This window comes from Proteiniborus sp. (assembly GCF_040308045.1).
In the GTDB taxonomy this organism is placed as follows: Bacteria; Bacillota; Clostridia; order Tissierellales; family Proteiniboraceae; genus Proteiniborus.
Genome location: NZ_JAWRHZ010000030.1, coordinates 1 through 57,671, shown reverse-complemented (window position 1 = coordinate 57,671; position 57,671 = coordinate 1). Strand labels below are relative to the sequence as shown.

Sequence of the window (57,671 nt, the reverse complement as noted above, 5' to 3'; positions counted from 1 at the left end):
ATTAAGGATTTTTCTCTGAATGAAATAAAAAGTCTAGATGCAGGAAGTTGGTTTGGGAGCGAATTTAAGGGAGAAAGAATACTTGAGTTAGAAGAAGTAATAAATCTTATAAAGGATAGCAACATGATGTTAAACATTGAATTAAAAAATGCTCCAATATTATACGAGGGAATAGAAGAAAAAGTAATTGATATAATTTCTAGTTATAAAATGGAGGATAGAGTCATTATATCTTCTTTTAATCATTATAGTTTAATACAGGTTAAAAGAATTAATCCTAGAATTAAGACTGGCGCATTATATATGGCTGGATTAGTTGAACCATGGGTTTATGCTAAAAGTATTAAAGCTGATGCCCTACATCCACTTTTCTATAACTTACTGGTACCTGAATTTGTAAAAGGATGTTTTGAAAATGGGATTATGCTAAATCCATTTACTGTTGATGATGAAAGATATATTGCTGCTATAATCAATCTCAAAGTAAATGGTATCATAACAAACTATCCTGATAGAGCAATAAAAATACGAGATAATTTAGGAGGAGTTTAAATGAAACTTAATTATAAGAAGACATTTATATTAGGTCTTGGTTTTTTTGTAATAAGTTTAGTGTGGTCACTTTATAATTTTTATGTCCCATTATTTTTAAGAGATTTTATTGATAGCCAGTTTTGGATAAATGCTATAATGACATTTGATAATATTTTGGCTGTAAGCTTGATTCCTATTATTGGAGCCATGAGTGACAACACCAGAACCAGATTTGGCAGGAGGATGCCTTATTTGCTTATTGGGATACCCATATCTGCGATTCTTTTTAGTATTTTACCTTTTTACACAAGTTTTCTAAGTATTGTTATCATTTTGTTTTTCTTAAATCTATCAATGTCTATATATAGAGCTCCTACAATAGCTTTAATGCCTGACATTACTCCAGCACCACTTAGAAGTAAAGCTAACGGTGTTATTAATTTTATGGGCGGATTAGCATCTGTACTTGTCTTATTCGTAGGAGCATTTGTATACGAATATAATAAATATTTACTGTTTATAGCTACTTCCGTGCTGATGATATTGTCCTTGTTTCTTCTTCATAAAACTATAAAGGAACCTGATAAAGGAGTGGTTAGTAAAGAAGACAAGATAAATGTACTTCAAGCTATAAATGATATAATAACTAGTAAAGATAAAACTACTCTTTATATTTTGTTTGCAATTTTCTTTTGGTTTGTAGCATATCAAGGAGTTGAGGCTACATTTAGCAATTATAGTGTATATTTTTTGGGAACAACAGAAAAAACGGGCTCAATTATTATGAGCAGCTTTGCAGGTATATTTTTAGCATTTGCTATCCCCAGTGGGTTTATTGCTTCTAGAATAGGTAAAAAGAGAACTATTTTAATGGGTATAACAGGATTAATTATTGTATTTCTAATTCTATCCACTATTAGGCCAACTACTACATTTTTATCCTTGCCTTTTAATGTTATAATGATGATACTAATGGGAATAGGTGGATTCTTCTGGTCTTTAATAAATATTAATTCTTATCCAATGGTGGTTGAGTGTACCACAGAAGACAAGATAGGTACTTACACAGGACTTTATTATTTCTTTTCATCTTTAGCAGCAATACTTGGACCTTTAGCATTTGGCTTTTTTGTTGACATTATTGGATTTGGTTTTATGTTTATAATGTCTTCTCTTTCCTTTGCTTTAGCTTTTATGTTCATATTTTTTACTAAACCAAAGGCTGATGTAAACGCAAAAAAAGAAAATATTAATTAGGATTAATATTGTTTAGTTTTCTTAATGTTTGTCTCTAAATATTTTTGTTTCTACTAACCAAATTATACAAATAAGGTTTGTAATTTATTAGAATGGAAATTATATGAATAGTGTATTATCATAATAGTATATAATAGCAATATATAAGAAAGGTGAACCTTATGAAAAAAGTGAAAATAATATATAATCCCTCTTCAGGCAGACAAATAATCCAGAGAAGAATAGACTCAATATGTAAAATACTTTTGGATAATGGATATATTGTGGGGAAAGTTGCAACACAGAAAAAAGACGATGCAATGTACGAAACCATAAAATGCTGTCAAGAAGATTGGGATATTATCGTGGCATGTGGTGGAGATGGTACTGTTAATGAAGTTGCAACAGGAATTATAATAGGAAGGAAGAAAATCCCAGTTGCTATTTTAGCAGCGGGAACTGTTAATGATTTTGCTAATTATATGGGATTGCCTAGAGATTCAAAAGAATTTTGTGATATGATAATGAACGAAAATACAATAGATGTAGACTTAGGTAAATGGGGAGATAAGTATTTTGTCAATGTAGCTGCAGGAGGATTTTTGACTAATGTAGCCCATCAAGTACCTTCCGAAAGTAAAAATGTTTTAGGGAGAATGGCTTACTATATTGAAGGACTAAGGGAAATACCAAAACAAATGTTTAATGGGATAAATGTTAAGATAACCAGCGAAGAGTATTCATCAGAGGAAGAAATATTCTTGTTTTTAGTATCAAACAGTTCTTCTATTGGTGGATTTAAAATGCTTGCGCCTAAGGCACAAGTAGAGGACGGATTGTTAGATTGTATAATAATTAGAAAATCAGAAATACAAGATGTTCTATCAATTTTTATAAATGTATTAACAGGTGAACATGTAAATCATCCTAATGTTAAATATTTTAAGACAAAAAAAATAACAATTGAATCTGAAGATACTGTACCAGTAGATATTGATGGGGAATACGGTGGAACGCTTCCTGCAACCTTTCAAGTAGTACATAGGAGCTTCAGAATATTTAATTAAAAGAAAAAATAGAAGGGGCCATTGGCTTCTTCTATTTTTCGTTAGTTACTTTATCTTTCAAAGTATTGTTTTCAATGCATTCCATTTTGCATTTACCATCAAATATAGCATTTTCATCTATAATTAGAGTTTTTACTTCTACGTCTCCAAATAGTTTTGAAGTATTTCCTAGTCTAAGATGTTCTTTACACTTAATATTGCCATAAACTGTTCCAGAGATAAAAATACTATTTCCTTCTATATTCCCAGTTATTTTACTATCTATCCCTATTGTAATATCTCCCTCAACTATTATATCTCCGTCTAAATGTCCATCAATTCTTATAGCGCCTTTGGCTTCAATTTTCCCACTTAACTTAGTATTTTTGCCAATTAAGGTATCTATTTTCCCGATACTTTCCTCATTTTTTTTAAACATTTTATCCCCCCAATAATACTAATCCATGTTATTTATTACCTTCATAGGGTCTATTGGATTTCCATTTAATCTAATTTCAAAATGAAGGTGTGGGCCTGTACTTCTACCTGAATTTCCCATTTCACTAACAACCTGACCTTTTTCTACTTTATCACCTATTTTTACTAAAAGCTTTCTATTATGTCCATAAACCGATTGATATCCATAGCCATGACTTATTATTATATATCTTCCATAGCCACTATTATAACCAGCAAAAGTTACAACACCACTTCCTGCAGCTTTTATCTTAGTTCCAGAACTATTTGCTATGTCTATTCCGTTATGAAACTCTCTTCCTCTGCCAAAAGGATTTTTTCTATATCCAAACCCAGATGTAGTTCTTCCAGTGGTAGGCATTAGATTAGGTTTTGCATCAAGATACCTAAGCTTTTCTTCAACATCATTAATAAGAGAATTCAATTCTTCGGAGCTTTTATCTAAAAGTAAAGATAACCCTTTTATTTGCGTTTCAAAATCATTTTCAATATAACTTGCAGGATTATTTCTTCTAAGGCTTGGACCACCTCTAGATGGAAGACTATCAGAAATTTGCATTTCTTCTTTCATTGAGCTTTCACGAGTTTCCTCGAGACCTACTAAATTTCTTACAGTTTCTTGCAACAAATCTATAGATTCAAGCTTCTCTTGAACCTCAGCTGACATTAGTCTTAGGTTATCTATTTCATTCTTTTGTTGCTGTGTTAGCTCCTCTAAGTTGTTTAATTTATGTGTTTTTTCGCTATAGTTTTGTTTCAAGACATTGTATGAATTGTATAGATTAAAGGTCAGATATCCAGAGATTAGAAAAATCATAGCAATTAAACCTAAGGAAAGTTTAGGAATCCAAGTCGCTATATTTATTTGGGTTACTTCCTTGGAATGGGGAATTATAATTAATGAGAGGGTTTTTTTCTTTTTATTTTTGATATGTACAGTTTTCACTTTCGTCCCCCTTCACAAAATAAATACACAAGTATTATATCATTAAATAATATATTCTAGTAAAATTTTCTAAATCCTTTTTTAAATTAATAAAAATAATTATATTATTTTTATTGCTTTTTTACTAAATTAGCAAATACATAATATTGAAAGATTGACTATAGACTCAGTATAAGATAATATATTTAGTGAGACGAAATATATTCGGGAGGTGATTTAATGGTTCACAATGAAGTTGAGAACAATGTCGCTTTAATAGAAAAGTATTTAAGAAAAGTTGACTGGATTATTAGAAAAAAAGGTAGAGAAATATTAAATGATATTAATATTACTGATCCTCAATTTATAGCTCTTCAACATATAGTAAATAATGAACAGCTTACTATAGGGGAACTGAGTCAGAAAATGTTTTTAGCCTGTAGTACTATAACTGATTTAATAGATAGAATGGAAAAAAGCGAACTTGTTGTAAGAGAAAAAGATGAGCAAGACAAAAGAATTGTTAGATTAAAAGCCCAACCTAAGGGCCGTGACATAGTTAAACAAGTATTAGAGAAGAGAAGAGAATACTTATCAGATAAGCTAGCGGGAGTAAGTGATAATGACAAGGACATGTTACTTAAGAATCTTAAATACTTACATGAGGCAATGACTACTGAGAATACTAAGGGGGACTGATAATATTGTCAGAGGATGTAGTAAAAGTGAATAATAATCAATTGCCTGAATCAAAATTGGAAAGCTCAACATTAAAATTAGCTTTACCTGCCATTGGAGAAATGTTAATGCAAACACTCTTGGGCTTTGCAGATATGTCTATGGTTGGAAGCTTAGGAGCTGCTGCAATAGCAGCAGTTGGATTAAGTGATATGCCTATGATGACAGCCATGTCATTTTTCGCTGCTATAAGTGTTGGTACTACTGCTCTAGTAGCTAGAGCCATCGGAGCTCAAAAACAAGACGAAGCTAATAATATAGCTAAACAATCCCTAATACTAAGTATAATAATGTCTGCTATATTTGTAGTTCTTGGTTTATCCCTTGCGGTTCCAATTGTAAAATTAATGGGAGCCGAGCCAGATGTAGTGCCTGTGTCTGCATCTTATTTTAGGATAAATGCTTGGGGATTTCCATTTATGATAGTAACCATGGTTATGAATGGTGTACTAAGGGGAGGAGGAGACACCAAAACCCCTATGTATATAAATGGGATATCGAATATAGTAAATATAGTAGGTAACTTTTTTTTGATTTACCAGAGTAGGACTGTTGATATAAATATTCCTTTTATAGACAAAAATATATCATTATTTTTACCTGGAGCAGGATGGGGAGTTGACGGAGCAGGTATTGCTACAACTTTTTCAAGGTTTGTTGGATTTCTAATAATAATAGTTATACTTGTGAAGGGAAGTAAGTTTTTAAGAATTAATTTTAGAGAAAAACTGAGTTTAGATACCCATATTATAAAAAGAATTTTCAATATAGGTATTCCAGCAGCAGTGGAACAGTTCCTAATGAGATTTGGACAGCTTTTATTTAGTAGAATAGTATCATCTTTGGGTACTATAACTTTTGCGGCTCATAGGATAACAATGACTGCTGAGTCACTATCTTTTAATGCTGGCTTTGGTTTTGCTCTAGCTGCTACTACTTTAGTAGGCCAATATTTAGGAGCAGAAAAACCTAAATTAGCAGAAAAAAGTGGTTTTATAGCTGTAAAGATGGGTGCGATTTTGATGGCTTTTGTAGGAGTCTTCTTTTTTATTTGGCCAGATTACTTTCTTATGATTTTTACTCGCGACAAAGAAATACTTAGTATGGCTAGAGTATGTTTAAGGGTAGTAGCAATATCTCAACCATTCTTAGCAGCAGTTATGGGTTTTTCAGGAGCACTTAGAGGTGCTGGAGATACTAGGAGAGTTCTGATAATTACTCTTACAGGAATTTGGGGTATTAGATTATTATTTACTTACATTTTTGTAATGATTTTTAATTGGGGCTTACTAGGAGCTTGGGTGGCTATGAGTATAGATCTAATAGCTAGAGGAATACTATATTTTTTTATTTTTAAGGCCGGAAAATGGAAATATGTCAGTGTTTAAGGAAAATTATATTTAGATGGAGTGAATACTCCATCTAAAATTAAGTAATCAATTAATGAAAAAAAGCAGATTGTTTATTAAATAAAATTCATATTTATGATATAATATATGTTAGTATATTTATAATTCAGGGTTGTATTGGTGGGGAATTAATTTCGGTGATCACGGGGGAAAGAAAATGCAATTAATTAATAACAGATACCGAATAAATAATATATATAAGGTATATGATGACAGTACCATATACAAAGTATATGATCTATGGAATGACAATGATGAATTATTACTAAAGCTATTCATTAATGATAATAAAAATTCTTCGTTTTTCAAAGAATTTACGGATACTTTTATTGAATTAAGTAGCTTAGATCATAAAGGTATTATTCCAAACTATAGTTTTGATATTGTAAGTTCTATTGACAATAAGTCTGTAAAAGCTAGGCAATTTTTCTATACAATTGATTTTGTAAAAGGGACTAGACTAAGCAGCTGTATAGGGAAGTTAAGCATAGATCAAATTCTATTAGTTGTTTATCAACTTTTAGAAGTAATATCATATATTGCTTTTAGAGGTTACACATATAAATATATTAATCCAGACAATATTTTTATTGTAGAAGATGAAGGGCATCTTCAAACTAGGTTAGTTGACTTTGCAACCATAAATGAAAGAATAATTAAAAATCTTTACAATGATACATATAATATTTTTATCGCCCCAGAAGTAAGAATGAAGCATAAAAATATTAATATTAATTCAGATATTTATTCAATAGGCATGATTATTATATCTTTGTTATCTGGGAAAGTACCTCAAACATATGAAAAAAATTTTAAGGTATTAAATACATTAGAAATTAATAATCATCAAAAATACAGTATTATCGCATTAATTGAAAAGTTAGTTCAAAAAGATTCGGACGCAAGGGTTAAAAGGGTTAGTGAAATAGCAGAGGAATTAAACAACATCTTTGATAAAAACTATAAGCTCAATTTGACAGAGGAAAGAAATAAACTTATTTTCAAAAACAGAATTATTGGACGTGAAAAAGAAATTAATAGTATTTTAGATATAGATAAAAAATTTGATAATAACCTTATAGATAGACATTTTATATCATTTACTGGTGAAGAAGGTATAGGTAAAACAAGATTGTTAGAAGAATTAGTTTATAGACTAAGGATGAAGGGAAAAAATGTTTATCATACGTCTATCTCAGAATCAAATACAAAAGAGTTAGGTGCAATAATAAAAATCCTAAAGAGCATGATTAAGGATTGCGATAGCAAACTCATTGATACATATGGTTGTGAACTGGTTAAGATTATACCAGAAATATCGGAATCTAAAAATATAAAGCCTTCATCAATGCTAAGTGGAACTAGAGAAAGACTCAGACTATATGATAGAATAACTAAATTTATTATTGAAAATATTAAGAATCATCCAACTTATTTAATAATAGATGATCTTCATAATAGCGATATTGAGACAATAAACTTAATTAATTATTTAATAAATAGCAATGGACAAGCCCCTTTAGTACTAATTGTTTCATATAACAAGGATTTATTAAAGAAGAAAAAAGCTTTAAGTGATACAGTAAATAGTTGGATAAGCCTAGATAGAATTAATGAACACAGGCTTTTAAGATTAAATATTCAAGAAACGTCAGAATTAATTAAGAACATTTTAGGAATAGGGTATAAACCGATTAACTTTTCTACTAGAGTAATGAACGATACAATAGGCAATCCAGGACATATAGAAGAGGCTATTAAGAATTTAGTTGCTACAGGTGAGCTTTTTATAAATGAGAATGGAAATTGGGATGTACCAACAAATAATTATACTAGTCTATACATCCCATCAAATATTGGAGATGCTATAAGAAGACAGATCAAACTTCTTGATAAAGAACTTCTTGATATAGCTAAATATATATCTATATTCAATACTTCTGTTTCTAAAAATATTATCAAAAAGATTGTAGAAGGCTGTGAAATAGATACAGATACCATAATAGATAAGCTGGTTTCCATGAAAATCCTTGATGAAAGAGTTGAGGATTGGGGTTATACTTATGATTTTTATAACAGGCATATAAAGATGTTTATATATAGCGAAATTCCAGACTACGAAAAACATGAATTACATAGAAGAGCTGCTGAAGTTTTAGAAAGCATTTACCAACAGCAGGATAGAGGAAATATTGACGAACTTATTTATCATTACAACATGTCTATGCAGACTAAAAAGGCTATTGAAAAAATAATATTGAATGCTAGAAAAATGAGAGGTTTAGCTGGAAACATCCAGTGCATACATCTTTGGGAAAATGCCTACGAGCTTATTCAGGATAGAGAAGATATAGACAAGCTTGAAATACTGTCTAATCTAGGCAATCTTTATTTACTTCAGGGTATGACTGCTAAATCGATCAATAGTTACGAAGAAGGATTAAAAATTGCTAAAAAACTTGACGAAGATAGATATGTAGCAATATGTAACAATGGATTATCATCTGCATTCTTTAGAAAATTTGATATAGATTTGTCAAAAAAATATGCAGATGAGGCAAAAGCTATTGCGGAGAAGAATGGTTATACTGAAGAATTATTAGAATCAGTGAAATTGATTAATAGGATTGAGTTGTCAAAGGGTGAATATAGTAAAGTATCTGATAACATAAATAAATACTTAGATGTATCTATTAAGCAAGGCTTTGATTTGTATTCTGGGCATTTTTATAACCATATGGGAATAATCAAGGTATTCGCTGATCAAATTGACTTAGCTAGAGAATACTTTGTAACAAGTTTTGAATATTTTCATAAATCTGGAGATTATGTAGAATCTACTAGAGCACTTAACAATATTGGATTTATATACTCTGATTATTTAGATGATATGGAACTTGCTATGAATTATTATGAGGAAGGCCTTGAAATTTCGAGAAAATATCAATCACTAGAAAATGAATCAAACTTTCTTAATAATATTGGAGAGTTATATATAAGATATAACAATTATGAAAAAGCTTTAGACTATATTAGTAAAATGGAGAATATAGCTAGGGATATTGAAGATGAAAGCTCGCTGTTTCTTTGTCAGGTAAACCTTGGACTTATTTATTTATTTACTGGTAAATTCGATAAGTGTTACACTTACTATGAAAGTGTAAGGAAAACATTCGAAGAAGGTTCTGTAGAAGAACAGCATATTTCAAGGTATTACTTTTTCTTAAGTAATTTTTATTTTACTTTTGGTGCAAACAACAAAACTCTTAAGTACATAAATAGGATAAATAAGAGTAATAGCCAGATTTTTAATATACTTAAATTAGATTCTGGACTTAAAGATTTGCTTTTAAAGTACTGGATGAAGAAAGAAGTAAAAGTTGAAGATATAGATAAAATAAGAAATCAATTCAAGGCTAGCAAATATTTTGGAGCAAGGAGAAATAGTCTATTAACATTGGCTCATACATCTCTTTTATTTGGAGATAGTAAACTCGCAAAAGACTTACTTTTAGAGGATGAAAAACTAAAGAATAATCTTACTACAGATTATTTAGATTTGTTTAGAGATATGGTAATAGGTAAACTAAAAAGAGATTATAGTATTTTATCTAAAGTTCTTGAAAGAGTAAGAAATACAGGTCACTATGAAATAGAGCTTTTCACTAATATCGAGCTTGGAGATATTTGTTTAGATAATAATCAGTATTATAAATCGGTAAATTACTATTTGACTGCGCTAGACTTGCTATATAGATTGGCAAAAAAAATACCTGATAGAAGCCTTCAGGTAACCTTTATTAATAAGAATAAAGCTTCAAATATAAAAGAAAAGCTTAATAAGATAGTTTCTACTGTTAAGGGAAATGAAACTATATGTTCTGAATCTATTGAATTTAATGAAAATATACAATTAAAGGATTATTTTAATATTAAAAGAATTGTTGATTTATTTAATGAAGATATTTTTAATTTTGAGTATGGGACAGGGCTAGAGTCTGGTAAAGAAGTTGCTAAGGGTTTTGAAGATTTGATTCTACAATTGAGCAATAATTATAGGCAAAATTTAGATACTATACTTGAATATGCTGTCAGTAAAACTTTTGCAAACAGAGGAATAATTTTTGCGCAAGACTTAGAATCCGACCAACTGATTACAGTAGCATCCACATCAGAGGACGAATCAATACCTGATAAAGCACTTATAATATCAGAAGTAAGGCAGCAAAACAAAGGAATACTAATCAATAAGTCCTCTAATTATGATGAGCAAGATGGACTATTAAATATTTCTGACAATATTAAAGCTATGATGTGTATGCCTATTTTAAAATTAAAATTAGTTGAAGATATTACAAGTATTCCTGATAGAAGAAAAAATAGCAAAATATCTAACCATGAAGATATTATTGGATATTTATATCTAGATACTGATAAATTGTTTAATAAGTTTGATAATAAAAGATTTAAGCTTATTGATGCTCTTTCTCATCTTATATCTATAAACATTGATAATTATATTCTTAAAATTGTTTCTTCTGTAGATAAAATGACAGGAGTATATACTCGTAAATATTTTGATAGCGCATTTAAAGATTTTATAGCAATGGCTAGAAGAGATGGAAAAGGATTCTCAGTTATTATGATTGATATAGACAAATTTAAGAATGTAAACGATACTTTTGGCCATAGAAAAGGAGATATGCTATTAGGGAAAATCAGCAACATTATTACTGAAAATGTAAGAAAAACTGATTTAGTTGGTAGATATGGAGGAGAAGAATTTATAATTATTTTACCTAATGCTACAAAAGAAGAGGGGGAAGCTGTAGCTGAGAAAATTAGAACTGTAATTGAAAAGTCTACTTTAATTAGCGAGGACTATCCTATTACAATTAGTTTAGGTATATCATCCTTCCCTGAACATGGACAAACAATTGATGAACTTATTGAAAAAGCAGATCAAGCTTTATACGTAGCTAAGGAGTCAGGAAGAAATATAAGTGTTGTTTGGAGTAATGATATAGGAGGGTTAAAAAGGAGATTAGATAAATTAGCAGGTATTATATCAGGAAACACTGTTAAGGACCAAAGAATTGGTTTAGTATTGGTTGAAATAATTGGACTAGTAAAGGAAAAAATGGCTAAAGAAGATAAGATATTTAGGATACTTGGAAGATTGGTTGAAATTCTAGAAGCTGAACAGGGAATTTTAATAACATTAGATGGAAATGGTAAAATTCATAAATCTTATGGTAGACTAAGGTTTTCTGATGCTTGGGCAAAAGATTTAGAATACAATGAAAACATAATATACAAAGCGATAAATGAGCAAAATGGCGAGTTTTTTATTGATTGGGAAGACATTAGAGAGATAGACACTATTTCAGGAAAACCAAATTGGAAATCTGTTATAGTTGTTCCACTTATTAATAATGGTGATGTTAAAGGAGTACTTCAAATAACTGTTCCAATTAAAGAAAAAGAGTTTGATTATAATAGTTATAATTTTGTAAACACTATTGGTGGGATAATAGCAGCTATGTTGTAATTATAGCTGCTATTACATATATATTTACATTCTATGATATAATAAAAAATATAATATTTTTTTAAGTTACTTTATAATTAATACAAAAACTAAATAGAGAAATTAAGAGGAGTGGGAACATGACTGCAACAATTAAAGATGTAGCTAAGATGGCTGGAGTGTCAATATCTACAGTTTCTAGAGTAATTAATAATTCTAAGCCTGTAAGCACAGAAATTAGGCAGAAAGTTTTAGACGTCATTAATGAATTAGGATATAAACCAAACGAGATTGCAAGAACACTAGTAACTAAAAAATCATTCTTAATTGGAGTAATAGTTACTGATTTAGGTGATTCTTATATTGCTCAACTAGTAAGAGGAATAGAAGAAGTTGGGAAAATGTATGATTATGATATTCTCCTTTGTAGCACTTATGGAGATAAAGCTACTGAGATTAAATTTATGCAGTTGCTAAGTAGAAAGCAAGTTGAAGGCATAATATTAGTTTCAGATTCATTAAATGATGAAATTGACAACCAACTTAAGGATTTCAAAATACCGTTTGTTTATCTAAATAGATATTTTTATACAGAAGATTTTCCTACTGTAACAATAGACAATCTAGAAGCTACTTATGAGATGACTAACTACTTGATCAATCTAGGACATGAAAATATAGCTTATGTATCATCAAGTAAGGAAGATTACTCTTTAGAACTATTGAAATTAGAAGGTTATAAAAAGGCAATATCAGAAAATGAAGGGTATGAGGAAAATATCTTTTATGCAAAAGGCAGAAATATTGAAGATGGCTACGAGGTATGCAGGGATATTATGGTATCTAATAGCGATATTACAGCAATATTCTGTGGCCATGACGAATTAGCAATAGGAGTATTAAACTATTTATATGATAATAACATTGAGGTTCCTGATAAGGTATCTGTAGCAGGATATGGAGACATAAAAACAGCATCAATATTTAGGCCTAGGCTAACTACAATTAAAGAACCATTTTATGATATAGGAGCTGTTGCTATTAGAAGAATAATTAAAGAGATAAAAAAAGAAAGTATTGATAATAATACTATATTTCTACCTTTCCAAATACAAAAAAGAGAAAGTTGTGCTAAAATGCTTTAAAATTAGCTAGAATAAAGTATATAGATATTTGAGGTGGTAATATGACACAGAAGGATGATTATGAAAGCTCTCCATCTTTTCTTAATAAGAGATTTATTAAATTTATTGCTATAGCTACTGCTGTAGTAATCATAAGTGTGTTTGTAGCTGCTTTTATTAAATATGGAATAAGCACTTCAAACATGATTTTAAGTGATTACTTCTTTATTGTAGGAATTGTATTATTAATTCTAGGTGTCCTTATGAGAACTGTTGCATGGGTTGTTCATAAAAGATTTGTTTTAAAGCCAAATAACGATAATGAGTATGACGTATTTAAAGCTAGAATAGTTCTAAAATTTCTCTCAAAAACTTTTTCTTTTGTTGGATTTATCAATGTCATTGTATCCTTAATATTTTTAGTGCTATATTATAATGAATAATTGGTGGTGCTAATATGAGGACCTTTATTGCTTTTGAGTTTGATACTCGTTTTAAGGCAAGGATTTTAAAAATTCAGGACAAGCTTAAAGAATTATCTTTAAAAGGAAGATGGACATATTCTGACAACTTACACCTTACTCTAAAGTTCCTTGGGGAGACTAATATAGAAAAGTGCGAAAAAATCGAAGAACAGCTTTCAAATGCTTTAAGTTCAGTTAATATGGTTAAATTGTCCTTGGATGGAATAGGCTTTTTTCCAGGTGACATAGATATGAGAGTATTGTGGCTGGGTTTGAAGGGAGATATTAAATCTCTAGAAAAGCTGAATAGCCAAATTGAAGATAGTATGGCTAAGCTTGGATATAAAATGGAGAGAAGAAAATTTAATCCACATATTACTTTGGGAAGAAATATTGTATTAAAAGATAATTTTAATATTGTCAAAAATAATTTAAGGGATGATTGTGATTATTCCTTTGTTTTAAGCAAAATATCTTTTATGGAGAGTCGCTTAAGAGAAGGGAAAAGGATATATATTCCTCTAAAAAGCTATAATTTAAGAAAGCCTCTATGATATAGAGGCTTTCTTAATGCTTTAATAAGTTATAACTATGAATTACTAAAATTTGTTGAAGGATTAAAATATTTTTGTAAAAATAGAAGGATTTTTAGTATAATTAAAGAATAGATACTTAAACTAATTTTATTATGGTGAGGAGTGATATTTTGAACAAAGTATTTTTAGATGGAAATAGTCTTAGGATAGAGGATGTTGTCAACGTATCTAGAAATAATTATCGGGTTCAATTATCTGATAATGCTATAGATAATGTTATAAAATCAAGGGAAGTTGTAGAGAGATATGTTAATGAAGAGAAAGTGGTATATGGAATTACCACTGGATTTGGTAAGTTTAGCGATGTGGTTATTTCTAAAGACGAGGCAAAAATTCTCCAAAAGAATCTTATTATTAGCCACTCCTGTGGTGTAGGAGAACCACTAGATGAAGAAATAGTTAGAGGGGTAATGCTTTTAAGGGCAAATGCTTTAGCAAAGGGCTATTCAGGCATAAGAATAGAAACTTTAAATACACTGATTGAGATGATTAACGAAGGTGTTCACCCTGTAATACCCGAAAAGGGTTCTCTTGGATCAAGTGGGGATCTCGCACCTCTTTCACATATGGTTCTTGTAATGCTAGGAGAAGGAGAAGCTTTCTATAAAGGAACGAGGATGTCAGGAAAGGACGCTATGAAATTAGCTAATATTTCTACTATAGAGCTTACATCTAAGGAGGGCTTGGCACTAATAAATGGTACACAAGTAATGACTGCAATAGGAGCCCTCGCTGTATATGATGCAATGAGCTTAAGTAAAATGGCAGATATCATTGCTGGTTTGACTGTAGAAGCTTTATATGGTATCGTAACAGCCTTTGATGAAAATGTACATCAAGTAAGACCACATAAAGGTCAAATGAATACTGCAAAAAATCTATTAAAAGTATTACAGGATAGTAATATGACTTCAGAGCAAGGTGAGATAAGAGTTCAAGATGCCTATGTATTAAGATGTCTTCCTCAAATTCATGGCGCTAGTAAAGATGCCATAGAATATGTAAGAGAGAAAGTTGAGATTGAAATAAATTCAGCAACAGATAACCCTTTAATATTTAGGCATGAAGATAAAGTGATTTCAGGTGGAAATTTTCATGGTCAACCAATGGCTTTAAGTTTTGATTTTCTAGGTATAGCATTAGCTGAACTTGCAAATGTTTCAGAACGAAGGTTAGAAAGACTAGTAAATCCTGCCTTAAGTGATTTACCCGCATTTTTAGTTGAAAAAGGTGGACTAAATTCTGGTTTTATGATTGTTCAATATTCAGCAGCATCATTAGTTTCAGAAAATAAAGTGCTTGCACATCCTGCAAGTGTAGATTCTATACCTTCATCTGCTAATCAAGAAGACCATGTATCTATGGGTACTATTGCAGCAAGAAAAGCTAGAACCATATTAGATAATACAAGAAAAGTATTAGCAATGGAACTTTTAGGTGCGTGTCAAGCTATAGACTTAAGAGGAAATAAAGGATTAGGAAAGGGTACTTCAGTAGCATACAATTTAGTGAGACATGAAGTATCTAAGCTTGAGGATGATAAGATAATGTACAAGGATATAAACAAATGTGAAGCTCTACTAAAGACAAATATAATTAATGAAAAAGTAGAAGAATGTATTGGGAAATTATATTAATGGGAGGAGACAAGTATGATAAAAAATCTTGATGTTTCTAAGGCAATGACTATTAAGCTTGACAAACAGCTTCCACCTATGCCTAAGTTTGTAGAAGGTATTAGAAGAGCACCAAAGAGAGAGCTTACATTAACAAAGAGAGAAACAGAGATAGCGCTAAAAAATGCTCTTAGGTATATACCTGAAGAACTACATGAAGAGCTAGCTCCAGAGTTTTTAGATGAATTAATGACTAGAGGTAGAATATATGGATATCGATTTAGACCAGAAGGGATAATAAAAGGAAAGCCAATAAAAGAATACAAAGGTAATTGTATAGAGGGTAAAGCTTTTCAAGTGATGATTGACAATAATCTTGATTTTGACGTGGCACTTTATCCTTATGAACTTGTTACCTATGGAGAAACAGGTCAAGTTTGCCAAAACTGGATGCAGTATAGATTAATTAAAAAATACTTGGAAGTTTTGACTGACGAGCAAACTTTAGTAATTGCTTCAGGTCATCCGGTAGGTCTTTTTAAATCTACAAATGAAAGCCCAAGAGTAATAATAACTAATGCTCTTATGGTTGGAATGTTTGACAATCAGGAACATTGGATTAAAGCGCAGGCTATGGGTGTGGCTAATTACGGTCAGATGACTGCTGGTGGATGGATGTATATTGGACCACAAGGAATAGTTCATGGCACTTTCAATACCTTATTAAACGCTGGTAGAATTAAACTTGGTGTTCCAGATGATGGAGACTTGAGGGGACATCTGTTCGTATCATCAGGTCTTGGAGGAATGAGCGGCGCTCAAGGAAAGGCTGTAGAGATAGCAAATGGTGTAGGGATAATTGCGGAGGTTGATTACTCTAGAATTCAGACAAGACTAGACCAAGGTTGGATAAGTAGAGCTTCAGACAATTTAAAAGAGGTTTTTGCTTGGGCAGATGAATACATGAAAAAGAAAGAGCCTATTTCAATTGCTTACCATGGTAACATAGTTGATTTACTAGAATATGCAGTAAACAATAATATTCATATAGAACTTTTATCTGACCAAACTTCATGTCATGCACCATATGATGGAGGATATTGTCCACAAGGCTTGACTTTTGAAGAAAGAACAGAGCTATTAAATTCTGATAAAGCTAGATTTATTGAACTAGTAAATAAGTCACTTGTTTACCATTTTGAGCTGATACGAGAGCTTTCTAGTAGAGGAACCTACTTCTTTGATTATGGTAATAGCTTTATGAAAGCAGTATTTGATGCAGGAGCAAAAGACATAGCTAAAAATGGATATGATGAAAGTGAAGGGTTTATTTTTCCTTCTTATGTTGAAGATATTTTGGGACCACTTCTATTTGACTATGGATATGGACCATTTAGATGGGTATGCTTAAGTGGAAAGCATGAAGACCTTATAAAAACAGATAATGCTGCTATGGACGTCATTAATCCTAATAGAAGAGGACAGGATAGAGACAATTATGTTTGGATAAGAGATGCTGAAAAAAATAAGCTTGTAGTAGGCACTCAGGCAAGAATTTTATATCAAGATGCACTGGGACGAAGAGATATAGCTCTTAAGTTTAATGAAATGGTTAGAAATGGTGAAGTTGGACCTATTATGCTTGGTAGAGATCACCATGATACCGGCGGAACAGATTCACCATTTAGAGAAACATCGAATATTAAGGATGGAAGTAATATAATGGCTGATATGGCAACACAATGTTTTGCTGGAAATGCTGCTAGAGGAATGAGTCTTATAGCACTTCATAATGGTGGTGGAGTTGGTATTGGTAAATCTATCAATGGAGGCTTTGGATTAGTTTTAGATGGAAGTGAAAGAGTAGATGATATTATAAAAACTGCTATACCTTGGGATGTAATGGGTGGAGTAGCAAGACGTGCTTGGGCACGAAATGAGAATTCAATTGAAACATGTATAGAATATAACAATATGCATGGAGACACTGACCATATTACATTACCATATATTCCAAATGAAGACTTTATTAGTTCTCTTGTAGAAAAAGCCTATAAAACAAAATAGGGGGAGATTAAATGGCTAAGATAGTACAATGTGTTCCTAATTTTAGTGAGGGTGTAGATAAACTAATTATAGAGAAAATAATTGATGAAATAAGAAAAGTTGAAGGTACAAAACTATTGGATTATTCCATGGATAAAGACCACAATAGGTGCGTAACTACTTTTATAGGTACTCCTAAAGCAGTAGAAGAAGCAGCTTTTAATGCTTGTAAAAAGGCATCTGAGCTTATTGATATGAGCAAACATAAAGGTGAACATCCAAGAATGGGGGCAACTGATGTAATACCTTTAATACCTATTACTGAGGTTTCAGTTGAAGAATGTATAGAAATGTCTAAGAGACTTGGCAAGAGAATAGGGGAAGAACTAGGTATATCTGTATTTTTATATGAAAAGTCTGCTAGTGCTCCTCATAGGGAAAATTTAGCTTCTGTCAGGAAAGGGCAATATGAGGGTATGAATGAAAAAATGAAGGATGACAAATGGAAGCCAGATTTTGGACCTGACGTTTTAAATATTAAGTCTGGAGCTACAGCAGTTGGAGCTAGAATGCCTCTTGTTGCTTTTAATGTAAACCTAGACACTGATAATTTAGAGATAGCAAAAATAATTGCTAAAAGTGTTAGAGGAAGAAGTGGAGGATTTACATCTTGTAAAGCATTAGGAATTGAGATTAAAGAGAGGAATATAGTTCAAGTTACAATGAATATGGTAGACTATGAAAGTACACCACTATATAGGGTTTTCGACATGATTGAAAGGGAAGCAAAAAGATATGGTGTTAATGTTATAGGAAGTGAAATTATTGGATTAGTTCCTATGATGGCACTCATAAATTGTGCAGATTATTATTTGAAGATAGAGAATTTTAGAGAAGATCAGATACTGGAAAAAAGAATATATGAATAGGGTGATTTTATGAAGGCTGATATTGTAATAAAGAACATATCACAGTTAGTTACAATGGAAGGACCTGACAGACCTAGAATTAAAGAAGAAATGAAAAATATTGGAATAATTGAAAATGGAATCTTAGCAGTATCAGGTGAAGAGATAATCTATGTTGGAGAAGGAGAATTACCTAGGCATATAGATATTGATGAGAGAACTATAATTATTGATGGTAGCGGGAAAACTGTAACTCCAGGCTTAATAGACCCTCATACACATTTAGTCCATGGAGGCTCTAGGGAAAATGAATTAGCTATGAAATTAAATGGCATGAAATACATGGATATCTTAAGGGCTGGAGGAGGAATATTAAGTACAGTTAGAGCTACTCAAAATGCTTCTTTTGAAGAACTATATAAAAAAGCAGAAAAAAGTCTTGATACAATGCTAGAATTTGGTATAACAACAGTGGAAGCTAAAAGTGGATACGGTTTAAATATAGAAACTGAGCTTAAACAACTAAGGGTAGCAAAGGAACTAAATGAAAAGCATCCTATAGATGTAGTTTCTACATTTATGGGAGCCCATGCTGTACCTATAGAATATAAAAGCAATGCTGAAGAATTTGTTGAGATAATTATAAAAGATATGATTCCTAGGGTAGCAGAAGAAAAACTTGCTGAATTCTGCGATGTGTTTTGTGAAGAAGGCATATTTACAGTAGACCAAACTAGAAGAATATTAAATGCTGCTAGAAAGCATGGCATGCTTCCTAGAGTCCATGCTGATGAGATTGAACCTTTTGGTGGTGCGGAGCTTGCTGCTGAATTAGAAGCAGTGTCTGCAGATCATTTAGTTGCTGCAAGTGAAACAGGCATGAAAATCATGGCTGAGAAAGGTGTAATAGCAGATTTACTTCCTGCTACCTCTTTTAATCTGGCTAATGGTAAATTTGCAAATGCAAGAAGAATGATAGAATTAGGAGTTCCTGTTGCTTTATCTACAGATTACAATCCAGGTAGCAGCCCGACAGAAAACATTCAGCTAGTAATGTATTTTGCTTCGCTTATCTTAAGGATGACTCCAGAAGAAGTGTTTACAGCAGTTACTATTAACAGTGCTTGCTCCATTAAGAGAGAGAATAATATTGGCAGCATCAAAAAAGGAAAGAAGGCAGATATAGTTGTGTTTGATTCACCTAATATTAATTATATAATATACCACTTTGGAATAAACCATGTAGATATGGTATTTAAAAATGGGAAAATAGTAGTGGAAAAAGGTAGGACAAAGGGCACATTTTAATGTGCTCTTTTCTTTAATCTATAGAAATAGTATAATATATTAAGTAAAATTCAAAGTAAATATATTTACATACAATTGTATTAAAAAATGGTATAATATATTTGATAACTTAATAGGAGGAATGTAAGATGATTTCAAAAGAAAAATTAGCTCGAATTAATCTTTTAGCTAGAAAATCAAAGGAAACTGGGCTAACTGAACAAGAAAAAGAAGAGCAAAAATCCTTACGACAAGAATATTTATCTGCATTTAGAGAGAATTTCAAAAAACAATTAGAATGCATAGAAATAGTTGATGATAATAATAAAATTGAAGAATAAAGTGAGTAAAAAATAAAATTTTGAAGGAAAAACAAAATTATTGTAGAAATAATGTTAAGATAGAAGAAAAAAGAAGAAAGAAATGGGGGATGGGAGTTGCCAGAAAATCAATACGTTGTATTTAAATTAGGAAAAGAAGAGTATGGCATTGATATAATGAATGTTAGGGAGATAGTTCAGTATCAAGAAAGCGTGAAGGTACCGAACTCACCTAAATTTATTGAAGGAATAATTAACTTTAGAGGTAATGTTATTCCAATAGTTTGTTTGAAGAAAAGATTTGGTATGAAGGATAAAGCAACAGATGCAAACACAAGAATAATAGTTATTAATTTAAACGATAAGCAAATTGGTTTTTTAGTGGATGAAGCTTCTCAAACAATTAGGCTTGATGATTCAAATATTGATCCAACACCAGATATAATTACTGGAATTGAAAGAAAATATATTACTGGGGTAGGTAAACTTGATAATAGACTGATAATATTAATTGATTTAGAAAAAGTACTAACTGAGGATGAAAAAGATAAAATTAATTTGTTAGATATATAATGTCAATTTTTATTAAATAATAAAATTAATGTAAATACATGTCTATAATAACAACATATCTCCTTCAATAGTTGCTAAATTTTTTGTGGCTAGTCTTCTATACTTATAATACAGCATTGAGTATAGGAGGTTTTTTATGAAAAGAAAAATTATTGCTGTAATGAGTATATTTTTAATGTTTTTAATAGTACATGAGTATTTTGTTCATGGTTCTAACTCTGAAGAGATATATGGGATTGATGAAGAGATTGTTTATGATTTAATATCTAGACGTGCAGAAATTATGAATAGGGGATTATATAGCGAAAAGGATATAGACTGTATAATAATGGATTTAGAAGATATAGAGGGTGGAGCACTTCTTAAGGATGATAGTAAGTTCTTACAGGAGGCAAGAGCAAATCCTACAGATTATCCCCTTGTAACTGAGCTAGAGGTAGTAAAGATGAAATTATTATCCACAAATATCAATACATATAAACTAAAAGTTCAAATAAATTGGAACATGTTGAATGCTACTCATACTTCAAAGGAGAATGTTGAGTATTTCTTAGAAGTACAGCATCACAAGGGAAGATTGTTTTTGATGCATCTATCTCCAGTGGAATAAATAAAAACCATCTACTATTATCATTAATCATTAGAGGTGTTTATATTGTCTAAGCCAGCAATAGATTTAAAAAGAATGAATGATATAATTGAAAAAACTATTACAACAATAGACTCAGGAAGAAAAGAGATTTTTGAAATTGCTGAAAACGCTAGAAAAGAGTGTGAAAGAATTAAAAATGAACTAACTAGTATACAACAGAAAATCTCTTTATTTATACTCGAAGTTGAACAACTAGAAAGAGAAGAAAGAAGAGCTAAAGCAAAACTTATGATGGTTAGCAAGGACTTTAGTAGATATTCTGAAGAAGATATTAGACTTGCTTATGAGGAAGCAAATAATATCAGAATAAAACATATTATAAAGCAACAAGAGGAAAAAGAGTATATTGGAAAAAGGACAGAACTTGAGATAAGCTTTAAAAAAACCTATGAAATTGTGCAAAAAGCCGAAAAACTTGTTTCTCAAGTGGGTGTTGCTATGGATTTTCTCAAAGGAAATTTAAGCGATATATTTGAGACTATTGAGGATATGAACAAAAAGCAATATTTAGGGATAAAAATCATTGAAGCTCAAGAAGAAGAGCGTATGAGAGTTTCAAGAGAAATACATGATGGACCTGCTCAGTCTATGGCAAACGTTGTTCTTAAGGCAGAACTTTGTGAAAAGCTACTTTCTATAGATATTAATCAATCAAAGCAAGAATTGGGAAATTTGAAGGATATTGTTAGAAACAGTTTAAAGGATATAAGAAAAATAATTTTTGATTTAAGACCGATGTCTTTAGATGATTTAGGTCTTATCCCCACTATTAAGAGATATACTGATAATTTTATTGAAGAAATTGGAATAAATGTTGAAGTCTTAGTTTTAGGTGAACAAGAAGCTATTAAACCTATTATTGAAATAGCTTGTTTTAGGATAATACAGGAAGCTTTAAATAACATTTCAAAACATTCCAAGGCTAAAGATGTATTGATAAAAATCGAGCAAAATATGGACAAGCTTTCTATAGTAATAAAGGATAACGGTATAGGATTTGAGATGGATAAGCAAAATAGGAATCCAAGAGTAAGTGGTTTTGGACTTATTGGGATGAAAGAAAGGGCAGAGCTGTTAGGTGGGAAGTTAGATATAGTATCTGTCCCAGGAGAAGGTACTAAGATTATTTTATCTATACCTCTAGAAAGAAAGGATGATTTGTATGAATAACGGAAAGATTTCTGTTTTAATAGCAGATGATCATTCTCTAATGAGAGAGGGTCTTAAACAAATACTTGAACTTGAATCTGATATTAAAGTTATTTCATTAGTTGCAAATGGAGAAGATGTAGTTAAGGATGCTCTAAAATACAAACCAGATGTTATATTATTGGATATAAATATGCCAAAAATGAGTGGATTAGATGCACTTAGAAGATTAAAGGATATTGGAGTAGATTCTAAAATTATAATGCTCACTATTCATGATGAAAGAGAATATTTATTTGAGACAATAAAAATAGGAGCAAACGGTTATGTATTAAAAGATGCAGATTCTGATACGCTAATAAAGGCGATAAGAGATGTCTATAACGGCAAATCCTACATACAACCAAGTCTTTCTGAACTATTGGTAAAAGACTTTAATTCAAGAGATGAAAAGAGTAAAGAGAGTTCTCTTATAGAATCATTAACAAAGAGGGAATATGAGGTGCTTACTCTTATTGCAGAAGGTATGAACAATAGAGAAATAGCTGAGAATCTTTTCATAAGTGAAAAAACTGTCAAAAATCACGTTTCAAATATATTTAAAAAAATAAATGTATCAGATAGAGTTCAAGCTGCTATTTTTACTTTTAGAAATAATATTAAAAAGATATGAGTTACTACATGCAAAGCAAGTCTAGACATCTAGGCTTTTTTTGTTTATGAATCAATTAATATAATATATTATAATGTTGACAATGAGAAAACGTAAATATATGATATTACTTAGGGACACTAAATTTGATAACGGAGGGATATGTATGGGTGAAAAAACAGAAGGGAAAGGATTACAGGAGAAACTAACTCACAGCTGGAAAAATGCTTGGGAAGTATTTAATGAAAACGAAATAGAAGAAGTATTTGAAACTAGTGAAGAATATAAGAAGTTCCTTGATAGGTGCAAAACGGAAAGAGAATCTGCAGATGAAATAATAAGAAGTGCAAAAAATAAGGGATACATATCAATTAATCAAATAATTGAAGATAAAAGATCTATAGTACCAGGAATGAAAATCTATGCAGTCAATAAAAATAAAGCAGTTGTTTTGTTAGTTATAGGTAAAGAAGAACTAGAAAAAGGGATGAACATAGTAGGCTCCCATATTGATGCTCCAAGAATTGATTTAAAACAATTTCCACTATATGAGGATTCGGAGTTAGCATTACTCAAAACTCATTATTATGGAGGAATTAAAAAATATCAATGGGTTGCTTTGCCTTTAGCTCTTCATGGGATAGTTATTAAGAGAAATGGTGAAAAGGTAAATGTAGTTATTGGTGAAGACGAAAAAGATCCTGTTTTTTTTATTACTGATTTATTACCACATCTTGCGAAAGATCAAATGGGTAAAAAAATGGATGAAGGAATAACAGGGGAAGGACTTAATGTTTTATTTGGAAGTATTCCATATAATGAGAAGGAATTAAGTGATAAAGTTAAGCTTAATGTACTAAAGATATTAAATGAAAAATATGGAATGCTTGAGGAGGATTTTACATCTGCAGAATTTGAAATAGTACCTGCTGGAAAATCTAGAGATGTTGGTATAGACAGAAGTATGGTTGGTGGATATGGCCAAGATGATAGAGCATGTGCTTTTACAGCACTTAAAGCTATTCTTAATGTTGAAAATCCAAATAAAACAGCAGTTGCATTATTCGTAGATAAAGAAGAAATTGGAAGCGTAGGAAATACAGGAATGGAATCTATGTTTTTTGAAAATGTAGTTTCAGAGCTTATAGCTTTATTAGAGACAAGTTATAATGAATTAACTGTAAAAAGAGCTTTAGCCAATTCCAAGGTGTTATCTGCAGATACATTAGCAGGATTTGATCCTAATTATCCAGAAGTACTAGACAAGAGAAATTCACCTTTTATTGGTAAGGGAGTAACTTTAGTTAAGTATACAGGTGTTAGAGGAAAAGGTGGAAGCAATGATGCTAACTCAGAATATCTAGGAGAAATCAGAAAATTATTTAATGATAACAATATTATTTGGCAGATGGGTGAACTAGGAAAAGTAGATCAAGGTGGCGGCGGAACAATAGCATTTATTTTAGCTAGATATGGCATGGAAGTAGTAGACTGTGGAGTACCATTATTAAGCGTTCATGCACCTTATGAAGTATCAAGTAAGGCAGATATTTATATGACATATAAAGGATATAAGGTATTTTTTGAAGCATAATAATAGCCGAGGGATTCCTCGGCTTTATTAGTTAGCTTAGATTGTAAGGAAATGTTTCATATATTCCAGAATAACTACAACGATGATTTTGATATATACTCAATCACAAAATCTCTAAAAGTTTGACTTAAAGGTGAAAGCTGCCTTTTCTTATGATAGACAAAGTAAAATTTTCTTTTTAAGTCTAGCCCCTTAATACTATAAGGTTTTAGTATGCCCAAATCCATTTCCCGTTTTATGGCTCTTTCAGAAATGAAACTTATCCCAATACCTAGCTCAATAAATTTTTTAATAGCCTCAATGTCTTCGATATAAGCTACAATATTTAAAGAATCTATATCGAGTTTTTGTTCTTTAAGTTTATTTTCTAGTAAAGCTCGTGTTCCTGAACCCTTTTCTCTCAAAATAATTTTATTTTTCAATAAAAAATCAATATCAAGTTCATGATATTCTTCCCAAGGATAGTTCTTATTATTTGGCACTACAGCAAATAGTTTATCCTCCATTAAATCAATATATTCAAGTTGGGTAGAATTAAATTTAGCTCCGATTATTCCAAAGTCAGTGACACCATCAATTATGCCTTCAACGACTTTTTTGGAATCAAAATCAGTTAAAGAAAATGTCACATTAGGATATGTATCAATGAACTCTTTTAATAATAAAGGCAATACATAATGCCTTGGTATAGAACTGGAACTTATCTCTAGATGTCCTTGTACTTTACCCTTATAGACACCTAAGTCAAATTCAGCCATATTACGCATATTGACAATATTAAGTGCATATTTGTATAGAAGATTTCCAGCTTCTGTAGGAGTTATGCTTTTACCAGATCTATTTAATAAAAATGTGCCTAGTTCATTTTCTAGATTTTGAATATGACTTGTAACAGTAGGCTGTGTAAGATATAATTTTTGCGCAGCTTTTGAAAAACTTTTTCTATTTACTACTTCTATAAAGGTTTCTAATTGCCTAAAATCCAAGATATCACCACTTTCTGTGCTCATAATTTAATACTATTTGAAAAGAGTATATTTGTCAATTATATATCTAATATTAAGCTAATAAATAATAAAAAGATGTTAAAATTAAAATATAGAAGTATTGGATAAAATAAATTTTAAATCAAAAAAAGAGGTGAAAAAATGAGTAAAGAAACGAAAATAATACTAGATGAATTAAATTTTACTATAGGAAAGTTAAACCAAAAAGAACGAGAAGGAAATGAACTTAAGGAAAGCCAATATTGGTATAGGGAAGGCTTAAAAACTGCAAAGAATATTGTATTAAAAGTTGAAAATTTAGAGGCTTTTGATTAGCAATGAAACAATATTTGTTATTTTAGTATTTTTTTATATGTTAATAGAGAAAGGTACCAGTGAAAATCTAAGATTACATTCTCATATTAAATTCTTTGAAGTAATATAATTTATTAAAGATAATATGAGAGGTGAAAAATTATGAAGCATATGACTATATTAGAGTATGATGATGGTTCTGGGCTCAATGATAAGGTGCAAAGATGGATAAGTGAAAATGAAGATCAAATACTGGAAATAATTGATATTGAATATTCACAGCATGGGAATCTTTTCATTGCCACCATAACTTATGAGGAAAGAGCTTAATTTAGCTAAAATATTTGAAAATAAGAAAGCAAAACAATCTAGGTGTAACACTTAGACTGTTTTGCTTTTCTATTGGTGCCCGAGGCGAGAGTCGAACTCGCATGGTTTCCCGCTCGATTTTGAGTCGAGTGCGTCTGCCATTCCGCCACTCGGGCATATTGGCTACAAAGGATATGTTAACACAAATGAAATGAAAAATCAATAGTTTTTATGAAGGCTAATTATGAAAATTAAGGAGATTATTCTAAGTATTATTACTTTTAATGTTAATAGTGTTATATGTGATAAATATATCTAAAATTGCATAAACTCTTCTTACATGAAGTAAATATTAATACATGCATGTAGGAGGAGATTCATGAGGAAATTATTAATTATATTATCAATATTAGTGCTATTATTCTCAGTTAAAAGTGAAGCACAATCTCAATTATCATCTAAACATTGCAGAATTGAAATAGATATACCATCTAGAAGTCTATATTTTATAGAAAATAATAGTGTATTAAAGAAGTATCCAGTAGCTGTAGGAAAGGCCAACAGTCAAACCCCCATTGGAGAATTTAAGGTTATAAATAAGGTAATAAATCCATACTATTCAAAGCAGAAAATTGCTGGAGGTAGTCCTCAGAACCCTTTAGGAAGCAGATGGATAGGTTTTAAACCTTCATATGGTGTTCATGGAAATAACAATCCTAAATCCATAGGAAAATTTGTATCAGCAGGATGCATTAGAATGTATGATAAAGACGTAAAAGAACTATATGAAAAGGTAAATATAGGAGTGCCTGTTATAGTAAAATATGAACCTATTGTAGTAGAAAAAGATATAGATGAAATTAATCCTGTAATTGTTGTGTATCCTGATTATTATTCAAAAGTACCAGATTTTCTTAAAAAAGTTGAAGAGAAATTAGCTGAGCTTAATCTAAAAGAAAAGATTGAAAGAAGCAAATTAAATACATTAAAAAAACTAATTAACAAAGAGGTTGTTGTTTTTTCTGATAGATGGATTTATTTAATAAATGGCAAATATATTACTAATGATGTTATTCTCATTGATAATACTCTACATGTAAACTTAGATAAGATATGTAGCTTTTTTAATATAGACATTAATGATACTGAAACTAGGGAAGTAGTTACTATTTTTAATAAGGATATTCCTATAGTTGAGAATAACGAGAGAAGATATGTACCTATAAATGTATTAGAAATAAATCTTGGAGGGAATCATAAAGTAAATCAAAACCAACAAACAATTGATTACGGATTTGATTATTTTCTATTTAACAATAAGCTTGTAAAAGGAGAAATAATAAGCATTGAAGGAGATACAGATATTTCTATAGAAAGCTTATCAAATATGTTTGGGCAAGAAACTATTGCTTCTCAAGAGAAAGCGAAAGTTAAATTAAATAATAATTCATTAGATTGTAAAACTGTTGGCGGAAAGACTTATATAAATTTGAATGATTTATTACTGCAAACAAACTTAACATCTAATATACATACAAAGGATAGATATATTGAAGTCTTTAGTGAACCATATATTACATATAAGGATATTATTTATAAAGGAAGAGTTGGTGCTAATGAACCTTTAGTTCCAAGGGAGATATTAGCAAAAATATTATGCGAGTGTCAAGTAAACGCAACTGATTATTGCGGATGCATGAGTCAGATACAAAGCTTATTGCAAGAAGAGCAAGAGTACTACAATTTGAGTAGGTTACCAAACTGTTTTAAAGTTATAAAAGATTACTATAATACTAAAATTTATCTTGAAAAAAGAAGGTGTCTACAAATCTAAACAAATTGTAAGCAAAAAATAGGGTTTTTGAAAAAATAATTGCAAGAATGATTATGGAAGATTGATTCTAAAAACTTTTGGTTTAGCTTTTTAAAACCAAAAGTTTTTTTGTGCAAAATAATCCCAAAAATGATAAAATAGGATTTAGGTTTGAAAAGTAAAGAAAGTCATTATAATAATAATTTCATAAGGCGTTTGTGGGAAGGGGTGAATAAATGTTTGACAGGGAGCAAAAACTGATTAAGAAGTGCATGAGCGGGAACTTGAAAGCTTTTGATGAACTAATAGAAAAACACGAGAAAACAGCATATAATATAGCTTTAAAGATGTTAAAAAATCCGGAAGATGCAATGGATGTATCACAAGAGGCATTTATAAAGGTTTTCAAGTCAATAAAAACCTTTAATTTTGAGTCGGCATTTTCCACATGGCTATATAGAATAGTGACGAATACTTGCTTAGACTTTTTAAGGAAAAAGAATAATAATGTATATTCTATAGATAATCCAATTCATACAGATGATGGTGAGATAGAAAGAGACATACAAGATGACTCAGATACTCCAGAAGAAATATTAGAAAAAAAACTTACAAAGGAGCTAGTAAGTAATTCTATAGATAAATTAGAACAAAATCACAGGGTGGTAATTGTTCTTAGGGATATTCAAGGTTTTAGTTATGAAGAAATATCAAACATATTAGATTGCTCTATTGGTACTGTTAAATCAAGAATAAATAGAGCAAGGAAAAACTTGAAAGAGATATTAATGAGAGAAATGGAACTTAATAAAGAATCTATCGTCTAATAATTGAAAGGAGGGATAGAATGAACTGTAATGAATTTGTAGATAAAATTTCTTTATATATTGATGATGAAATGACTGAAATAGATAAAAAAGAATTTGAACTTCATTTTTTGAAATGTGATAGATGTAGACAAGAATATGAAAATATGATTAATATTTTGAAAAGTGTAAGAGACCAGGAACAAGTAGAGTTACCTGATAATTATAGATTTGAGCTTAGACGAAAACTTAAAGAAGTAGCAAAAGAAGAAAAGAAAATAAACTGGAGAGTTATATCTTCTATAGCTGCAGGACTTATTATTATGATTATTAGTATCAGTATGTTCTCAGATAATCTTCCTTTCTCACTTAAGGACAAATCAGTAACTCAAAGTATTGATAATGAGAGTAAAGAAGATAAAGCATCAATGGATATAGATAAAACTATGGGAATAATGGAAGCAGAAAGCCCTGAAACTGAAACTTTTGAAAACAGCTGGACAGAAGACTCAAACATTGCTGTAAACAGTGCACCATTAAAAGAGAATGAACTTCAAGGTGACAAACCTTTAAATGATTTTGGTATAATGGCTTCAAGAAGTAATTTAGGTAATGTCAGAAAATCTGTAAAAGAGGCATATTTGAGTATTAACATAGATGAATCAAATTCAGTATCAGAATTAATAACTAATTATGTAGAAGAAAAAGGTGGCTTTATTGAAAGTATAAATATAGAGTCAAGTGAAGATGAAACTGGGACTATACAAAAAAGCTATTTGATTAAAATCAGGATTCCATGTGATAAATTTGATGAAACTTTAGATTTTCTAAGGCAAATTGGTAGACTAGTAGACGAGCAATCAGTTCAAAACGACGTTACTGAAAACTACTATAGAATTGAGGCTAACTTAACGAGTCTTTATGACCAGGAAAATTTATTAATGGAGATATTAAACAAAGCTGAGGATAAAAAAGATAAATTATTAGTAGAAGACGAACTTAAAAAGGTAAAAGAAGAAATCAATTCTGAATCATCAGCATTAGAAGAGATTGACAACTCAATAATATTGTCGACTATTGATACTAAGATTAATGTAGTAAATGAAGAAGGTAATTAATAACATGGATTATTACTTGTTTAGAAAATAACATATTAATATGAAATTAATATATTTGTAGCGCATGGGGAGGAGATTAATCTCTTCCTATTTTTTTGTATTTGTTTACTGATAATATGTTTTAATATATACTTAGAAATAAGGGTTTACAGAATAAATATAGTATATAATAATATATATATGTTTTTAAGGAGTTGGTATTATTGGTAAAAGGTAGACTGATGATAATAGATGGGAACAGCTTGCTTCATAGGGCTTTTCATGCATTACCTCCTTTGATGAATAAGGATGGAGTATACACAAACGGAGTGTATGGTTTTTTGACAATGTTTTATAAAGTCACTGAGGAGTACAAACCTGACTATATTAGTGTTGTGTTTGATAAAAAAGCACCTACATTTAGACATATAGAATTTGAAGACTATAAAGCAGGAAGAGCTAAAACTCCTAATGAATTAGGAATGCAATTCCCAATATTAAAAGAAATAATAGATAATATGAAAATACATAGAGTTGAAGCTGAAGGATTTGAAGCAGATGATTTAGCAGGCACTCTTTCTAAATTTGGAGAAGAAAATGGTCTTGAGGTTGTCTTAGTTACTGGCGATAAAGATTATTTACAGTTAGCTAGTGATAAAACAAAAGTACTGCTTACTAAAAAAGGCATAACTAATATGGAGGTTTATGACAAGCAAGCAGTTATTGAAAGGTACGAACTTACTCCACAGCAGTTCGTCGACTTAAAAGGATTAATGGGGGATAAATCAGATAATATCCCTGGTGTTCCTGGAATTGGAGAAAAAACAGGAATCAAGCTTTTAAAAGAATTTGAATCTATTGAAGGAATATATGACAATATTGAGAATATTGATAGCAAAAAACTTAAAGAAAAATTAATAGAATATAAAAATCAAGCCATAATGAGTAGGAGACTATCTGAAATAATTACATCAGTACCTATAAAGGTAACCTTAGATAAGCTCATTTTGGAGGAGCCAGATACACAGGAGCTTCTTAATATTTACAAAAAATTAGAATTTAATAGTTTATTAGGAAAGCTAAACTCTAGTAAAGAGGATAATAAAAAGGATGGATTAAAAACAGAAAGGCTAGCTTCTAAGGTTAACATAATTAATCGAAAAGAAAATCTAGAAGATATTTTACAAGAAATAGATAAATCTAAGTCTTTTATTATAAAATTTATTATCGATGGAGACTATCCTTTAAAAGATGATATATTAGGTGTATGTATTAGGCCTTCTGAGAATTTAAATTATTATGTGGATTTTGTAGAGGAAGACATAAGAATTGAAGATTTTTTTAGTATATTCAAAGTAGTTTTAGAAGATGACAAATTTAAAAAGCTAGGACATAATATTAAAGAAGAGATTCTAGTAACTCTAAGATATGGAATAGATTTAAAGGGAATTGCCTTTGATAGTATGATAGGACAGTACTTACTTAATCCATCACAAAATGATTATAGCTTAAAAATATTAGCAAAGGATTATTTGAATATTAATATAGATAGCAAAGAAAACCTTTTAGGCACAGGAAAGAACAAAAAAACATTTGGACAATTACTAATAGATGATAGAGTATTATATATAACTAATGCAATAGAAGTTATTTCGAGAGTAAAAAATATTATTGAAGAGTTAATTATGTCACAAAATATGAATGAATTATTTTATGAGGTGGAACTGCCTTTAATTAGCGTTTTAGCAAATATGGAATATGAAGGTTTTACTGTAGATGCTGGGAAATTAGTAGAGTTAGGTAAAGAATTTGATTCCAAGATTGATGTATTGACAAAATCAATATTTGAATTCGCAGGAGAAGAATTCAATATAAATTCTCCTAAGCAATTAGGAGAGATATTATTTGAAAAATTAAAATTACCTATAATCAAAAAGACTAAGACAGGCTATTCTACTAATGCAGAGGTTCTCGAAAAGCTAACTGAGGTACATCCTATAGCAGAAAAGATATTGGAATATAGACAATTAGTTAAATTGAAATCTACTTATGTAGATGGATTGATTTCTGTGATTGATGAAAGTACTGGAAAAGTTCATTCAAGTTTTAATCAAACTATTACAACTACAGGAAGAATTAGTAGTACAGAGCCTAATCTTCAAAACATACCTATTAGAACTGAGGAAGGTAGAAAGATAAGAAAAGTATTCACACCAAGTAGTATTGATTATGTTTTAGTAGATGCTGACTATTCGCAAATAGAGCTTAGGGTTTTGGCAAGTATTTCAGATGATCCAAAGCTAAAAGAAGCATTTTTTACTGGAGAGGATATTCATAGAAAAACCGCTTCTGAAGTGTTCGATGTCAGTATTGAAGAGGTTACACCTTTGATGCGTAGTAGAGCGAAGGCGGTAAATTTTGGAATAGTATATGGGATAAGCGATTATGGGCTTGCTAGAGACTTAAAAATTTCAAGAAAAGAAGCTAAGATATATATAGATAATTATTTGAAAAACTATGTTAAAGTAAAGGAATACATGAAAAGTATTGTAGACGAAGGAAAAAGTAAGGGATATGTTGAAACTATTTTACATAGAAGAAGATATTTACCTGAATTGGCTTCAAGAAATTTCAATATTAGGTCATTTGGAGAGAGAATGGCAATGAATACTCCTATACAAGGAAGTGCTGCTGATATAATAAAGCTAGCAATGGTTAATGTCTACAGTGAGTTGAAAAAGAGACAGCTAAAATCCAGGTTAATTCTACAAGTGCATGACGAATTGATTATTGAAGCTTATAAAGATGAAGTAGAAGAAATAAAAATTCTTTTAAAAGAACTAATGGAAGGTGCAATTTCCCTAAATGTTCCACTAAAAGTTGATATGGAAACAGGTGATAGTTGGTATGATACAAAATAAAACCAAGATTATTGGAATAACAGGTGGGATAGGAACAGGTAAAAGCACTGTTTCAAAGATAATAAAAGAAAGAGGTTTTCCAGTTATAGATGCAGATTTGATTGCAAGAGAAGTAGTTAATATTGGAGAACCTGCATATCATAAAATTGTTGAAACCTTTGGGAAACAGATATTAACTGGAGATAAAAGCATAGACAGAAAAAAGCTAGGTAATATTGTGTTTGGTGATGCTAATTCAAGATTTACTTTAAATAGTATCATTCATCCACTAATATATAGTAGGATCAAGGAGGAAATCTTACATTATTCCAAATCCAGTAATGTTGTTTTCATTGATATTCCTCTTTTAATAGAAGAAAAAGAGAATCTTGCTAAAGAAGGGATTTCTTTTGATGAAATATGGTTAGTCTATGCAGATCCAGAAATCCAGTTAAGTAGGATTATTGAGAGAGATAAAACTGATTACAAAAGCGCAATGCGAAGAATAAAAGCTCAAATGCATATAATTGATAAATTAAAATATGCAAATTTTGTCATAAATAATACAGGTAATGTGGAGGAACTTATTAGTAAAGTAAATAAGGCTTTGGAAGCGTTCTGATGTTTTTGGAGGGATAATGTTGCAGATTAAAACTATAAAATGTAGAAAATTTTTAGAAGCTTTTTTTGCTATTGTAATAGTAACAGCAGTACTATTGAGTTTTAAATGGATTGGCAGAACGCTTTACCCTATAAATTATAAGGAACAAATAGCTACTTATTCAAAAAAATATGATATTGACCCTTTTCTAGTTGCTGCAGTTATAAGAGTTGAGAGTAAATATAATAAAAATGCATTATCTCCTAAAGAAGCTAGGGGCTTGATGCAAATATCTCCTATAACCGGGAAATGGGGAGCTGCAGAAATTGGGATTTCAGGTTACAAAGATGAGCTTTTATATGAACCAGATATTAATATTGAAATTGGCTGTTGGTATTTAAATAAGCTTAATTCTCAATTTGAAAATAATTTGGAACTTGTATTAGCTGCTTATAATGGAGGAAGTGGAAATGTTACTAAGTGGCTTAATGATAGTAATTATAGCGATGATGGTAAAAGCCTTAAACACATACCATTTAAAGAAACTGAATTATATCTAAAAAAAGTTATAAAATCGTACGATATATATAAAAAGCTATATAACTCTGATTTTTTTTATTATAATTAAGAGTAAAGGATTTTATTATTATGAAGTGACTAATAAAAACTTAGTTAAAAAAATAACTTACCTTTAAATCAAAATTAAAATTGTTATACTTATAGTTGAGATGAAATTAACTGTAAAACAAAAGTAAGTTTATTATAAAAAGAGAGGATGAATACTGTGAGCTACTTAAAAAGCATAAAGGATGTACAGAATTATGATATAAATAGGGATAAAAGATTGCTGCATTCTGCACAGCATGAAGATATTCTTGCAGGCTTGACTACAGATATTTATTTTTTTACTACAATGGATGTTCTAGGAAGTATGGGAATCGGCGATAAGGAAGTTGTTGCTGAGATTTTTGCTAGAAAACCAGGAGTTCTTGTAGGCATTGAAGAAGTTAGAAATATTTTGAAAGACAAGGGTGTCGAGATGTGGGCTCTTGAAGAAGGAAAAGAGTTTCAACCTAAAGAAACCTTAGTTAGAATAAAAGGGCCATATGATAAGTTTGCCATTTTTGAATCTACTATACTAGGATGTTTAGCTAGTCCAAGTGGGTGGGCAACTGCAGCTAAGGAAATTAAAGAAGCCTGTGGAGATAGACCATTTATATGTTTTGGTACGAGACACGTTCATCCTTCAGTTGCACCTGTTATGGAGAGAGCAGCTAGAATTGGAGGAGCTAGTTCTGTGAGTAATATTTTGGCTGCAAAATTGATAGGTGAGAATCCAGCTGGGACTTTACCTCATGCAGCGTTTTTAGTAGCAGGTGATACTCTTTCAGTAGCTCAGAAGTATGATGAAGTAATGGCAGAATCATACAAGAGGATAGTCCTTGTAGATACATTTAAAGATGAAGTCGAAGAGACTTTAAGATTAGTTAAGGAAATGGGAAGAAAACTATATGGAATAAGATTAGATACTCCTAGTGAAAGAGGTGGGGTTACTGCTGATTTGGTTAGAGAGCTAAGGGCTAGGCTTGATATCGGTGGATATAACTGGGTTAAAATTTTCGTGTCAGGTGGATTGAAACCAGAGAAAATCAAAATATTAGCTGAGGCAGGAGTAGATTCTTTTGGAGTGGGCAGTTATATTTCTGGAGCACCTGCAATTGATATGACTATGGATATAAAAGAGGTTGAAGGTGTGGCAATTGCAAAAAGAGGAAGAATACCAGGGATAGTTGAGAATCCTAAGCTTGTTAAAATGCTCTAGCTTTAAGGAGGAAAACGAATTGAAGTACAAGAGACAAGTTTGTCTATTGTTAGTGGTATTTCAGATAATATTTTTGGGCGGTTGTAGGCTGAATGATAATTTTGATAATATAAGTGACCCTGAAATGGAAACTGATGAAGCTGTTGATATTGGGCCAGAGTATGGTGGGGAACTAGTGTTGCCAATATCTTATGTAATAACACTTAATCCATTATTAATCACAGATAGTTATTTATATAATTTTAATAAATTAATATTTGAAGGATTATTTGATATAGGTAGTGATTTTAAAGTAAAAAATATTTTGGCAGAAAACTATAACTATGACTCAGATGGCTTGGCTTTAAATATTAAGCTAAAAGAAAATATCAAATGGCATGATGGTGAAAATTTTACTGCAGAAGACGTTAAATTTACAATAGATACTTTGAAATATGGATTGACTAACAATAATCTAGCAAACAATTTATCTGATATAATAAAAACCTCAGAATCCTTAAGAAATATAAAGGAAGTAAGGGTAATTGATAATTATAATTTGAAATTAACTTTCAATAAACCATATGGAGGTTTATTAGAAGAATTAATTTTTCCTATTATTCCTAGACATATGTTTGTACAGGGGAGAGATATAAAATCTGCCTATGATAAAGCACTACAAAAAGATGGCTATATACCTATAGGAACAGGGCCTTATAAAGAAATCGAGGTTAATAAATTTAAGAATGTTACTCTAGAATCTTATAAGGATTACTGGGGAGATAAACCATATATATCAAGGATTATAGGAAAGGCTTTGAAGGATGAGAAATTAGCTATTATTTCTTTTGAGTCAGGACAAATTGATTTAGTAACGAGCTTAGGAGTAGATTGGGAAAAGTATGCTCAAAATAAAAGAGTTGAAATCTATGAATATGCGTCAAACAAATATGAGTTTTTAGGGTTTAATTTTAGAGAGGGAATTTTTATTGGAGAAAAAGGTAAAGCCTTAAGAAAAGCTATAGCTTATGGCATAGATAGACAATCTATAATACAAAAAATCTATCTAGGTCATGCAACTAGAAATGACGTACCTATACATCCTGATTCTTGGTTATTATCAGATGAGGCAAATTCATATGGATATAATGTAAATAAGGCTAGACAAATTATAGTATCAGCAGGTTGGAATGACATAGATGGAGATGGTTTCTTTGAGGATGCCGATGGGAAACAACTTACAATAAGATTAACAACCAATTCATATAATGACTTGAGAAGAGAAACTGCAAATATTATTGCAAAGAACTTAACCGATTTGGGGATAAAAGTAATAAAAGACTATAATGAAAATAAACAGGAGAACTTAAGCGAAGAAATCAAAGAAACTCAATGGGCGAATTTTATGCAAAAAGTAACATCTGGCTCATATGACATGGTACTACTTGGATGGGAATTATCTTATATTCCAGATTTGTCATTTGCTTTTCATTCTTCTCAAATAAACGGAGGTATGAATTTTATTGGGTACAATAATGAAAAAATGGATGAACTATTATCTCTTGCCCAAAATACCTACAAATCTGAAGATAAAAAGAAAGTTTATGAGCAAATTCAAGACTTGATAATCGATGAACTTCCTTATGTTAGTTTGTTTTTTTGTAATTCATCTATATTGGCTAATAGCAAAATCCATGGTGAAATTAGCCCCAATGATTTTAATATGTATAATGATATTGTAAAATGGTATATTCCTATGAAATTGCATGATAAAGAAAAGACACCACAATAACCTATATTTACAGTTGACACATGTTTAATTAATAGTTATAATAAATTCGTTAACCTTAAAAATTAGATTGTTAGAGTAGCAAGTATTAAACTATACTTGCTATTTAATGCAGGACTGGCGGAATAGGCAGACGCACTATCTTGAGGGGGTAGCGGTCAACGACCGTACGAGTTCGAGTCTCGTGTCCTGCACCATAAATAAAAAAGATGTATAATTATTATGTTACTAATAATTATACATCTTTTTTATTACATAATTTTTCTAATGAATAATGTAATGTTAGCTTATGATATATATAATATGTTTCATGTATTTCGATAAAAGAATACAAATTTTAAAATAATTTTTGAAATTTCAAAAAAAAGCAGGAAAAAGAAGTCAAATATAGAATAAATGGAATAGTTAGATATATTACAACCAGACAAAATGCCTAAATCTTTTTTCTATTTTATTATGACAAAATTATTTTTTTGATAATTAAATTGAGATAGTTGTCATAACCTATAATATAAAGAAAAAGGAGGGCAAGATCATGAGACGAAATGCTGGAAGGAGAGTAAACAGAAACAATAAGGACAGGCTTTATACAATTTTTGCATTTTTTGTAGTTGCACCTATTATTTCTATTGTGCTAGCTTTTGGGTTAGTACAAAATGTAATATTACCTAGACTTGCAGAGGAGCAGAAAACCATAAACACGATAGAAGAAGGATTAGGTGAAGAAGAGAAAAGTGATAATGAATTTAATATCGATACTAATATTACTGATAACGAAAATGTAACCGAAGTAGTACCAACAGAAGAAACACAAGGAACGGCAGGTGTTATTGAAGAAACTACATTTTATAGTGTACAGGTAGGTAATTTTAGTAGTATTACAAATGCTGAGGCTCTAGTTAAAGAACTAAAAGAAAACAATATAAATGACGGATATATTGTTAATAATGAAGAGTCTTACAAGGTGTTTGCAGGTGAATTTCAGATTAAAGATGAAGCTTATAATTACTTAGATAAAATAAGAAAATTGTATGAGGATGCCTTTGTAAATACATTATCTAGTAAAGAAAAAATTATAAGACCAGACTAAGAATTTAAATTAGGCTAATAGTTATGAGCTAAATTTCTACCTTTTGGCTCTAAATTAGCAACTTCATATAACTAAATTTTCTGTTTTTTTACTCTGAACTGACATAAAATTATCAATATATTTATCTAGTTATTACTAAGAATGTTTTCTGTTGTGCAAATCAAATACTATATAGTATAGATTTATTTAGTAATTATTAGAATGATAAGTATTTTTTAGAACTAAGATTGGGGTGAGATAATGAAATTAAGTGAAATTAGGGACATATTAGATGCAGATGTCCTAGTTGGTGATGAGTTTTTAGACAGAGAAGTATATTCAGCATTCGGCTCTGATTTAATGAGTGATGTTCTTGCGTTTATTAATGAAAAAACAATATTATTAACTGGTCTTACTAATCCGCAGGTTATAAGAACTGCTGAAGTCGCTGATCTTTTTGCTATAGTCTTCGTAAGGGGAAAGATGCCTAGCAAGGATTTATTAGACCTAGCCCTAGAAAAAGACATAGCGATTATGACTACAGAGTATACTCTTTATACTACAAGTGGTAAGCTTTACGAAAATGGACTAAGGGGAGTAATGATAGAGGGCGTGTTAAGATAATGGATGGAAACAATGATAAAATCACATTAGAATATGAAATAGCACAAAATGATTTTAAAAGTGCAGGAGAGGCATCAAGTAATGTGAAAAAGGTATTAAATCACTTAGGTATTGATTCTAAAATAGTTAGAAGAGTTGCCATAGCAACTTATGAAGCAGAAATGAATATAGTAATTCACTCATATGGAGGTAGGATTATAGTAACAATATCTACCGATAAGATCGAGATTAATGCTCATGATGAAGGACCAGGAATAAAGGATATTAATTTAGCAATGCAAGAGGGATATTCTACTGCCTCGAACATGGTACGAGAGTTGGGGTTTGGAGCAGGAATGGGTATCCCTAATATGAAAAAATGTTCTGATGTTTTTGACATCAACTCTTGTGAGAATAAAGAAACTTTAGTTTCAATGATAATCTATATTAAGCATAATTAGAAAATAACTAGTGGGTGATTAACTTGAAAGAATATTTTCACTCTGTAGTGTTAGACAATAAAAAATGTAATGGTTGTACAAACTGTATGAGAAGATGTCCAACAGAGGCTATAAGAATAAGAGATAAAAAGGCAGTCATTACAAAGGACAGATGTATTGACTGTGGAGAATGCATAAGGGTTTGTCCTTATCATGCACAAGATGTTATTGCAGATGATCTAAGTGCATTAGAAAATTACAAATTTAATATTGCTATTTCACCAATGTCATTATATGGACAATTTAGTGTGGACACAGATATGAATAAGGTTTTTTCAGGAATAAAATCTTTGGGTTTTGATTTAGTATTTGATGAAGGATGTGCTGCTGATGTATTAACTGTTGCCATAAAGGACATTTTGAAAAATAAAAGTCTTCAAAAACCAGCAATATCTTCTTTGTGTCCTGCTATTTTAAGAATTATTCAAGTAAGGTTTCCATCCTTAATTGATAATATTATAAAAGTTGAATCTCCAATGGAAGTGGCAGCCAGAATTGCTAAAACGAAAGTTATGAAAGGGTATGGATTAAACTTTGATGACATTGGAGTTTTTTATTTAGCACAGTGTCCTGCAAAAGTAACTAGCATCAAACGGCCCATTGGGATAAAAAAATCTTATGTTAATGGAGCATTGTCAATTAAGTCTATATATGGTGATATAGTAAAAAATGCCAAAAAAACACGGGAAGATGAAGATTTTATTAAGGCATCACCCAAGGGAGTTGGATGGAGTAGAGTTGGTGGTCAGAGCTATGCCATAGGAGTAGAAAATTATATAGCAGTTGATGGAATTGAAAATGTCATCAAAGTTTTAGAGGAGATTGAACTTGGTAAACTCAATAATATTGATTATTTTGAAGGACTAGCTTGTGTAGGAGGATGCGTAGGTGGGCCTTTAAATGTAGAGAATCCTTTTATTGCAAAAGCTAGGATAAGAAATATTGCAAGAACTTCAGCAGGAAATGAAATAGTAGATGACGAATATATAAATGAAATAATAGGTCAAGAGCTTGTTAATTGGACTGAAAAGATAACTCCAAAGGCTATATTGATTTTAGACAATGATATCCACAAAGCTATGAAAAAGATTGAACTAATAGGCTTAATACGAAAAGAGCTACCGGGGATTGACTGTGGCTCGTGTGGTGCTCCTTCCTGCAATGCTCTTGCAGAAGACATTGTTAGAGGGAAAGCTAAGATAGATGATTGTATTTTTATTTTAAAAGAAAAAATCAGAAAAAAAGAAATATAATGGAGGCAGTATATGAATCTATCGGAGATAGTTGATAAAATTGAGCTTGAAGTTGTTACTGAATTTGAATTGCCAATAAGACAAGTAGAGGGAATCTATATAGGAGATTTACTAAGTATAGTGATGTCAAAGGCACAGCAGAACTTTTTATGGATTACTATTCAAACTCATATAAACATTATAGCAGTAGCAACACTAGTTGATTTGACAGGTATAATAATTGTTGAAGGTATGGAAATAGAAAAGGATACTATTGATAAGGCAATGGAAGTAGGGATACCTCTTTTTAAGACTAATTTAAGTGCCTATGAAATTGCATGCAAATTAAGAGAAATTGGAGTATAGAATGAATGTATCATATGATCTCCATATTCATTCTGCTTTGTCACCGTGTGGCGATAATGATATGACTCCTAATAATATAGTTAATATGGCATATGTTAAAGGATTAGACGTTATAGCTATTACAGATCATAATTCTATGTTAAATCTAATACCAACTGCAGAAGTGGCAAAAAGGAAAGGTATTTTAATAGTTCCTGGTATAGAAGTAACTACCAGAGAAGAAGTTCATGTACTATGCTATTTTCCAACAATTAATGAAGGAATGAGTTTTCAAGATATAATATTTAATAGCCTCCCTAATGTTAAAAACAATGAAGATATATTTGGACAACAGCTTATTTTAGATCATGAAGATAATATTTCAGGAAAAGTAGAAAGAATGCTGTTAAGTAGTAGTGGATTTACAATAGAAGAAATATTCCAATTAGTTAAGGAGCATAATGGAGTACTTGTGCCTGCACATATTGACAGAAAATCCTTTAGTATTGTATCTACACTGGGATTTATTCCAAATACTATAGATATTAAAACCATAGAAGTTTTTGACTTAAATGTTTTAGAAAATATGAAGAACACATTATCGCTAGAGAAATACAAGATTATTAAAAACTCAGATGCTCATTATCTTGTTGATATCAATGAAGCATATTATTATTTCAATTTAAATTCATTTACAGCTAAATCTGTTGTAGAACACCTTAAAGGCTCGGGGTGATGAGATTGAAGGAATTATCCTTACACATATTAGACTTGGTGGAAAATTCAATTAATGCACATGCAAAGCTAGTAACAATAACTGTAATTGAGGATTTAAGTAATAACCTTTTAAAGATTATTATAGAAGATGATGGCAAAGGTATGGACAAAAGTTTTTTAAGAGTTGCAGACAATCCCTTTATCACAACAAGAAAAACTAGAAATGTAGGACTTGGCCTATCACTTATGAAAGCAGCAGCTTTAAGAACTGATGGAGATCTTTATATTAAATCCAAAAAAGGTAAAGGCACAAAAGTAGTGGCTATTTTTAAGCATAATCATATTGACAGGGCACCACTTGGAAATATGGGAAGCACAATTAGTACCCTATTAAATAGAGAAGAAAATATTGATTATTTATATATTCATCAGCTAAATAACAAACAATTTGAATTTGACACAAGGGAGATTAGAAAGCTTTTGGGAGAGGTTAAATTAAATACTCCTGAGGTTATATTATGGACACAAGAATATATAAATGATAATATTAGGAAATTAAGTAAATTATGTAAGCAATAAAAATTAGACATAAATGGTCAAAAAGTATACAATGCGCAAAAAAAATGATACAATAATATAAAAGGAAATAAGGACCTAGTAATATGGTCCTAATTTTGTTCATAAAAGAGCATATTTTAAAAATTTTAACGACAATATTTTAGCTTTTTCTATGTGTTTTGATAAAAAACAATAATAAGAGCTATTAATATTGTTTATTTCTTGTCAACGCAGGTTTTTTGTATACAAAGGTTGAATTAGTTTTTCTGGCGTTATATAATCAATATTAAATTAATTAACAAGAGGTGAAAAATATGAATCTTAGAAGCTTTACCTTTAAGGGTGGGATACATCCTCCTCACTACAAAAGGTACTCAGAAAAAGCTGAGATAGAAAAAGCCGAAGAACCTAAAGTAGTTATTATTCCAATGCAACAGCATATTGGTGCTCCATGTGAACCTATTGTTAAGGTAGGAGACAAAGTAAAAGTTGGTCAGAAGATAGGTGAAGCAAAGGCCTTCGTTTCCGCACCAGTGCATTCTAGTATTTCTGGTATAGTTAAGAAAATAGCTCCTATGAATACTCCAACTGGTAGTGGAGTTATGTGTGTAACTATAGAATCTGATGGACTTAGCGAAATCCATGAAAACGTTATACCAAAAGGTGACATTGATAAACTTACTAAGGAAGAAATTATTAGCATTATAAAAGAAGCTGGTATAACTGGACAAGGAGGAGCGAGCTTTCCTACACATGTGAAACTTTCTCCGCCACCAGACAAAAAGATTGACACAGTTATCCTAAACGGAGCAGAATGTGAACCTTATTTAACTGCTGATCATAGATTAATGCTTGAGCAGCCTGAAAAAATTGTTTTAGGACTAAAAGTATTGATGAAATCAGTAGGTGTTAACAAAGGTTATATAGGTATTGAAAATAATAAACCAGATGCAATAAAATCAATGCTCAAAGCTACGGAAAATGAAACTAATATTGAAGTGGTATCTCTAGTAGCTAAATATCCGCAAGGAGATGAAAAGCGTTTAATAAATGCAGTAACAGGAAGAGAAGTACCATCAGGTGGTCTTCCAATGGATGTAGGTGTTATTGTAAATAACGTAGGCACAGCAGCAGCAGTTGCTAATGCTATACAAATGGGGATGCCTTTAGTAGAGAGGATAGTTACAGTAACTGGTAGCGCAATAAATACTCCAAAAAATCTCTTGGTGAAAGTAGGTACACCATTTAAGGATTTAATTGCTCAGTGTGGAGGCTATAAAGGAACTCCTGGAAAAATTATTATGGGTGGACCTATGATGGGGCTTGCTCAGTTTACTGATGAAGTGCCAGCTATTAAAGGCACATCAGGTATATTGGTTTTAAATGAAAAAGAAGCTAGGATCCCAGAGCCTAACCCTTGTATTAGATGTGGGAAGTGTGTAGATATTTGTCCAGTAAATTTACAACCATTATTTATAAGTCAATTGTCATTAAAAGGTAAGTATGATGATACACAAAAATACCATGTATTAGATTGTATAGAATGTGGCTCATGCTCTTTTATTTGCCCATCTAAGAGACCACTATTGCAATCAATAAGAGTAGCAAAAAGAGAAGTAATAGCAAAAAGAAAGAAAAGCTAATTGATTGGGGGGGTAATAATGGAAAACAAATTAATTGCTTCATCTTCTCCGCATATAAGGTCAGATGAAACTATTTCTAGAATAATGTTGGATGTAATCATAGCACTTCTTCCTGCTACATTAGCCAGCATATACTTTTTTAGATTTAATGCATTAAAACTAATAGTTCTTTCTATTGCTTCAGCAGTTATTACAGAAGCTATATTTCAGAAAGCTCGAAAACAACCTGTAACTATAAATGATTTAAGTGCAGTAGTAACTGGATTATTATTAGCATTTAATATTCCTGCATCAGCACCTTGGTGGATACCAGTTATAGGTTCAGCATTTGCTATTGCCATAGTAAAACAGTTTTTTGGTGGATTAGGACATAATTTTATGAACCCTGCATTAGCTGGAAGGGCAATGCTTTTAGCTTCTTGGCCAACTATTATGACAGGATGGGTAACTCCTGGGGCAGATGCTGTAAGTACTGCAACACCACTAGCGATATTGAAAGGACAAGCAGAAGGGGTTCTTCCTTCTTTTACAGATATGCTATTTGGAAACATAGGTGGTAGTTTAGGAGAAACTTCTGCCATATTACTAATAATTGGTGGGATATATTTACTCTATAGAGGAGTAATTAATTGGAGAATACCTTTTACTTATATTGGTACAGTTGCTATAATGATGCTTGTATTTGGTGGCGGCATTGAAAACGTGATTTATCACTTGTTAGCAGGTGGTCTTATGTTAGGAGCATTTTTTATGGCTACAGATTATGCGTCTTCACCAGTTACAAAGAAGGGTCAAATTATATTTGGAATCGGAGCAGGTCTACTAACTGCTATAATTAGACTTAAAGGCGGATATCCAGAAGGAGTATCTTACTCAATACTTCTAATGAACGTGGCAGCACCATTAATTGATAAGTATACTAGCCCAAAAGTATTTGGGGAGGTGAAGCAGAATGCGTGAGATTGTTAAACTTGGATTAATTCTTTTCATAATAACAGCAATAGCTGCATCACTTCTTGCATTCGCAAATGAAGCAACAAGTGGATTAATTGCACAAGTTCAGGAGCAGGAGAGTAACAAAGCTAGACAAGAAGTTCTTCCTTCTGCTGAGAATTTTATACCACTAGATGAAAGTGAATTTAATTCAATAGTAGCTGAAAACAATAAGGTTAAAGAGGTTTATATTGGTAAGAATTCAGCTGATGACATAGTTGGATATACTATAAAAACTATAGCTTCTGGATATGGTGGAAACATTGAAGTAATAACTGGGCTTTCTGCTGAGGGACAAATTACTGGCATGAAAGTAGTTAGCCATTCTGAGACTCCGGGTTTAGGTGCTAATTCAACTAAACCAGAATTCCAAAGCCAATTTGTAGGAAAATCAACATCTTCAAATATAACTGTAGTAAAATCCGCACCTAAAGATAGTGAGATCCAGGCTATTTCAGGTGCTACAATAACTTCAAAGGCTGTATCAAGCGGTGTTAATATGGCTTTAGATATTTTCAATGGTAAACTTGCAAAGTAGACTTACAATAATGGAGGTGAAGCTATGAGCTTAAAAGATTTTAAAAATGGATTAATTGATGAAAACCCTACATTTGTTCAGTTAATTGGTATGTGTCCAACTCTAGCAGTTACCACTTCATCTATGAGTGGTTTATCTATGGGATTGGCTACAACTGCCGTTTTAATTGGTTCGAATTTAGTTATATCGCTTTTAAGAAAAGTTATACCAGATAAGATAAGGATTCCTGCCTTTGTCGTAATAATTGCTTCATTTGTTACATTGATACAAATGTTTATGAATGCGTATGTACCAGCACTATATGCTTCTTTAGGATTATACATTCCTTTAATCGTTGTTAACTGTATAATACTAGCTAGAGCAGAAGCTTTTGCTTCTAAATATGGACCAATCAGATCTATAGCAGACGGGTTAGGTATGGGACTTGGATTTACCGTAGCTCTTACAATACTTGCATCTATAAGAGAACTATTAGGTGCAGGCTCTATCTTTGGTTTTTCACTTTTTGGACAGGCCTATAAACCTGCATTATTGATGATTTTACCTCCTGGTGCATTTCTAGCTTTAGGAATATTAATTGGATTTAAAAATTGGCTTACAAAAAAGAAAGCTTTAAATAGTTAAGGGGGGATATAAATGAGTTTTTTCGCTATATTAGTTAGTTCAATACTAGTTAACAACTTTGTAATGTCTAGATTTTTAGGTATTTGTCCTTTTCTTGGTGTATCAAAGCAAGTAGAAACTGCACTTGGTATGGGAGCAGCCGTTACATTTGTTATGGCAATAGCCTCTGCGGCAACATATGTAGTGCAAGTATCAATATTAGATAGATTCGGATTAGGATATATGCAGACCATAGTTTTCATATTGATAATTGCAGCCTTAGTACAGCTAGTAGAATTATTTATAAAGAAGGCAAGTCCAACTCTTTATCAGGCTTTAGGAGTGTACTTACCACTTATTACTACTAACTGTGCAGTTTTAGGTATTGCAATATTAAATATTCAAATGGAATTATCATTATTAGAAAGTGTAGTACATGCTGTAGGAGCTGCTATAGGCTTTACATTGGCCATAGTACTTTTTGCTGGTATAAGGGAAAGACTTGCCTTAGCTGATGTACCTGAATCTTTTCAAGGTTTCCCTGTTGCTCTTATTACAGCAGGACTTATGTCAATAGCTTTTCTAGGCTTCACTGGACTTGTATAGGAGGTGAATGGGACGATGAATAATATAGTAACGGCTGTAATTAGTTTAAGTAGTATGGGGCTTCTATTTGGAGCAGGCTTAGCCGTAGCTGCTAAAGTCTTTGCAGTAGAAGTAGACCCAAAGGTTGAACAAATAAGAGGAGCCTTACCAGGAGCTAACTGTGGAGCTTGTGGCTTTCCAGGTTGTGATGGATTAGCAAGTGCAATAGCAAATGGGAGTGCACCAGTAAATGGCTGCCCTGTTGGTGGAACTATAAGTGCAGAAAAAATTGCAGAAATAATGGGAGTAGCTGCTGGTGAGACTGATAAAAAAGTTGCTAGAGTAACTTGTGGAGGTACTAGTTGTAATGCATTTGAAAAGTTTGAGTACACAGGAATTAAAGATTGTAAAGCAGCAGTCTTAGTTTCTGGTGGAAGCAAGTCATGTTCATATGGTTGTTTGGGACTAGGAACTTGTGTAAGTGTATGTCAGTTTGGGGCTATTGATATCATAGATGGAATAGCAGTAATAAACCCTGAAAAATGTACTGCCTGTGGGAAATGTGTATCAGAATGTCCAAAGGCTGTTATAAAGATGGTACCTTATGAACAAAAGGTTGTAGTAGACTGTAATAGCAAGGAGTTTGGAAAAGACGTTAAAGTAAAATGTACGGTAGGATGTATTGGATGTCAAATCTGTGTAAAGGCCTGTCCTTTTGGTGCAATGGAGTTTGAAAACAATCTTGCTAAGATTAACTATGACAAATGTACAAACTGTATGATATGTGCAGAAAAATGTCCTACTAAAGCTATTTGGGCAGATTTTGAAAGTAGAAAAAAAGCATTTATTGATGAAGATAAGTGTGTTGGTTGTACAATTTGTGCAAAGCAATGCCCAGTAGATGCTATAGAAGGAGAGCTTAAATCAAAGCATAAAGTTATAGAAGATAAATGTGTAGGCTGTGGGGCATGTGCTAAGAAATGTCCTAAGAATGCAATAGAAATGAAATAGGCGATAAAAAACCTGCTAGTACTAGCAGGTTTTTTTGTTCTAATGATATCAAGGTAAAGATAAGTTCACTATTTGAAATCTAATTAGTAGATTATTTTTTCTCAAGCAACAAATTGTACAAGCTTTTCTCTGTATATATCAATCAATTCCTTTTCTGTTACATTTTCACTTGCTTTATCAAATACTACATTTCCACTGTCTAGCATTACTATCCTATCTGAGTATTCTACAGCATCTTTCATATTATGAGAAATCATTATAGTTGTAATAGAATATTTTTTTATTAATTCCCTTGTTTTTTGCATAATTACTTTAGATGTTTTTGGATCTAGTGCTGCTGTATGCTCATCAAGAAGTAACAAATCAGGATGTTTCATAGTTGCCATTATTAGGGAAAGACATTGCCTTTGACCACCAGATAAAAACTTAACCTTGGTATTTAACTTACTTTCAAGACCTAAATCCAAATCTCTTAGTAGCTCTATATATCCATCTGTTCTATTCTTTTTTATTAGCCTTCTTAAAGTGAATTTTTCACCTTTTTTATCAGCCAAGGATAGATTTTCTAATATAGTAAGCGAGGGTGATACACCCATAGAAGGATTTTGATATACTCTTCCTATATGGATTGATCTTTTTTCTTCTCTTAGTTTTGATATATCTTTATCATTTAGCAAAATTTGGCCTTTATCTGCTAATATACTTCCACCTATTAAATTAAGGAGAGTGCTTTTTCCGCAACCATTAGAACCAATTATCGCAGTACATTTATTTTCTTCAAATTCAATATGAAAATTGTTAAAGATATTTATCTCATTATCAGTATTTTTATTAAAACTCTTTGATAGGTTCTCTATTTTTAACATTTTTTTCTCCCCCTTTATTCTTTTTACACATTAATATGTTAGTAGCAAAATTATTATATGAAATAAATGCTATTACTATTATTGCACTAATTGCTTTAAGATCAGTTGGGTTTAAACCTAAATCTATGGCAATTCCACCAATGAGTTTATAGATTAATGCTCCTACAATTGACCTTGTAGTATTTTTAAATTTGTATGAATTTCTTTTTATTGTATCGCCTATAATTATCGAAGCAAGAGCTACTACTATTATAGAACTCCCCATCGTTATATCTGCAAAGCCTTGTATTTGGGCCATTAATGCACCGCTTAAAGCAACTAGTCCATTAGCTATCATCAGTCCTATAACCTTATATTTATTACTGTTTTCCCCTAAGGATTTAACTAAGGATTCATTATCTCCTGTTGCTATTAACAAATAACCTGTTTCAGTTTTCAAAAATTGATCAATAATGATTTTTAATAACAAGACAATTAATATTAATACTGCTATGGTAGAACCTAAATTGAAAATTGAACCATAACTAAACAATGGTATATTAGCTTTTCCGTTTATTTTTAGATTAACAGAATATAGTACTGTCATGGTTAATATTCCTGCTAACAAAGGTTTTATTTTCAATTTAATAAATAGGGTTGCTGTAAACAATCCTGCTAATGTACCAAAACAGAATGCCATTAGAGTACTTAATATAGGGTTCAATCCCATAGATACAAACTTGGCAAACACAAAAGCTCCAAAGGGAAATGTTCCCTCTACTGATAGGTCTGCCATATCTAGAACTTTATATGTTAATACAACTCCCATAGCTAATACAGCAAATATAAGTCCTTGCTCCATAGATGTTACGATTAAAGAATTCATTTTCGTACCTCCAAGTCAATAGAAATTAAATATTATATTTACATTGTACTTTTATTTTATTCTTCTACTTTTATAGCATTTTCGAATAAATGTAATTTTTCATCTAATCCTAATGCTTTTAAAGTTTTTTGATTTACTGTTGTTATAGTTTTTTCTGCTCTCTCAACAGGTATTGTTGATACATCTTTTTTATCTATAAGGATTTCTTTTGCCATCTTTGCAGTTTGTTTTCCTAGTTCATAGTAGCTAAGCCCATTTGTTATAAGTAGTCCGCCTTTTACTTGTGTTTCTTCTGCTGAAACTGTGACCATATTATTTTCTATAGCTACCTTCGACATTAATTCTACTGATGCTGCTACCATATTATCAGTAATCATATATAATGCATCTACTTTTTTTACTATAGAGCTAATGGCTTGAGGAAGTTCATTTACATTACTTATACCAACAGTTACAATTTCAAGACCTTCTACAGGTGCTAATTCCATTACTTCTTCTATTTGCACCTGTGAATTAGCTTCACTAGTGTTGTATAATATACCTATAGTCTTAATTTTTGGATTAATTTCTTTAAACATCTTTAATTGTGATGCTGTAGGAGCCATGTCAGATGTGCCAGTTATATTACCACCAACATTTTTCCAATCAGAAACTATTTCTGCCTTTACAGGATCTGTTACAGCGCTAAATAATACAGGTATATGAGAAGTAGCTTGTTTAGCGCTTTGTGCCGCTGGTGTTGCTATGGCAAATATTAAATCTACATTATCTGCTGAAAATTTCTGTGCTATGCTAACTGTATTTGGAATATCACCCTGGGCGTTTTTGTAGATTATTTCAGCATTTACACCTAACTCTTTTAAACCATCTTCAAAGCCTTTTCTTGTATCATCTAATGCTGGATGTTCAGCTAACTGACTGATGCCAATTTTAAAGATTTTTTCTTCAGAAACCTTCCTATCTTGCTTATTATTTGAACTACATCCTGATAAAATTATCATACTAACTAATATTATTGCTACTAAGCTGCTGACTTTGCTTTTTTTCATTATTTTTTCCCCCTTAAATAATTATGTTAGACTTAAGCATTTTGGGTAATAAAAAAATCTTTCGCGTCCTACAAATATAGCTTTTAGCTATACTTATAGGGACGAAAGATTTTATATCCGCGGTACCACCCTAATTATGACAAAAAGTCATCACTTATTCAGACCTAACAGTCCTATCCCTTATAACGATGGGCCTTCGGATTCGCCTACTTGAAAAGCCGTTTAACGAATCTGCTCAGGAGTGAATATTATATATCTTCTTAATGTTGGCTTTCACCTTACCCAACTCTCTGTAATTAAGTGTAGATATCTTTCTCTCCGTCAAAGCATTTTTAATATTAAGCTATATGATAATACTATAATATTATAATGTCAACACTTTTTATGAGTAATTTTTGACAGAATATTTTTGTATGCAAATATGACTTTGCTAACTCATATTTTTTTATGTTAAACTAGATACATAATCAGTTATAGTTTATGACTAAGTCTAGAGGTGGGTTAAATTGAAAAATTTCAAAAAAATTATTGTTGCATCAGCAATAGTGGCTTTAGCTTCACAAGTAAATATTGGATTTTCAGGTACGGATTTTAGAGTCTCTGGAGGAATAATTCTCCTTGCTATACTACTTTTTCAGTACAAAGCACTAAAACCAGTATTAACAGGAGTTGTATCAGGAGTAGCAGTATATTTTCTTAGACTAATTGTTTATTTTTTGACAAACAGGAATCTTTACTTAATTATATGGTCATATCAATTGGAGATATTATTTTATACTTTTTATGGAATCATTTATTCGTTATTATATAGGAAAAAAACTAAAGTCAATATTAACCAATTACTATTAATTATGGTCGTCAGCGATTTTGGTGCAAATATTGTAGAATTATATGTTAGAACAAGGGTAGGAGGCACTCAAGTACATTGGGAGATTATCACTACATTATTATTTGTAGCAATAGTACGTTCTGCTATAGTATGGCTTGTTCTAAATGGATTCAAGTATTATAAAATGCTCCTAATGAAAGAGGAACATGAAGAGAGATATAAAAGACTTCTATGGTTGACTGCGCAGCTTAAAACAGAAATGTACTGGATGGAAAAAAATATGGACAATATTGAAAGAATTATGTCTAATTCCTATAGGCTATTTGAAAAGATAAGCCTCAATGAAGACAAAGACAAGTGGGCAGATGGGGCAGTAACTATTGCCAGAGACGTTCATGAAATAAAAAAAGAATATGAGTTGGCTATTAGAGGCATGAAAGAAATTACAGAAAACAAACTTCAGGATCAAGGCATGAACTTTAAAGATATTATTACGATACTAGAAGAGACTATGCAAATGGAAATAAAACGTAAGGGTAAGAATATCAATCTATTATTTAAGAATGGAGAAAACTTTTATACAGCAAAACACTATTATCTTATGTCTATATTTAGAAACCTGATAATGAATGGAATAGATTCGATACCTGATTCAGCTGTAAAGGCTAATATTACTCTTACACATAGTACTGAAGAAGAACAGCATATTTTTGAAATTTCTGATACAGGTTGTGGTATAAATGAAGAGGATTTAAATCACATATTTTCACCAGGATTTTCTACAAAAATAGATTACAAGACAGGTCAAATTAATAGAGGATTAGGGCTAAGCGTAGTTCAAGATATAGTGGAAAACCGTTTATATGGGAAAATAACTGTAAGTTCTATAGAGGGCAAGGGAACTATTTTTGAAATTTATGTTCCAAGAAAGTCTTTGGAGGTGGTTTAAGATGAATATTTTTATTGTTGAGGATGATAGTAATATTATAAAAATACTAGAAAAAATAATAAAGGATAGAGAGTTGGGCAATTTATTGGGGTATGCCAAGGATGGAGTAAATGGCCTGCTGGAAATTCAAAGCTTAAATCCTGATATTGTATTAGTTGACTTACTAATGCCTGGCAAAGATGGGATAAGTCTAGTGAAAGAGGCAAAGGCTATACATCCTAATACTCAATTTATTATGATATCACAAGTAACTTCTAAGGACATGATTGGTAAATCATATCAAAGTGGAATAGAATACTTTATTTCTAAGCCTATTAATGCCATAGAAGTGGAGAGTGTTATTAGCAAGGTTCAGGATAAACTAAATATGAATAGAAAATTAAATCAAATTCAAAGCCTTTTTACTCAGGAGCAAAACAATCTTGAAACTAGGAAAGTTAGTTATAGCGTTGAGGGAGTGAAGAGGGTGATGCAAAGGATTGGTATTGTTGGAGAAGCAGGTAGCCAAGATATTATAAATATAGTAAAATATCTTCATGATACTAAACAGAATATGTCGAGCCTTACAGTAAAGGAGCTTTGCAGTCACTTTACTAAACAAGTCAAGACTATGGAACAAAGAATTAGGAGGACAGCTACTGTCGGAATGATTAACCTTGCAAATCTAGGAATAGAAGATTATATGAATGAGATATTTACAGAATACTCTAATGGCTTATACAATTTTGAACAAATAAAAATAGAAATGGACTATATTAGAGGCAAAAGTAAAAAGAGAGGAAAGGTAAATCTAAAGAAGTTTATTGATGGAATGGTTTTTTATAGTAGTAGAGAAAATTAAAAAAGGTTGAATAAGAGCATTTACTCTTATTCAACCTTTTTTAATTCTACATAATAAAAAAGCAGAAAAAATTTGTACTATATTGAAACTTTCTGAAGTTTCTTGAAGGTCACTAAATATAATCAAAATATAATAATTTTAAAATTGTGGGAATGCACAAGGAAAACGTTATATTAAATTAATTCTAAGCTTTTCACAAACAAAAGGCGAACATATTTAAATATTGGAGGTTAGAATATGGATACTGGAAAAATACTAGAGTTAATTGAAAAAGTTAATGGTTTCCTTTGGGGACCTGCTATGCTTTTACTATTATTGGGCACTGGAGTATTATTAACTTTTAAGCTGAGGTTTTTACAAATAACAAAATTAAAAACAGCTTGCAAGCAAGTATTTAGCAAACCTGAAAATGAGTCTGGTGATGTGGGAATGTCTCCATTTCAATCTCTGGCAACTTCAATAGCTTCTCAAGTTGGAACAGGTAACTTAGCTGGAGTAGCCACTGCAATAGTTTCAGGTGGACCTGGTGCTATATTTTGGCTGTGGATTAGCGGTTTTTTTGGAATGGGAACCATTTTCTCTGAGGCAGTATTGGCTCAAGTATTTAAAAAAAGTGAGGATGGAGAGTTAAGAGGAGGTCCTGCATATTATATAAAATATGGACTTAATAAGCCACTATTAGCAGCTTTCTTCGCAATATCAATAGTACTTGCTCTTGGCTTTATGGGAAACATGGTACAATCAAACTCTATATCTGTAGCTGTTAACAACGCTTTTCCTATTCCTAAAATTGTAATAGGAGTAGGAGTTGCAATATTAGCAGGTATGATTCTTATTGGAGGAACAACTCGTATAGGTTCCTTTACTGAAAAGGTGGTTCCTTTGATGGCTGGTTTATATATTCTAGGATCCATTGTTATAGTAGCACTTAATTTTAATCAATTGATTCCAACATTAAAAATGATTATTGTTTCGGCTTTTACGCCCCAAGCTGCAGTTGGAGGATTTCTAGGTGCTACTATTAAGGATGCAATGAGGTATGGAATAGCAAGAGGATTATTTTCAAATGAAGCAGGTATGGGTTCAACTCCACATGCTCATGCAGTTGCAAAGGTAGATCATCCTGTTCAGCAAGGTCTTATGTCAATCTTTGGAGTAATAGTTGGTACTTTGATATGTACTCTTACAGCTTTAGTTATATTAATGACAGGAGTTCTAAATACTGGGACAACGGGAGCAGAATTGACTCAGCAAGGCTTTTATGTAGGTTTTAGTAGATTAGGAAACTTCGGGGGCTATTTTGTAGCTATTGCATTATTCTTCTTCGCTTTTTCTACAATTATTGGCTGGTATTTCTTCGGAGAACAAAACATCAAGTTTCTTTTTGGAAAAAAGGGAATTAAGTATTATAGAGCAATTGCATTAATCATGGTTGCATTAGGATCAGTTCTTGATGTAGAACTTGTGTGGGGATTAGCAGATACATTTAATGCATTAATGGTAATTCCAAACTTAATTGCTTTAATAGGTCTATCTGGTATAGTTATTAAATCTGTCAATGAATTTGGAGAAAAGTATGAAGATAAAAAAGCAAGCAAAAAGGCAATATTAAAAAAAGGACTAAGTACTACGATTATTAAGTAATAAGCTGATTTTTTGATTCTATAACATAGAATCTCCCCTTAGAATATAAAATATATATGAACTCTAAGGGGAGATTTTTAATTCATAAACTCTTAAAACCTCGCATTTCTAGGCTATTTATTTGATAATACTATAATCTTAGGTTAGGACAAAATTATATAGTCATTAATTTCTATAAATTTTTAACATCTACCACCAAATCCAAAAGGCATGAATAAAAATACTAATATTAAGAAAAAGAATAGCAATTCACTTCCATTATTCCCAAAACATCCTGTTCCATCAGCCATTGTACAACCTCCCATCAATTGATTAGTTAGGCTTTACACCTAATACATTATATTATCCACAGAAATATGTGTTACGTAATTATTAGAAAAACAATATTAACACTAATAAACATTAAATAATTTATCTATAATCTAAAAATAATGCTGTAACGCAAAAGCTCATAACATTACAGCATTTAGACAAAAACTTTCATAAATGTATTAAAATATTTTATTTTGCCACGAGGCATCTTTAGTACAGATTACCTCTGTTACATCTTTAATTTTAATTACTAAACCAACAGCATACCTCATACCAACATATACGCATCGCATATGAATTTTCAAAACTATCATAAGTATAAATATTTACATATTGCAGCTAAAAAATTCGTCTGTTGAAATAATTATACTAAATCTTGAATTTAAACTTTTATGAAGGGAAGATAGCTTATTTAAGGCTTTAAATCAATTTGTCATTTTGATAAACAGTATCACAAACGGAATGAACAACATAGCCTTGTTGTTCATTCTGTTTGAAATGCTGTTTGTCTATAATACCTTGTTCAGGTATTATTCTGATGCTAGTATATTGTTAAACAAGTATCACAAATGAGCCATTTAAATTTATAAAAACAAATCAAAAGAGGAATAATCTTTAGATTGACAACTTAACACCATACCTTTAATGAAAGACAATTCTCAATAGTCATACTATATTCATGGTTATCCTTATTATAAAGATATTAGCTTTATAAGTTCTATGGTTTTTCAAAAAAAAATTATATACGAAACATGTAAACTTGAATTAGTTCAGCTTGAGAAGGAGGTGAATCCTTGTTTTCAAACTACAGAAAAATGATGAATAAATATCTAACAAATGTTAAAAAGGAATTAAAAGTGTTGTATATTTTTATTTTACTAGTAAAAGTGATAGATGTTATTTCGCTTATATACAGTAAAATCTATCTTGACGAAATCATGCAAAGCGGAAATATTAAAATAATTTTAAGATATGCTGTATCAATCTTAATGTTGTACGTTGTAGGATCTATTATTTCTATTCAAACAAAGAAATATAATACAAAATGTATATCAGTGCTTGATTATAAATTAAAGGAAGATTTTTTCGATAAAATACAGAAAAGTCCTTATTTAGTTACAATTAATAATGATTCTACAGATATTTATTTTAGGATGGTAACTGACCTGGCATTGCTATCAAACTATTTTTTTCGATTAGTACTAGAGTTACCAATTAGTATAATATCTATAGTCGCATTTGTGTACATAATGTGGAGCTGGTCAAGGGTACTATTTATATACATATTGGTAATGTCTGTTGTTCACATAATTATATCAATAATAATAAAAAAACCTATAAGAAAAAGCAAAGAGAGATTAATAAACAGTCAAAATATATTTGCAAAAGAAATATCAAACCATTTTAGAGGTATTGAAACAGTAAAAATATATGGTCTAGAAGAAAAGAGAACTGAAAGATTGTCAAATATAATTGAACAAGTGATAAAAAAAACAGTTAGCAATACATATTTAATGGCAATATTAAACTTTGCTTCAGGTTTTTTTGGTCAATTAACATCGGTAGGTTTATTAATTTTAGGTGGAATGCTAATCCATACAAAAAATATATCCTTTGGCGAATTTATTGGATTCTATATGTTGTTAGGACATTTTTCAAGGCAAATAAATATAGCTATTAGTTTCTTATTTACATATGAAGAGGTCAAAGTATCTTATTTACGTTATACAGAATTTATTAAGGAATATGATGATGATGAACTTTTTGGAGGAAGTAAATTTAAATTAGATACAGAGTTAAGGCTTAGTAATTTATCATTTAGTTATAATAGCAAAAGAGAAATTTTAAAGAATACTAATGCCTGTTTTGAAGTGAGTAATGTAATAGGAATTGTAGGTAGAAGTGGAGCAGGTAAGAGCACTTTAGCAAAAATAATATCAAGACTTATAAAGCATAGTAACGGCAATATATATATTGATGGTGTTAAGATAGAGTGCATAAATTATGCTGATTACAAAAAGAATTTAGTATACATTTCTCAGACTCCATATATTGAAGAAGGATCTATAAGGGATAATTTGCTATTGGGAATTAATGAGAACGATTTTGATGAAGATTTTTATTTGCATATAGTACAAAGCATAAAGGTAGACGATATAATACATAAATTGCCAGATGGAGAAAACACAAAAATTGGAATTGGTGGAATTCATCTATCAAATGGAGAGTCTCAGAGAATAACAATAGCTCGAGCCCTTATGAAGAAGCCAAAAATAATTATTCTTGATGAACCGACATCTGCTTTAAACTATGAACATGAAGTTGAAATCATAGAGTATTTAAAAGAATTTGCTATCAAGACAAGGGCTTTAGTACTTATAATAAGTCATAAAGAATCTACACTAAAGTTTTCCGATTCTATCTATGAGTTAGAAGATGGCAAGTTAACTAAAAAACGAAAGAGTTAAAATATTAGATTCTCATGGGTAATGTAAAAAGTTCTATGAAAAAATAAGAGTCAAAAAATAGTGCATCTAAAGCAAATTTCTAGTAGGTTCTCCCGCCACCCTTGACAAAAATAAGAAAATGCTAAAGAAAAATTAACAAGGGCGAAGGGAACTCAAAA

At 31.0% G+C, this 57,671-nt stretch carries 52 protein-coding genes, 2 tRNA genes and 1 other annotated feature (1 of these 55 running past the window's edge); of the genes, 47 read left to right on the top strand and 7 right to left on the bottom strand.

The features are described from left to right. The 3 genes from ABV008_RS05710 to ABV008_RS05700 form a co-directional block, all read left to right on the top strand. On the top strand, positions 1 to 552 hold the 3' portion of the coding sequence (locus tag ABV008_RS05710) for a glycerophosphodiester phosphodiesterase (protein ID WP_352418858.1). Its footprint begins 192 nt before the window's first position; 552 of the gene's 744 nt are visible here — the last part of the coding sequence; its start codon lies off the left edge, out of view; it ends in the stop codon at positions 550 to 552. Further along, on the top strand, positions 553 to 1,791 hold the full coding sequence (locus ABV008_RS05705; RefSeq protein ID WP_352418857.1) for an MFS transporter: 1,239 nt from the start codon (positions 553 to 555) through the stop codon (positions 1,789 to 1,791). Positions 1,792 to 1,952: 161 nt separating this feature from the next. Beyond that, complete coding sequence (locus ABV008_RS05700; RefSeq protein ID WP_352418856.1) at positions 1,953 to 2,837, top strand: diacylglycerol/lipid kinase family protein; 885 nt, start codon at positions 1,953 to 1,955, stop codon at positions 2,835 to 2,837. Between the two features lie 31 nt (positions 2,838 to 2,868). Here ABV008_RS05700 and ABV008_RS05695 read toward each other — a convergent pair whose 3' ends face one another. Then, entirely contained in the window at positions 2,869 to 3,255 is a 387-nt protein-coding gene (locus ABV008_RS05695; RefSeq protein WP_352418855.1) for a bactofilin family protein, read from the bottom strand. 18 nt (positions 3,256 to 3,273) lie between these two features. Beyond that, entirely contained in the window at positions 3,274 to 4,239 is a 966-nt protein-coding gene (locus ABV008_RS05690; protein WP_352418854.1) for a peptidoglycan DD-metalloendopeptidase family protein, read from the bottom strand. A 219-nt stretch (positions 4,240 to 4,458) separates the two neighbouring features. On the opposite strand from ABV008_RS05690, the gene ABV008_RS05685 reads away from it, so the two are divergent. The 16 genes from ABV008_RS05685 (at position 4,459) to ABV008_RS05610 (ending at position 24,876) form a co-directional block, all read left to right on the top strand. Beyond that, the gene (locus tag ABV008_RS05685) at positions 4,459 to 4,917 is read left to right on the top strand and encodes a MarR family winged helix-turn-helix transcriptional regulator (protein ID WP_352418853.1); all 459 of its coding nucleotides are present in this window, start codon (positions 4,459 to 4,461) and stop codon (positions 4,915 to 4,917) included. 5 nt (positions 4,918 to 4,922) lie between these two features. Continuing rightward, a complete protein-coding gene (locus ABV008_RS05680; protein WP_352418852.1) occupies positions 4,923 to 6,344 on the top strand; it encodes an MATE family efflux transporter in 1,422 nt (473 codons plus the stop codon). Positions 6,345 to 6,522: 178 nt separating this feature from the next. Next, the gene (locus ABV008_RS05675) at positions 6,523 to 11,916 is read left to right on the top strand and encodes a diguanylate cyclase (RefSeq protein ID WP_352418851.1); all 5,394 of its coding nucleotides are present in this window, start codon (positions 6,523 to 6,525) and stop codon (positions 11,914 to 11,916) included. Positions 11,917 to 12,035: 119 nt separating this feature from the next. Next, positions 12,036 to 13,040, top strand: a complete 1,005-nt coding sequence (locus ABV008_RS05670; protein ID WP_352418850.1) for a LacI family DNA-binding transcriptional regulator — start codon at positions 12,036 to 12,038, stop codon at positions 13,038 to 13,040. Between the two features lie 41 nt (positions 13,041 to 13,081). After that, complete coding sequence (locus ABV008_RS05665; protein WP_352418849.1) at positions 13,082 to 13,462, top strand: hypothetical protein; 381 nt, start codon at positions 13,082 to 13,084, stop codon at positions 13,460 to 13,462. 14 nt (positions 13,463 to 13,476) lie between these two features. Further along, the gene (thpR, locus tag ABV008_RS05660; protein ID WP_352418848.1) at positions 13,477 to 14,037 is read left to right on the top strand and encodes an RNA 2',3'-cyclic phosphodiesterase; all 561 of its coding nucleotides are present in this window, start codon (positions 13,477 to 13,479) and stop codon (positions 14,035 to 14,037) included. Positions 14,038 to 14,189: 152 nt separating this feature from the next. Then, positions 14,190 to 15,716, top strand: a complete 1,527-nt coding sequence (hutH, locus tag ABV008_RS05655; RefSeq protein ID WP_352418847.1) for a histidine ammonia-lyase — start codon at positions 14,190 to 14,192, stop codon at positions 15,714 to 15,716. A gap of 15 nt (positions 15,717 to 15,731) precedes the next feature. Beyond that, positions 15,732 to 17,762 carry a urocanate hydratase gene (gene hutU / locus ABV008_RS05650; RefSeq protein ID WP_352418846.1) on the top strand — a complete coding sequence of 677 codons (2,031 nt, stop codon included), beginning with the start codon at positions 15,732 to 15,734 and terminating at the stop codon, positions 17,760 to 17,762. Positions 17,763 to 17,773: 11 nt separating this feature from the next. Next, entirely contained in the window at positions 17,774 to 18,670 is an 897-nt protein-coding gene (gene ftcD, locus ABV008_RS05645; protein ID WP_352418845.1) for a glutamate formimidoyltransferase, read from the top strand. A gap of 9 nt (positions 18,671 to 18,679) precedes the next feature. Beyond that, positions 18,680 to 19,957, top strand: coding sequence for an imidazolonepropionase (gene hutI, locus ABV008_RS05640; protein WP_352418844.1), 1,278 nt, complete (start codon positions 18,680 to 18,682; stop codon positions 19,955 to 19,957). 128 nt (positions 19,958 to 20,085) lie between these two features. Beyond that, on the top strand, positions 20,086 to 20,277 hold the full coding sequence (locus ABV008_RS05635; RefSeq protein ID WP_352418843.1) for a DUF896 domain-containing protein: 192 nt from the start codon (positions 20,086 to 20,088) through the stop codon (positions 20,275 to 20,277). A 96-nt stretch (positions 20,278 to 20,373) separates the two neighbouring features. Continuing rightward, positions 20,374 to 20,829 carry a chemotaxis protein CheW gene (locus tag ABV008_RS05630; RefSeq protein ID WP_352418842.1) on the top strand — a complete coding sequence of 152 codons (456 nt, stop codon included), beginning with the start codon at positions 20,374 to 20,376 and terminating at the stop codon, positions 20,827 to 20,829. Positions 20,830 to 20,965: 136 nt separating this feature from the next. Continuing rightward, positions 20,966 to 21,439, top strand: coding sequence for a hypothetical protein (locus ABV008_RS05625; RefSeq protein WP_352418841.1), 474 nt, complete (start codon positions 20,966 to 20,968; stop codon positions 21,437 to 21,439). Positions 21,440 to 21,484: 45 nt separating this feature from the next. Further along, positions 21,485 to 22,651 (top strand): sensor histidine kinase, encoded by a 1,167-nt coding sequence (locus ABV008_RS05620; RefSeq protein WP_352418840.1) that lies wholly within the window; start codon positions 21,485 to 21,487, stop codon positions 22,649 to 22,651. Next, positions 22,644 to 23,303, top strand: a complete 660-nt coding sequence (locus tag ABV008_RS05615; protein WP_352418839.1) for a response regulator — start codon at positions 22,644 to 22,646, stop codon at positions 23,301 to 23,303. The genes ABV008_RS05620 and ABV008_RS05615 overlap by 8 nt, the downstream gene beginning before the upstream one ends. Before the next feature lie 145 nt (positions 23,304 to 23,448). Continuing rightward, positions 23,449 to 24,876 carry an aminopeptidase gene (locus ABV008_RS05610; protein ID WP_352418838.1) on the top strand — a complete coding sequence of 476 codons (1,428 nt, stop codon included), beginning with the start codon at positions 23,449 to 23,451 and terminating at the stop codon, positions 24,874 to 24,876. 74 nt (positions 24,877 to 24,950) lie between these two features. Here ABV008_RS05610 and ABV008_RS05605 read toward each other — a convergent pair whose 3' ends face one another. After that, positions 24,951 to 25,886 carry a selenium metabolism-associated LysR family transcriptional regulator gene (locus tag ABV008_RS05605; protein ID WP_352418837.1) on the bottom strand — a complete coding sequence of 312 codons (936 nt, stop codon included), beginning with the start codon at positions 25,884 to 25,886 and terminating at the stop codon, positions 24,951 to 24,953. A gap of 138 nt (positions 25,887 to 26,024) precedes the next feature. On the opposite strand from ABV008_RS05605, the gene ABV008_RS05600 reads away from it, so the two are divergent. Together ABV008_RS05600 and ABV008_RS05595 are read left to right on the top strand one after the other, a co-directional pair. After that, positions 26,025 to 26,198 carry a hypothetical protein gene (locus ABV008_RS05600; RefSeq protein ID WP_352418836.1) on the top strand — a complete coding sequence of 58 codons (174 nt, stop codon included), beginning with the start codon at positions 26,025 to 26,027 and terminating at the stop codon, positions 26,196 to 26,198. Positions 26,199 to 26,339: 141 nt separating this feature from the next. Then, the gene (locus tag ABV008_RS05595; RefSeq protein ID WP_352418835.1) at positions 26,340 to 26,507 is read left to right on the top strand and encodes a hypothetical protein; all 168 of its coding nucleotides are present in this window, start codon (positions 26,340 to 26,342) and stop codon (positions 26,505 to 26,507) included. 73 nt (positions 26,508 to 26,580) lie between these two features. On the opposite strand, the gene ABV008_RS05590 is transcribed toward ABV008_RS05595, so the two are convergent. Beyond that, positions 26,581 to 26,662, bottom strand: a tRNA-Leu gene (locus ABV008_RS05590). A 203-nt stretch (positions 26,663 to 26,865) separates the two neighbouring features. Here ABV008_RS05590 and ABV008_RS05585 point away from each other — a divergent pair. From ABV008_RS05585 to ABV008_RS05480, 22 genes are all read left to right on the top strand, one after another. Continuing rightward, on the top strand, positions 26,866 to 28,320 hold the full coding sequence (locus ABV008_RS05585; RefSeq protein WP_352418834.1) for a L,D-transpeptidase: 1,455 nt from the start codon (positions 26,866 to 26,868) through the stop codon (positions 28,318 to 28,320). Positions 28,321 to 28,535: 215 nt separating this feature from the next. Beyond that, positions 28,536 to 29,126: an RNA polymerase sigma factor gene (locus ABV008_RS05580; RefSeq protein ID WP_352418833.1), complete on the top strand. Its 591-nt coding sequence runs from the start codon at positions 28,536 to 28,538 to the stop codon at positions 29,124 to 29,126. Between the two features lie 20 nt (positions 29,127 to 29,146). Continuing rightward, a complete protein-coding gene (locus ABV008_RS05575) occupies positions 29,147 to 30,223 on the top strand; it encodes a DUF4349 domain-containing protein (protein WP_352418832.1) in 1,077 nt (358 codons plus the stop codon). Between the two features lie 221 nt (positions 30,224 to 30,444). Then, entirely contained in the window at positions 30,445 to 33,123 is a 2,679-nt protein-coding gene (polA, locus tag ABV008_RS05570) for a DNA polymerase I (RefSeq protein ID WP_502929750.1), read from the top strand. Continuing rightward, positions 33,110 to 33,724, top strand: a complete 615-nt coding sequence (gene coaE, locus ABV008_RS05565) for a dephospho-CoA kinase (protein WP_352418830.1) — start codon at positions 33,110 to 33,112, stop codon at positions 33,722 to 33,724. Before polA ends, coaE begins: the two co-directional genes overlap by 14 nt. Before the next feature lie 19 nt (positions 33,725 to 33,743). Then, a complete protein-coding gene (locus ABV008_RS05560; protein WP_352418829.1) occupies positions 33,744 to 34,331 on the top strand; it encodes a lytic transglycosylase domain-containing protein in 588 nt (195 codons plus the stop codon). Between the two features lie 147 nt (positions 34,332 to 34,478). Continuing rightward, positions 34,479 to 35,525, top strand: a complete 1,047-nt coding sequence (locus ABV008_RS05555) for a nicotinate phosphoribosyltransferase (RefSeq protein WP_502929745.1) — start codon at positions 34,479 to 34,481, stop codon at positions 35,523 to 35,525. A gap of 19 nt (positions 35,526 to 35,544) precedes the next feature. Then, positions 35,545 to 37,296: a peptide ABC transporter substrate-binding protein gene (locus ABV008_RS05550; protein ID WP_352418827.1), complete on the top strand. Its 1,752-nt coding sequence runs from the start codon at positions 35,545 to 35,547 to the stop codon at positions 37,294 to 37,296. A 108-nt stretch (positions 37,297 to 37,404) separates the two neighbouring features. Beyond that, positions 37,405 to 37,490: transfer RNA gene (locus tag ABV008_RS05545), tRNA-Leu, on the top strand. Positions 37,491 to 37,828: 338 nt separating this feature from the next. After that, a complete protein-coding gene (locus tag ABV008_RS05540) occupies positions 37,829 to 38,383 on the top strand; it encodes an SPOR domain-containing protein (RefSeq protein ID WP_352418826.1) in 555 nt (184 codons plus the stop codon). A 240-nt stretch (positions 38,384 to 38,623) separates the two neighbouring features. Further along, a complete protein-coding gene (locus ABV008_RS05535) occupies positions 38,624 to 38,986 on the top strand; it encodes a DRTGG domain-containing protein (RefSeq protein WP_352418825.1) in 363 nt (120 codons plus the stop codon). Beyond that, entirely contained in the window at positions 38,986 to 39,426 is a 441-nt protein-coding gene (locus ABV008_RS05530) for an ATP-binding protein (RefSeq protein WP_352418824.1), read from the top strand. Before ABV008_RS05535 ends, ABV008_RS05530 begins: the two co-directional genes overlap by 1 nt. A gap of 23 nt (positions 39,427 to 39,449) precedes the next feature. Then, positions 39,450 to 40,718 (top strand): [Fe-Fe] hydrogenase large subunit C-terminal domain-containing protein, encoded by a 1,269-nt coding sequence (locus ABV008_RS05525; RefSeq protein WP_352418823.1) that lies wholly within the window; start codon positions 39,450 to 39,452, stop codon positions 40,716 to 40,718. Positions 40,719 to 40,730: 12 nt separating this feature from the next. Next, the gene (locus ABV008_RS05520; RefSeq protein WP_352418822.1) at positions 40,731 to 41,063 is read left to right on the top strand and encodes an AraC family transcriptional regulator; all 333 of its coding nucleotides are present in this window, start codon (positions 40,731 to 40,733) and stop codon (positions 41,061 to 41,063) included. A gap of 1 nt (position 41,064) precedes the next feature. After that, positions 41,065 to 41,778, top strand: coding sequence for a PHP domain-containing protein (locus tag ABV008_RS05515; RefSeq protein WP_352418821.1), 714 nt, complete (start codon positions 41,065 to 41,067; stop codon positions 41,776 to 41,778). A gap of 5 nt (positions 41,779 to 41,783) precedes the next feature. Then, positions 41,784 to 42,338: an ATP-binding protein gene (locus ABV008_RS05510; protein ID WP_352418820.1), complete on the top strand. Its 555-nt coding sequence runs from the start codon at positions 41,784 to 41,786 to the stop codon at positions 42,336 to 42,338. A gap of 293 nt (positions 42,339 to 42,631) precedes the next feature. Continuing rightward, positions 42,632 to 43,960 carry an electron transport complex subunit RsxC gene (gene rsxC, locus ABV008_RS05505; protein WP_352418819.1) on the top strand — a complete coding sequence of 443 codons (1,329 nt, stop codon included), beginning with the start codon at positions 42,632 to 42,634 and terminating at the stop codon, positions 43,958 to 43,960. A gap of 15 nt (positions 43,961 to 43,975) precedes the next feature. Beyond that, a complete protein-coding gene (locus ABV008_RS05500) occupies positions 43,976 to 44,920 on the top strand; it encodes an RnfABCDGE type electron transport complex subunit D (protein ID WP_502929749.1) in 945 nt (314 codons plus the stop codon). Then, on the top strand, positions 44,913 to 45,491 hold the full coding sequence (locus ABV008_RS05495; protein ID WP_352418817.1) for an RnfABCDGE type electron transport complex subunit G: 579 nt from the start codon (positions 44,913 to 44,915) through the stop codon (positions 45,489 to 45,491). The genes ABV008_RS05500 and ABV008_RS05495 overlap by 8 nt, the downstream gene beginning before the upstream one ends. A gap of 24 nt (positions 45,492 to 45,515) precedes the next feature. Continuing rightward, positions 45,516 to 46,115: an electron transport complex subunit RsxE gene (gene rsxE / locus ABV008_RS05490; RefSeq protein ID WP_352418816.1), complete on the top strand. Its 600-nt coding sequence runs from the start codon at positions 45,516 to 45,518 to the stop codon at positions 46,113 to 46,115. A gap of 12 nt (positions 46,116 to 46,127) precedes the next feature. Beyond that, positions 46,128 to 46,700, top strand: a complete 573-nt coding sequence (gene rsxA / locus ABV008_RS05485; RefSeq protein WP_352418815.1) for an electron transport complex subunit RsxA — start codon at positions 46,128 to 46,130, stop codon at positions 46,698 to 46,700. A 15-nt stretch (positions 46,701 to 46,715) separates the two neighbouring features. Continuing rightward, on the top strand, positions 46,716 to 47,690 hold the full coding sequence (locus ABV008_RS05480) for an RnfABCDGE type electron transport complex subunit B (RefSeq protein ID WP_352418814.1): 975 nt from the start codon (positions 46,716 to 46,718) through the stop codon (positions 47,688 to 47,690). Between the two features lie 101 nt (positions 47,691 to 47,791). Here ABV008_RS05480 and ABV008_RS05475 read toward each other — a convergent pair whose 3' ends face one another. The 3 genes from ABV008_RS05475 to ABV008_RS05465 are packed head-to-tail and all read right to left on the bottom strand — an operon-like array spanning position 47,792 to position 50,470. Beyond that, positions 47,792 to 48,556: an ABC transporter ATP-binding protein gene (locus ABV008_RS05475; RefSeq protein WP_352418813.1), complete on the bottom strand. Its 765-nt coding sequence runs from the start codon at positions 48,554 to 48,556 to the stop codon at positions 47,792 to 47,794. After that, the gene (locus ABV008_RS05470; protein ID WP_352418812.1) at positions 48,522 to 49,421 is read right to left on the bottom strand and encodes an ABC transporter permease; all 900 of its coding nucleotides are present in this window, start codon (positions 49,419 to 49,421) and stop codon (positions 48,522 to 48,524) included. Before ABV008_RS05470 ends, ABV008_RS05475 begins: the two co-directional genes overlap by 35 nt. 56 nt (positions 49,422 to 49,477) lie before the next feature. Then, on the bottom strand, positions 49,478 to 50,470 hold the full coding sequence (locus ABV008_RS05465) for an ABC transporter substrate-binding protein (protein ID WP_352418811.1): 993 nt from the start codon (positions 50,468 to 50,470) through the stop codon (positions 49,478 to 49,480). A gap of 94 nt (positions 50,471 to 50,564) precedes the next feature. Then, positions 50,565 to 50,804, bottom strand: a binding site (T-box leader). A gap of 172 nt (positions 50,805 to 50,976) precedes the next feature. Here ABV008_RS05465 and ABV008_RS05460 point away from each other — a divergent pair. The 4 genes from ABV008_RS05460 to ABV008_RS05445 all read left to right on the top strand — a co-directional run bounded on the left by ABV008_RS05460 (position 50,977) and on the right by ABV008_RS05445 (position 57,513). Continuing rightward, positions 50,977 to 52,248, top strand: a complete 1,272-nt coding sequence (locus ABV008_RS05460) for an ATP-binding protein (protein WP_352418810.1) — start codon at positions 50,977 to 50,979, stop codon at positions 52,246 to 52,248. A 1-nt stretch (position 52,249) separates the two neighbouring features. After that, a complete protein-coding gene (locus ABV008_RS05455) occupies positions 52,250 to 53,089 on the top strand; it encodes a response regulator (RefSeq protein WP_352418809.1) in 840 nt (279 codons plus the stop codon). A 237-nt stretch (positions 53,090 to 53,326) separates the two neighbouring features. Beyond that, positions 53,327 to 54,733, top strand: a complete 1,407-nt coding sequence (locus tag ABV008_RS05450) for an alanine/glycine:cation symporter family protein (RefSeq protein WP_352418808.1) — start codon at positions 53,327 to 53,329, stop codon at positions 54,731 to 54,733. A gap of 1,106 nt (positions 54,734 to 55,839) precedes the next feature. Then, entirely contained in the window at positions 55,840 to 57,513 is a 1,674-nt protein-coding gene (locus ABV008_RS05445; RefSeq protein ID WP_352418807.1) for an ABC transporter ATP-binding protein, read from the top strand. The last annotated feature ends 158 nt before the right edge of the window (positions 57,514 to 57,671 follow it).

Bases quoted from the DNA above. Each gene is read 5' to 3' on its own strand.
- ABV008_RS05705 (WP_352418857.1), top strand. From the start codon at position 553: ATGAAACTTAATTATAAGAAGACATTTATATTAGGTCTTGGTTTTTTT.
- ABV008_RS05700 (WP_352418856.1), top strand. From the start codon at position 1,953: ATGAAAAAAGTGAAAATAATATATAATCCCTCTTCAGGCAGACAAATA.
- ABV008_RS05695 (WP_352418855.1), bottom strand. From the start codon at position 3,255: ATGTTTAAAAAAAATGAGGAAAGTATCGGGAAAATAGATACCTTAATT.
- ABV008_RS05685 (WP_352418853.1), top strand. From the start codon at position 4,459: ATGGTTCACAATGAAGTTGAGAACAATGTCGCTTTAATAGAAAAGTAT.
- ABV008_RS05675 (WP_352418851.1), top strand. From the start codon at position 6,523: ATGCAATTAATTAATAACAGATACCGAATAAATAATATATATAAGGTA.
- ABV008_RS05670 (WP_352418850.1), top strand. From the start codon at position 12,036: ATGACTGCAACAATTAAAGATGTAGCTAAGATGGCTGGAGTGTCAATA.
- ABV008_RS05665 (WP_352418849.1), top strand. From the start codon at position 13,082: ATGACACAGAAGGATGATTATGAAAGCTCTCCATCTTTTCTTAATAAG.
- thpR (WP_352418848.1), top strand. From the start codon at position 13,477: ATGAGGACCTTTATTGCTTTTGAGTTTGATACTCGTTTTAAGGCAAGG.
- hutU (WP_352418846.1), top strand. From the start codon at position 15,732: ATGATAAAAAATCTTGATGTTTCTAAGGCAATGACTATTAAGCTTGAC.
- ftcD (WP_352418845.1), top strand. From the start codon at position 17,774: ATGGCTAAGATAGTACAATGTGTTCCTAATTTTAGTGAGGGTGTAGAT.
- hutI (WP_352418844.1), top strand. From the start codon at position 18,680: ATGAAGGCTGATATTGTAATAAAGAACATATCACAGTTAGTTACAATG.
- ABV008_RS05635 (WP_352418843.1), top strand. From the start codon at position 20,086: ATGATTTCAAAAGAAAAATTAGCTCGAATTAATCTTTTAGCTAGAAAA.
- ABV008_RS05625 (WP_352418841.1), top strand. From the start codon at position 20,966: ATGAAAAGAAAAATTATTGCTGTAATGAGTATATTTTTAATGTTTTTA.
- ABV008_RS05615 (WP_352418839.1), top strand. From the start codon at position 22,644: ATGAATAACGGAAAGATTTCTGTTTTAATAGCAGATGATCATTCTCTA.
- ABV008_RS05610 (WP_352418838.1), top strand. From the start codon at position 23,449: ATGGGTGAAAAAACAGAAGGGAAAGGATTACAGGAGAAACTAACTCAC.
- ABV008_RS05605 (WP_352418837.1), bottom strand. From the start codon at position 25,886: ATGAGCACAGAAAGTGGTGATATCTTGGATTTTAGGCAATTAGAAACC.
- ABV008_RS05600 (WP_352418836.1), top strand. From the start codon at position 26,025: ATGAGTAAAGAAACGAAAATAATACTAGATGAATTAAATTTTACTATA.
- ABV008_RS05595 (WP_352418835.1), top strand. From the start codon at position 26,340: ATGAAGCATATGACTATATTAGAGTATGATGATGGTTCTGGGCTCAAT.
- ABV008_RS05585 (WP_352418834.1), top strand. From the start codon at position 26,866: ATGAGGAAATTATTAATTATATTATCAATATTAGTGCTATTATTCTCA.
- ABV008_RS05580 (WP_352418833.1), top strand. From the start codon at position 28,536: ATGTTTGACAGGGAGCAAAAACTGATTAAGAAGTGCATGAGCGGGAAC.
- ABV008_RS05575 (WP_352418832.1), top strand. From the start codon at position 29,147: ATGAACTGTAATGAATTTGTAGATAAAATTTCTTTATATATTGATGAT.
- polA (WP_502929750.1), top strand. From the start codon at position 30,445: ATGATAATAGATGGGAACAGCTTGCTTCATAGGGCTTTTCATGCATTA.
- coaE (WP_352418830.1), top strand. From the start codon at position 33,110: ATGATACAAAATAAAACCAAGATTATTGGAATAACAGGTGGGATAGGA.
- ABV008_RS05555 (WP_502929745.1), top strand. From the start codon at position 34,479: ATGAATACTGTGAGCTACTTAAAAAGCATAAAGGATGTACAGAATTAT.
- ABV008_RS05540 (WP_352418826.1), top strand. From the start codon at position 37,829: ATGAGACGAAATGCTGGAAGGAGAGTAAACAGAAACAATAAGGACAGG.
- ABV008_RS05535 (WP_352418825.1), top strand. From the start codon at position 38,624: ATGAAATTAAGTGAAATTAGGGACATATTAGATGCAGATGTCCTAGTT.
- ABV008_RS05530 (WP_352418824.1), top strand. From the start codon at position 38,986: ATGGATGGAAACAATGATAAAATCACATTAGAATATGAAATAGCACAA.
- ABV008_RS05520 (WP_352418822.1), top strand. From the start codon at position 40,731: ATGAATCTATCGGAGATAGTTGATAAAATTGAGCTTGAAGTTGTTACT.
- ABV008_RS05515 (WP_352418821.1), top strand. From the start codon at position 41,065: ATGAATGTATCATATGATCTCCATATTCATTCTGCTTTGTCACCGTGT.
- rsxC (WP_352418819.1), top strand. From the start codon at position 42,632: ATGAATCTTAGAAGCTTTACCTTTAAGGGTGGGATACATCCTCCTCAC.
- ABV008_RS05495 (WP_352418817.1), top strand. From the start codon at position 44,913: ATGCGTGAGATTGTTAAACTTGGATTAATTCTTTTCATAATAACAGCA.
- rsxE (WP_352418816.1), top strand. From the start codon at position 45,516: ATGAGCTTAAAAGATTTTAAAAATGGATTAATTGATGAAAACCCTACA.
- rsxA (WP_352418815.1), top strand. From the start codon at position 46,128: ATGAGTTTTTTCGCTATATTAGTTAGTTCAATACTAGTTAACAACTTT.
- ABV008_RS05480 (WP_352418814.1), top strand. From the start codon at position 46,716: ATGAATAATATAGTAACGGCTGTAATTAGTTTAAGTAGTATGGGGCTT.
- ABV008_RS05475 (WP_352418813.1), bottom strand. From the start codon at position 48,556: ATGTTAAAAATAGAGAACCTATCAAAGAGTTTTAATAAAAATACTGAT.
- ABV008_RS05470 (WP_352418812.1), bottom strand. From the start codon at position 49,421: ATGAATTCTTTAATCGTAACATCTATGGAGCAAGGACTTATATTTGCT.
- ABV008_RS05465 (WP_352418811.1), bottom strand. From the start codon at position 50,470: ATGAAAAAAAGCAAAGTCAGCAGCTTAGTAGCAATAATATTAGTTAGT.
- ABV008_RS05455 (WP_352418809.1), top strand. From the start codon at position 52,250: ATGAATATTTTTATTGTTGAGGATGATAGTAATATTATAAAAATACTA.
- ABV008_RS05450 (WP_352418808.1), top strand. From the start codon at position 53,327: ATGGATACTGGAAAAATACTAGAGTTAATTGAAAAAGTTAATGGTTTC.